This is a genomic window from Sphingopyxis sp. USTB-05 (assembly GCF_023822045.1).
In the GTDB taxonomy this organism is placed as follows: domain Bacteria; phylum Pseudomonadota; class Alphaproteobacteria; order Sphingomonadales; family Sphingomonadaceae; genus Sphingopyxis.
On record NZ_CP084712.1, the window covers coordinates 1258696 to 1314169 of the forward strand.

At 63.2% G+C, this 55474-nt stretch carries 62 protein-coding genes (2 of these 62 running past the window's edge); 36 read left to right on the top strand and 26 right to left on the bottom strand.

Features of this window, described 5'->3' with window-relative positions; all coding sequences use genetic code 11:
* The 3 genes from KEC45_RS05490 to arsC all read right to left on the bottom strand — a co-directional run.
* Nucleotides 1-865, bottom strand: the 5' end (the start) of a protein-coding gene (locus KEC45_RS05490; RefSeq protein WP_252171620.1) for a TonB-dependent receptor. Its footprint begins 920 nt before the window's first position; 865 of the gene's 1785 nt are visible here — the first part of the coding sequence; the start codon lies at nt 863-865; its stop codon lies off the left edge, out of view.
* A 514-nt stretch (nt 866-1379) separates the two neighbouring features.
* Complete coding sequence (locus tag KEC45_RS05495) at nt 1380-2213, bottom strand: TonB-dependent siderophore receptor (protein ID WP_252171621.1); 834 nt, start codon at nt 2211-2213, stop codon at nt 1380-1382.
* Nucleotides 2214-2514: 301 nt separating this feature from the next.
* On the bottom strand, nt 2515-2859 hold the full coding sequence (gene arsC / locus KEC45_RS05500) for an arsenate reductase (glutaredoxin) (protein ID WP_252171622.1): 345 nt from the start codon (nt 2857-2859) through the stop codon (nt 2515-2517).
* Between the two features lie 168 nt (nt 2860-3027).
* Here arsC and KEC45_RS05505 point away from each other — a divergent pair, with 168 nt between their 5' ends.
* The gene (locus KEC45_RS05505; protein WP_062182085.1) at nt 3028-3774 is read left to right on the top strand and encodes a murein L,D-transpeptidase catalytic domain family protein; all 747 of its coding nucleotides are present in this window, start codon (nt 3028-3030) and stop codon (nt 3772-3774) included.
* Between the two features lie 183 nt (nt 3775-3957).
* Here KEC45_RS05505 and KEC45_RS05510 read toward each other — a convergent pair whose 3' ends face one another.
* The 4 genes from KEC45_RS05510 to KEC45_RS05525 all read right to left on the bottom strand — a co-directional run bounded on the left by KEC45_RS05510 (nt 3958) and on the right by KEC45_RS05525 (nt 7781).
* Nucleotides 3958-5310 (bottom strand): L,D-transpeptidase family protein, encoded by a 1353-nt coding sequence (locus tag KEC45_RS05510; RefSeq protein ID WP_252171623.1) that lies wholly within the window; start codon nt 5308-5310, stop codon nt 3958-3960.
* A 107-nt stretch (nt 5311-5417) separates the two neighbouring features.
* Nucleotides 5418-6779: an acetyl-CoA carboxylase biotin carboxylase subunit gene (gene accC, locus KEC45_RS05515; protein WP_252171624.1), complete on the bottom strand. Its 1362-nt coding sequence runs from the start codon at nt 6777-6779 to the stop codon at nt 5418-5420.
* A 9-nt stretch (nt 6780-6788) separates the two neighbouring features.
* Entirely contained in the window at nt 6789-7268 is a 480-nt protein-coding gene (gene accB, locus KEC45_RS05520; RefSeq protein ID WP_252171625.1) for an acetyl-CoA carboxylase biotin carboxyl carrier protein, read from the bottom strand.
* Nucleotides 7269-7340: 72 nt separating this feature from the next.
* Complete coding sequence (locus KEC45_RS05525; RefSeq protein ID WP_193749167.1) at nt 7341-7781, bottom strand: type II 3-dehydroquinate dehydratase; 441 nt, start codon at nt 7779-7781, stop codon at nt 7341-7343.
* 80 nt (nt 7782-7861) lie between these two features.
* Between KEC45_RS05525 and thiS the strand changes: the two genes are divergently transcribed.
* The 3 genes from thiS to KEC45_RS05540 all read left to right on the top strand — a co-directional run bounded on the left by thiS (nt 7862) and on the right by KEC45_RS05540 (nt 9313).
* Entirely contained in the window at nt 7862-8062 is a 201-nt protein-coding gene (gene thiS, locus KEC45_RS05530) for a sulfur carrier protein ThiS (protein WP_062182072.1), read from the top strand.
* A 1-nt stretch (nt 8063) separates the two neighbouring features.
* Complete coding sequence (locus KEC45_RS05535; RefSeq protein WP_252171626.1) at nt 8064-8837, top strand: bifunctional sulfur carrier protein/thiazole synthase protein; 774 nt, start codon at nt 8064-8066, stop codon at nt 8835-8837.
* A 293-nt stretch (nt 8838-9130) separates the two neighbouring features.
* Complete coding sequence (locus KEC45_RS05540) at nt 9131-9313, top strand: CsbD family protein (protein WP_054729406.1); 183 nt, start codon at nt 9131-9133, stop codon at nt 9311-9313.
* 83 nt (nt 9314-9396) lie between these two features.
* On the opposite strand, the gene KEC45_RS05545 is transcribed toward KEC45_RS05540, so the two are convergent.
* From KEC45_RS05545 to KEC45_RS05560, 4 genes are all read right to left on the bottom strand, one after another.
* The gene (locus KEC45_RS05545; protein ID WP_062182063.1) at nt 9397-10146 is read right to left on the bottom strand and encodes a hypothetical protein; all 750 of its coding nucleotides are present in this window, start codon (nt 10144-10146) and stop codon (nt 9397-9399) included.
* Nucleotides 10147-10231: 85 nt separating this feature from the next.
* The gene (locus KEC45_RS05550; RefSeq protein ID WP_252171627.1) at nt 10232-10672 is read right to left on the bottom strand and encodes a DUF1330 domain-containing protein; all 441 of its coding nucleotides are present in this window, start codon (nt 10670-10672) and stop codon (nt 10232-10234) included.
* Complete coding sequence (locus KEC45_RS05555; protein WP_252171628.1) at nt 10669-11220, bottom strand: GNAT family N-acetyltransferase; 552 nt, start codon at nt 11218-11220, stop codon at nt 10669-10671. The genes KEC45_RS05550 and KEC45_RS05555 overlap by 4 nt, the downstream gene beginning before the upstream one ends.
* A 161-nt stretch (nt 11221-11381) precedes the next feature.
* The gene (locus tag KEC45_RS05560; RefSeq protein WP_062182054.1) at nt 11382-11777 is read right to left on the bottom strand and encodes a glycine zipper 2TM domain-containing protein; all 396 of its coding nucleotides are present in this window, start codon (nt 11775-11777) and stop codon (nt 11382-11384) included.
* Nucleotides 11778-11959: 182 nt separating this feature from the next.
* On the opposite strand from KEC45_RS05560, the gene KEC45_RS05565 reads away from it, so the two are divergent.
* Both KEC45_RS05565 and rarD read left to right on the top strand, forming a co-directional pair.
* Nucleotides 11960-12181, top strand: a complete 222-nt coding sequence (locus tag KEC45_RS05565) for a membrane protein (RefSeq protein WP_039572978.1) — start codon at nt 11960-11962, stop codon at nt 12179-12181.
* 19 nt (nt 12182-12200) lie between these two features.
* Complete coding sequence (gene rarD / locus KEC45_RS05570; protein ID WP_252171629.1) at nt 12201-13118, top strand: EamA family transporter RarD; 918 nt, start codon at nt 12201-12203, stop codon at nt 13116-13118.
* Nucleotides 13119-13213: 95 nt separating this feature from the next.
* Here the strand turns inward: rarD and pyrC are convergent, their stop codons facing one another.
* Nucleotides 13214-14236: a dihydroorotase gene (gene pyrC, locus KEC45_RS05575; protein WP_252171630.1), complete on the bottom strand. Its 1023-nt coding sequence runs from the start codon at nt 14234-14236 to the stop codon at nt 13214-13216.
* A gap of 57 nt (nt 14237-14293) precedes the next feature.
* On the opposite strand from pyrC, the gene KEC45_RS05580 reads away from it, so the two are divergent.
* From KEC45_RS05580 to KEC45_RS05595, 4 genes are all read left to right on the top strand, one after another.
* Nucleotides 14294-15019, top strand: a complete 726-nt coding sequence (locus KEC45_RS05580) for a folate-binding protein YgfZ (RefSeq protein ID WP_252171631.1) — start codon at nt 14294-14296, stop codon at nt 15017-15019.
* A 32-nt stretch (nt 15020-15051) separates the two neighbouring features.
* Entirely contained in the window at nt 15052-15639 is a 588-nt protein-coding gene (locus KEC45_RS05585; protein ID WP_252171632.1) for a hypothetical protein, read from the top strand.
* Nucleotides 15640-15674: 35 nt separating this feature from the next.
* On the top strand, nt 15675-16241 hold the full coding sequence (locus tag KEC45_RS05590) for a TIGR02281 family clan AA aspartic protease (RefSeq protein ID WP_252171633.1): 567 nt from the start codon (nt 15675-15677) through the stop codon (nt 16239-16241).
* Between the two features lie 227 nt (nt 16242-16468).
* Nucleotides 16469-17140 (top strand): MBL fold metallo-hydrolase, encoded by a 672-nt coding sequence (locus tag KEC45_RS05595; RefSeq protein WP_062182038.1) that lies wholly within the window; start codon nt 16469-16471, stop codon nt 17138-17140.
* A gap of 96 nt (nt 17141-17236) precedes the next feature.
* Here the strand turns inward: KEC45_RS05595 and KEC45_RS05600 are convergent, their stop codons facing one another.
* Nucleotides 17237-17677 carry an MAPEG family protein gene (locus KEC45_RS05600; protein ID WP_252171634.1) on the bottom strand — a complete coding sequence of 147 codons (441 nt, stop codon included), beginning with the start codon at nt 17675-17677 and terminating at the stop codon, nt 17237-17239.
* Between the two features lie 314 nt (nt 17678-17991).
* On the opposite strand from KEC45_RS05600, the gene rpmF reads away from it, so the two are divergent.
* From rpmF to KEC45_RS05625, 5 genes are all read left to right on the top strand, one after another.
* On the top strand, nt 17992-18171 hold the full coding sequence (gene rpmF, locus KEC45_RS05605; RefSeq protein WP_011541714.1) for a 50S ribosomal protein L32: 180 nt from the start codon (nt 17992-17994) through the stop codon (nt 18169-18171).
* Between the two features lie 22 nt (nt 18172-18193).
* Nucleotides 18194-19228: a phosphate acyltransferase PlsX gene (plsX, locus tag KEC45_RS05610; RefSeq protein WP_062182035.1), complete on the top strand. Its 1035-nt coding sequence runs from the start codon at nt 18194-18196 to the stop codon at nt 19226-19228.
* Nucleotides 19225-20190, top strand: a complete 966-nt coding sequence (locus KEC45_RS05615; RefSeq protein WP_062182032.1) for a beta-ketoacyl-ACP synthase III — start codon at nt 19225-19227, stop codon at nt 20188-20190. The genes plsX and KEC45_RS05615 overlap by 4 nt, the downstream gene beginning before the upstream one ends.
* A gap of 154 nt (nt 20191-20344) precedes the next feature.
* On the top strand, nt 20345-20638 hold the full coding sequence (locus tag KEC45_RS05620; protein ID WP_056373946.1) for an integration host factor subunit alpha: 294 nt from the start codon (nt 20345-20347) through the stop codon (nt 20636-20638).
* Nucleotides 20639-20652: 14 nt separating this feature from the next.
* Nucleotides 20653-21054: a MerR family transcriptional regulator gene (locus KEC45_RS05625; protein ID WP_062182030.1), complete on the top strand. Its 402-nt coding sequence runs from the start codon at nt 20653-20655 to the stop codon at nt 21052-21054.
* A 15-nt stretch (nt 21055-21069) separates the two neighbouring features.
* Here KEC45_RS05625 and KEC45_RS05630 read toward each other — a convergent pair whose 3' ends face one another.
* Nucleotides 21070-21621 (bottom strand): histidine phosphatase family protein, encoded by a 552-nt coding sequence (locus KEC45_RS05630; protein WP_062182027.1) that lies wholly within the window; start codon nt 21619-21621, stop codon nt 21070-21072.
* Between the two features lie 57 nt (nt 21622-21678).
* The gene (locus KEC45_RS05635) at nt 21679-24414 is read right to left on the bottom strand and encodes an ATP-dependent DNA helicase (protein ID WP_252171635.1); all 2736 of its coding nucleotides are present in this window, start codon (nt 24412-24414) and stop codon (nt 21679-21681) included.
* 190 nt (nt 24415-24604) lie between these two features.
* Here KEC45_RS05635 and KEC45_RS05640 point away from each other — a divergent pair, with 190 nt between their 5' ends.
* Complete coding sequence (locus tag KEC45_RS05640) at nt 24605-25039, top strand: hypothetical protein (protein ID WP_252171636.1); 435 nt, start codon at nt 24605-24607, stop codon at nt 25037-25039.
* Nucleotides 25040-25042: 3 nt separating this feature from the next.
* On the opposite strand, the gene KEC45_RS05645 is transcribed toward KEC45_RS05640, so the two are convergent.
* Entirely contained in the window at nt 25043-25411 is a 369-nt protein-coding gene (locus KEC45_RS05645) for a PilZ domain-containing protein (protein ID WP_062182019.1), read from the bottom strand.
* Between the two features lie 101 nt (nt 25412-25512).
* Between KEC45_RS05645 and KEC45_RS05650 the strand changes: the two genes are divergently transcribed.
* The 5 genes from KEC45_RS05650 (at nt 25513) to KEC45_RS05670 (ending at nt 29690) form a co-directional block, all read left to right on the top strand.
* Nucleotides 25513-25923 carry a response regulator transcription factor gene (locus tag KEC45_RS05650; protein WP_062184072.1) on the top strand — a complete coding sequence of 137 codons (411 nt, stop codon included), beginning with the start codon at nt 25513-25515 and terminating at the stop codon, nt 25921-25923.
* Between the two features lie 381 nt (nt 25924-26304).
* The gene (locus KEC45_RS05655) at nt 26305-26841 is read left to right on the top strand and encodes a DUF4199 domain-containing protein (RefSeq protein WP_252171637.1); all 537 of its coding nucleotides are present in this window, start codon (nt 26305-26307) and stop codon (nt 26839-26841) included.
* Nucleotides 26842-27104: 263 nt separating this feature from the next.
* The gene (locus KEC45_RS05660; RefSeq protein WP_062182013.1) at nt 27105-28706 is read left to right on the top strand and encodes a lysine--tRNA ligase; all 1602 of its coding nucleotides are present in this window, start codon (nt 27105-27107) and stop codon (nt 28704-28706) included.
* Between the two features lie 10 nt (nt 28707-28716).
* Nucleotides 28717-29202 carry a DUF3291 domain-containing protein gene (locus tag KEC45_RS05665; RefSeq protein WP_252171638.1) on the top strand — a complete coding sequence of 162 codons (486 nt, stop codon included), beginning with the start codon at nt 28717-28719 and terminating at the stop codon, nt 29200-29202.
* Between the two features lie 5 nt (nt 29203-29207).
* The gene (locus KEC45_RS05670) at nt 29208-29690 is read left to right on the top strand and encodes an asparaginase domain-containing protein (protein WP_062182010.1); all 483 of its coding nucleotides are present in this window, start codon (nt 29208-29210) and stop codon (nt 29688-29690) included.
* On the opposite strand, the gene KEC45_RS05675 is transcribed toward KEC45_RS05670, so the two are convergent.
* Entirely contained in the window at nt 29691-30722 is a 1032-nt protein-coding gene (locus KEC45_RS05675; RefSeq protein ID WP_252171639.1) for a fatty acid desaturase family protein, read from the bottom strand. It lies immediately after the preceding gene.
* Between the two features lie 240 nt (nt 30723-30962).
* Here KEC45_RS05675 and KEC45_RS05680 point away from each other — a divergent pair, with 240 nt between their 5' ends.
* Nucleotides 30963-33509: an EAL domain-containing protein gene (locus KEC45_RS05680; RefSeq protein WP_252172021.1), complete on the top strand. Its 2547-nt coding sequence runs from the start codon at nt 30963-30965 to the stop codon at nt 33507-33509.
* A gap of 9 nt (nt 33510-33518) precedes the next feature.
* Here the strand turns inward: KEC45_RS05680 and KEC45_RS05685 are convergent, their stop codons facing one another.
* The 4 genes from KEC45_RS05685 to KEC45_RS05700 form a co-directional block, all read right to left on the bottom strand.
* Nucleotides 33519-34790 carry an amidohydrolase family protein gene (locus tag KEC45_RS05685; protein WP_252171640.1) on the bottom strand — a complete coding sequence of 424 codons (1272 nt, stop codon included), beginning with the start codon at nt 34788-34790 and terminating at the stop codon, nt 33519-33521.
* 485 nt (nt 34791-35275) lie between these two features.
* Nucleotides 35276-36283, bottom strand: a complete 1008-nt coding sequence (locus KEC45_RS05690; protein WP_252171641.1) for an RcnB family protein — start codon at nt 36281-36283, stop codon at nt 35276-35278.
* A gap of 133 nt (nt 36284-36416) precedes the next feature.
* Nucleotides 36417-36962 (bottom strand): (2Fe-2S)-binding protein, encoded by a 546-nt coding sequence (locus tag KEC45_RS05695; RefSeq protein ID WP_062181999.1) that lies wholly within the window; start codon nt 36960-36962, stop codon nt 36417-36419.
* Nucleotides 36963-36989: 27 nt separating this feature from the next.
* Complete coding sequence (locus tag KEC45_RS05700) at nt 36990-37754, bottom strand: class II aldolase/adducin family protein (protein WP_252171642.1); 765 nt, start codon at nt 37752-37754, stop codon at nt 36990-36992.
* 280 nt (nt 37755-38034) lie between these two features.
* Between KEC45_RS05700 and rpsU the strand changes: the two genes are divergently transcribed.
* Both rpsU and KEC45_RS05710 read left to right on the top strand, forming a co-directional pair.
* Nucleotides 38035-38241, top strand: coding sequence for a 30S ribosomal protein S21 (gene rpsU / locus KEC45_RS05705; RefSeq protein ID WP_037510267.1), 207 nt, complete (start codon nt 38035-38037; stop codon nt 38239-38241).
* A 364-nt stretch (nt 38242-38605) separates the two neighbouring features.
* Entirely contained in the window at nt 38606-39148 is a 543-nt protein-coding gene (locus KEC45_RS05710) for an FKBP-type peptidyl-prolyl cis-trans isomerase (protein ID WP_062181992.1), read from the top strand.
* Nucleotides 39149-39184: 36 nt separating this feature from the next.
* Here KEC45_RS05710 and KEC45_RS05715 read toward each other — a convergent pair whose 3' ends face one another.
* The 5 genes from KEC45_RS05715 to pyrE are packed head-to-tail and all read right to left on the bottom strand — an operon-like array spanning nt 39185 to nt 42917.
* Nucleotides 39185-40309, bottom strand: coding sequence for an AI-2E family transporter (locus KEC45_RS05715; RefSeq protein ID WP_062181989.1), 1125 nt, complete (start codon nt 40307-40309; stop codon nt 39185-39187).
* Nucleotides 40310-40326: 17 nt separating this feature from the next.
* The gene (gene lepB / locus KEC45_RS05720; protein WP_252171643.1) at nt 40327-41163 is read right to left on the bottom strand and encodes a signal peptidase I; all 837 of its coding nucleotides are present in this window, start codon (nt 41161-41163) and stop codon (nt 40327-40329) included.
* 7 nt (nt 41164-41170) lie between these two features.
* Complete coding sequence (acpS, locus tag KEC45_RS05725) at nt 41171-41572, bottom strand: holo-ACP synthase (protein ID WP_062181982.1); 402 nt, start codon at nt 41570-41572, stop codon at nt 41171-41173.
* Nucleotides 41569-42306, bottom strand: coding sequence for a pyridoxine 5'-phosphate synthase (locus tag KEC45_RS05730; RefSeq protein ID WP_062181980.1), 738 nt, complete (start codon nt 42304-42306; stop codon nt 41569-41571). The genes acpS and KEC45_RS05730 overlap by 4 nt, the downstream gene beginning before the upstream one ends.
* Nucleotides 42307-42329: 23 nt before the next feature.
* The gene (gene pyrE, locus KEC45_RS05735) at nt 42330-42917 is read right to left on the bottom strand and encodes an orotate phosphoribosyltransferase (protein WP_062181977.1); all 588 of its coding nucleotides are present in this window, start codon (nt 42915-42917) and stop codon (nt 42330-42332) included.
* A 233-nt stretch (nt 42918-43150) separates the two neighbouring features.
* Here pyrE and coxB point away from each other — a divergent pair, with 233 nt between their 5' ends.
* The 12 genes from coxB to KEC45_RS05795 form a co-directional block, all read left to right on the top strand.
* Nucleotides 43151-44251, top strand: a complete 1101-nt coding sequence (coxB, locus tag KEC45_RS05740; protein WP_062181974.1) for a cytochrome c oxidase subunit II — start codon at nt 43151-43153, stop codon at nt 44249-44251.
* 15 nt (nt 44252-44266) lie between these two features.
* Nucleotides 44267-45937, top strand: coding sequence for a cytochrome c oxidase subunit I (gene ctaD, locus KEC45_RS05745; protein ID WP_062181971.1), 1671 nt, complete (start codon nt 44267-44269; stop codon nt 45935-45937).
* 72 nt (nt 45938-46009) lie between these two features.
* The gene (locus KEC45_RS05750) at nt 46010-46921 is read left to right on the top strand and encodes a heme o synthase (protein WP_062181968.1); all 912 of its coding nucleotides are present in this window, start codon (nt 46010-46012) and stop codon (nt 46919-46921) included.
* Nucleotides 46918-47067: a hypothetical protein gene (locus tag KEC45_RS05755; protein WP_193749165.1), complete on the top strand. Its 150-nt coding sequence runs from the start codon at nt 46918-46920 to the stop codon at nt 47065-47067. The genes KEC45_RS05750 and KEC45_RS05755 overlap by 4 nt, the downstream gene beginning before the upstream one ends.
* Nucleotides 47068-47075: 8 nt before the next feature.
* Nucleotides 47076-47624 carry a cytochrome c oxidase assembly protein gene (locus KEC45_RS05760; protein WP_238586670.1) on the top strand — a complete coding sequence of 183 codons (549 nt, stop codon included), beginning with the start codon at nt 47076-47078 and terminating at the stop codon, nt 47622-47624.
* Nucleotides 47625-47704: 80 nt separating this feature from the next.
* Nucleotides 47705-48580 carry a cytochrome c oxidase subunit 3 gene (locus KEC45_RS05765; RefSeq protein WP_062181962.1) on the top strand — a complete coding sequence of 292 codons (876 nt, stop codon included), beginning with the start codon at nt 47705-47707 and terminating at the stop codon, nt 48578-48580.
* A 1-nt stretch (nt 48581) separates the two neighbouring features.
* Nucleotides 48582-48974 carry a DUF983 domain-containing protein gene (locus KEC45_RS05770; protein WP_252171644.1) on the top strand — a complete coding sequence of 131 codons (393 nt, stop codon included), beginning with the start codon at nt 48582-48584 and terminating at the stop codon, nt 48972-48974.
* Complete coding sequence (locus KEC45_RS05775; protein ID WP_062181957.1) at nt 48967-49611, top strand: SURF1 family protein; 645 nt, start codon at nt 48967-48969, stop codon at nt 49609-49611. Before KEC45_RS05770 ends, KEC45_RS05775 begins: the two co-directional genes overlap by 8 nt.
* A gap of 27 nt (nt 49612-49638) precedes the next feature.
* Entirely contained in the window at nt 49639-51036 is a 1398-nt protein-coding gene (gene thrC / locus KEC45_RS05780; protein ID WP_062181954.1) for a threonine synthase, read from the top strand.
* A gap of 4 nt (nt 51037-51040) precedes the next feature.
* The gene (locus tag KEC45_RS05785) at nt 51041-51919 is read left to right on the top strand and encodes a class I SAM-dependent methyltransferase (protein WP_062184065.1); all 879 of its coding nucleotides are present in this window, start codon (nt 51041-51043) and stop codon (nt 51917-51919) included.
* A 168-nt stretch (nt 51920-52087) separates the two neighbouring features.
* Nucleotides 52088-55072 (top strand): TonB-dependent receptor, encoded by a 2985-nt coding sequence (locus KEC45_RS05790; protein WP_062184062.1) that lies wholly within the window; start codon nt 52088-52090, stop codon nt 55070-55072.
* A gap of 105 nt (nt 55073-55177) precedes the next feature.
* On the top strand, nt 55178-55474 hold the beginning of the coding sequence (locus tag KEC45_RS05795; protein ID WP_062181951.1) for a tryptophan halogenase family protein. 1233 nt of this gene lie beyond the right edge of the window; only the first 297 of its 1530 coding nucleotides appear in the window; its start codon is at nt 55178-55180; its stop codon lies off the right edge, out of view.

A 55474-nucleotide genomic window follows, 5' to 3' on the forward strand; every position in this document is an offset into this window, starting at 1 on the left:
TAGTGGTGTTGATCTGGCCCGAAGACGGCTGAGAAATGCCGCCATAGGTCCCCGCCGGAGCGCCGGTCGCTTCGCAGAGATTCCGTGGAGCAGTCGGTGCCGCGCCCGCGCACGGATCGGTGGTGAGATTGCTCAGTTCCTGTACCGGCGACAAGAACAATTCCTTGGTGTTGGGCGAGCGCACCGCGACCTGATACATGCCGCGGAACTTGATGCCGTCGATCGGCTCGATCGTACCGCCGGCCTTCCAGGTGGTGCTGGTGCCGGTGGTCGAATAATCCGAATGGCGGAGACCCGCTTCGATCGTCGCCTTGTGAATGAAGCTGTCTTCGATCAGCGGAATGATGATTTCACCGAAGATTTCCTTCACATCATATTGGCCGATGTCGGGCGGCGTTCGTGCGCCGGTGCCGAGCACTTCGCCCTGGATACGCGATGGCGCGTCGGGGTTCACGGTGGCCTTGAGCTTGCGATATTCGGCGCCGATCGAAAAGGCGATTGGCGACGATGCGAGCGGGCTGGTCAACCCGAACAAGTCGCCCGAAATGCTGGCGGTGACGACGCCCTGCTGAAGCAAACGGCTGATCTGCGAGTCGAGATCGATAAAGGCGATCTGGTCGGCGGTGATCGAACCTTCTGGACCGAACAGATTCAGCGGAACGCATCCGTTCGCCGTGTTCGAGCAAATGAGGCCCCCAGGAGCGGCGCCGTTGCTGTCATAGGCCAGCAATGCCTGCTGGACCTTGCTCGACGAACCCCAGTTGATACGCTGCTGGTTCTGGGTGGTTTCGCCATATTGTGCCGAAACATCGAACTTGATGCTGTCGGTGATGTTGCCGCGAAGCCCGGTCTGCACCTGGAACATATTCGATTCGATCGGATTGGCGCGTGGGCCGTATCGGCAAGACGACGCGACGGAATTACAGGGACGGTCCGTGCCGTGCCGGTCGTCACAGCAGCGGCGGTGTCGCAGTCCGCAACCGGGATGCCGTTGGCAGCACACATCTGAGTGCGTGCGCCGGCGGGCAGATAGGGGTTGTTGAGCGGCAGGTCAAAGGTGTTGCCGAACGTGCCCGAAGCGGCAAGCGCCAGCGTCGCCTTGCTCCGCGAGAACATGGCGGATGAATAGATTTCAATCGTGTCGGCGATTTCATACCGACCCGCAGCATAAACGTTGAACCGTTCCAGCGGCGTCATGAAATAGGTGCCGAGGTTGGTGTTGAACAGGTCGTTCTGGGTCGCAGCGCGGAACGAGCCCGTCGTAGGGTTGATCACCGCACCAAGGCCCGCCGTAGGCAGGCCGTCAGGGTTGGTAGGCGATCGAAGCTTCGACTGGAAGATCGCGGGGACAGCGCCGGTCGAACCATTATAGAGGCCGTTCACCGAGCTGATCGGGACTTTGGCGATCTTGCGGCTCGTGCGAGGAGCGGGTTGCGGTTGCTGTAGCCCAGGCCAAGCACCACATTGCCGCGGCCGTCTTCTAAATTGCCGCCGATCAACAGGTCCGCGCGATACTGGGTGGCATCACCGCGTTCCGAAATGCGATAGTTGGCGCTGAGATCGACGCCCGAGAAATTGCGGCGCGTCACAAAGTTAACGACACCGGCCACGGCGTCGGCGCCATACACGGTTGAGGCGCCGCCGGTCACGACGTCAACGCGTTCGATCAGGCCGACCGGGATGGTGTTGAGATCGGTAAAACCGTCAAGGCCGAAAGGCACGATGCGGCGGCCGTCAAGCAGCACCAGCGTGCGCTGTGCCGAACTGGTCGCCGGGGTATTCAGGCCGCGCAAATCGACGGTCGACGAACCGTCGCCGCCATTGTTCACGCCCGGCCCAAGTGCAGGCCGGACCGCCGGCAGATCGCGCAGCAGGTCTTCGGCAGCGTTCGGCTGACGTGCGGTGATTTCTTCGGCGCCCACCACCGTAACCGGGCTGGTGATTTCAAGGTCTGGGCGCGCAATGCGCGTGCCGGTGACGACGATGTCGGATTGCGTCGTTGCGGCCTCTTCCGCCGCATCCTGCGCAAAGGCAGGCGCCGAGGCGAGAGCGATCCCCAGCACCAGCGGTGCCGTGCTCAGAGTTAATTTCGAACGTTGAATTTGCTTCACTAAGAAGTCCCCTTTTTTTATTTGCCGGGCGCAATTTGGGAGGCGGACAAACGCCCGCACAAAAATCGCCCAAAGGGTAAGACGCACGTCGCGCGCGGCCATTCACATGTTTGAAATAGAAAATGTCTTTTCTAATGCGACGCGAGCGCGGCCAGGGTCTGCTTGCGACACGTTTGCCGGCCTCGCCCAAAGCTGTGCTGCAAACGTCCTCTTAACCCAAAGCACATTTGCGGCGCGGCGGCAGCGCTTTGGGCGCCATCGCTTGAGATTCGGCTAAGCTAGAACTTGTTCGCTTTTGGCGAGGGCATCGAGCAGAGCGCCGCGTCGGGCGGCTCGACTAATCGTCGCCGCACGCCGCGAGGAGATTTTCGATAGAGAGCCCGTCGAGGGCGTGGCGTCGGCGTCAGAGAATCTCGTGCACCCGGTCCTGCGGACGGCAAAGCCTTACGCCTTTGTCGGTTTCGACGATCGGGCGTTCGACATAGGCGGGGTTAGTGGCCATCGCGGCGACGATTTCGTCCTCGCTCGCATTCTTGAGGCCGCGTTCTTCGGCGTCCGTGCCGCGCAGGCGGAGCGCGTCGCGCGCCGTGATGCCGGCATCCGCGAAGAGCTGGCGCAGCTTGTCGGCGCTGTACGGATTCTTGAGATATTCGATAATGGTCAGTTCGACGCCGGGGGTTTCCTGAAGGATCGCCAGCGTCTTGCGCGAAGTGCCGCAAGCGGGGTTATGCCAGATGGTCGCGTTCATGATCCCGCCCTAACGAGAGCTTACAGCAGCGTAAACCCGCTATTCATGGCATATATGGCACATCTTCCCGCATGAAGGGGAACCACCAGCTTGCCTTTCGCGGCCCGAATACGACATGCAGGATCGTAGGGACCGTCAAAGGGCGGCCGATGCGGGGTTGTTGCTCAAGTGAATGAATTGATCGATCGAAGGGCGTTGCTGGCCGGGATCGCTGGAGCGGGGGCGCTGGCCGCTACCTCTGCGCGTGCCCAATTGCCCAACTGGATTCAGCAGCCGGTGGCGCCTTTGCCGCCGCCGGTCGATTATGTCGCCGTCGCAAAGAAGCAGTTGGCGATGCAGGGGCGCAATATTCCGCAATCGGATCGCGTCGGCGTCGTCGATTTCGGCCTGCCGTCATCGCGGCCGCGCTTTGCGTTGGTCGACATGGTCGCGGGCAAGGTCGAGATGTTCCCGGTGACGCACGGTCGCGGCTCGGACCCGCAGCACGATGGCTGGCTCAAGAATTTCTCGAACCGCATGGGCAGCCTTGCGACCTCGCGCGGCGCTTATCGCACGAGCGACTATTATTGGGGTGCCAATGGATCGTCGATGCGGCTGGCCGGGCTGGAACCCGACAATTATACCGCCGACCAGCGCGCGATTGTCGTCCATGGTGCCTGGTATGCCGATCCGGCGCTGATCGCGACGCAAGGCAAGCTTGGGCGCAGCGAAGGCTGTTTCGTGTTCGGCGAAGAGCTGTTGCCGATGATCCTCTACAAGCTTGGGCCAGGACGGCTGCTGTTCGCCGACCGGCTGAGCGAGCCGCCGCCGATGCCGAAGCCGTTCGAACTGCCGCCGGCCGATCCGCTGCCGGGCATGGAGAATTTGCGCCGCGCGAGCTCGGTCAACGGGCCGTTGCCGAAGACGGCGGACTAAGCGGCAAAAGACGGGTTGGGGTGGGGAGCGGATGTTCCGTCACCCACCTTCCGTCATCCCGGGCTTGACCCGGGATCCCGCTTTTTTGACGCACCCACTGGCTTCGACCTCAAGCTGGACCCCGGATCAAGTCCGGGGTGACGTCGAAAGATCGGGCGGCTCCCGGTCGAAACCGGATATCATTCAATAAATCCCGCTTGTCCCCGGCGTCGTCGCGCGCGCGGTCGTGACCGTTGGCACGACCTCGGGCGGCTTGGGCGCGATGATCGTGGCGGTCGGGCGGCCGGCCTGGGCGAAGCTCGCGACCACGGGCGCGTCGCGGCCATAGATGTCGGCGAGTTTCTTCACGCCGCCTTTGCCGTCGGGGATGACGGTCCAATATGCGACATAGACGGGGAAGGGGTTGTCGAAGCCGAAGCGCGTCGTCTTGCCGCTCGCGATCGCCTCGCCGAATTCCTCGGGGCTCTTGCCCGCAAACATCACCGCCATCAGGCCCGAGAAGTGCAGCGCGCGCTCGGTGCGGATGCAGCCGTGGCTGAACGCGCGCGCGGCGGCGGCGAAGGCGCCCTTCGAAGGCGTGTCGTGAAGATAGATGGCATGTGGATTGAGCATCTCCATCTTCATCACCCCCAGCGCATTGTTCGCGCCGGGCTGCTGGACGACCGACAGCGTCTTGCCGCTGCCCGTCCAGGTATAACCCTGTGCACGCGCCGAGCCGGGATTGCGCGCGATCGTCGCGCCGATGCCTTCGTTGATGATGCTGCGCGGCAGCGTCCAGGTCGGGTTGACGATGATGCCGGTCGCCATCGGATTGAGCTGCGGCGTCGGGGTCGCCGACTTGCCGACCACGGCCTTGTGCGTCGCGATGATCGTGCCGCCGTGGACGACGCGGGTCAGATATTCGGGGACGTTGCTGACGACATAGCGTTCGCCGAGCGCGCGCGGCATCCAGCGCCAGCGCTCCATGTTGACGCGGATCGCATTGGCTTCCGCGGTTGTCTTTGCCTTTTTAAGCGACGTCTTGAGCACCGCGAAATCGGGATGCACGGGGTCGAGCGTCGCGAGCGTCTCTTTCACCGTCCCAGCACCGAGCGCCGCGGTCAGCAGCGAGAGCAGGGGCTCGCTGTCGCCGTCGCTGTCGACCATGAACCACTGCTTGCGCGCCGCATTGGGCGTGCGTCCGTCGCGCAGATGCGTCGCAAGCAGCAGGAAGCTGTCGGTCGCGGTCTTGTCGAGCTTTCCCTGATCGTTGCCGAGGATCGCGGCGGCAAGACCGTCGGGGTTGTAATCTTTCGCGAACAGGCCTTCGTCGCCGACCTTCTCGATAAAGCTGAGGAGCGCGGTCGCATTTTCCTCCGACCAGTTGGGCATCTCGATCTGGACCGCGACGACGGGGGCGTCATCCTTGACCTTGTCGGGCTGGAGGATCACCGAATCCTCCTTGACCTCCTGCGCGAGAACAGGAGCCGCGAGCAGGCTCAGCGGGAGGAGAAGCGTCGCGGTGTGACGCACGGAAAAGGGAGCGTTTTTGGCCATAGTCAAAGGCCATAGCCAAAAACGGCGAACAGTTAAAGTGAGCTGCGGCACAGCCCGTCTCATCTGCAACCTCGTCACCGGCATGACGAAAACAGGAAGCGAAAGGCTCAGGCCTTCGCGTCTTCATCCTGCCGCGCGAGCCATTCCTCGAGCCACTTGATCGTATAGTCCCCATGGATGACGTCGGGGTCGGCGAGCAGCGCCTGATGAAGCGGGATGTTCGTCTTGACGCCGCCGATCACCATCTCCTCGAGCGCACGGCGCATCCGCATCATGCAGCTTTCGCGCGTGCGGCCATAGACGATCAGCTTGCCGATCATGCTGTCGTAATAGGGCGGGATCGAATAGCCGGCGTAGAGCCCGCTATCGACGCGAACATGCATGCCGCCCGCGGCGTGATAGTTCGTGACCTTGCCCGGCGAGGGCAGGAAGGTGCGCGGATCCTCGGCATTGATGCGGCATTCCATCGAATGGCCGCGGAATTCGAGGTCTTCCTGTTTGACCGACAACCCCGCGCCGCCGGCGATGCGGATCTGTTCGCGGACGAGGTCGAAGCCGGTGATCATTTCGGTCACCGGATGCTCGACCTGGATGCGCGTGTTCATCTCGATAAAGAAGAACTCGCCATTTTCCCACAGGAACTCGATCGTTCCGGCGCCGCGATAGCCCATTTTCGCCATCGCATCGGCACAGATGCCGCCCATGCGCGCGCGCTCCTCGGCCGAGATGATCGGCGAGGGCGCTTCTTCGAGCACTTTCTGGTGCCGGCGCTGCAGCGAGCAGTCGCGCTCGCCCAAATGGATCGCTGTGCCCCGGCCGTCGCCGAACACCTGAAATTCGATGTGGCGCGGGTTGCCGAGATATTTTTCCATATAGACGGTCGGATCGCCGAAGGCTGCCGCCGCCTCGCTCGACGCCTGACCCATCAGGCTTTCGAGGCTGTCTTCGTCGGGAACGACCTTCATGCCGCGCCCGCCGCCGCCCGAAGCGGCCTTGATCAGCACCGGATAGCCGATTTCCTTCGCCAGCCGTTTCGTTTCTTCGCCGAAGGTTACCGCGCCGGGCGAACCCGGAACGACCGGCAGGCCGAGCGCCACCGCGGTGCGTTTTGCCTCGACCTTGTCGCCCATCGTGCGGATATGCTCGGGCTTGGGGCCGACAAAGATCATGTCGTGCGCTTCGATGATTTCGGCAAAGCGCTCGTTTTCGGAGAGGAAGCCATAGCCGGGGTGGATCGCGTCGGCGCCGGTGATTTCGGCCGCCGAGATGATCGCCGGAATATTGAGATAGCTGTCCTTCGCCGCGGGCGGGCCGATGCACACGGCTTCGTCGGCAAGGCGGACGTGCATCGCGTCGGTGTCGGCGGTCGAGTGGACCGCGACGGTCTTGATGCCCATTTCATGGCACGCGCGGTGGATGCGCAGCGCAATCTCGCCGCGGTTGGCGATCAGAAGCTTTTCAATGCCCATGGGTTGGATTTACCCGATGGTGAACAGCGGCTGGTCGAATTCGACCGGCTGGCTGTTCTCTACATGCACCGCCTTGAGCGTGCCCGACGTGGTTGCCGTGATCGGGTTCATGACCTTCATCGCTTCGATGATCAGGATCGTGTCGCCGGCATTCACCGCCGAACCGACGGTGGCAAAGTTCGGTGCGCTGGGTTCGGGTGCGAGATAGACGGTGCCGACCATCGGCGACTTCACCGCGTCGGCGAAATTGTCCGCGGCAGGGGCGGCCGCTGCGGGTGCAGCAGCAGGTGCCGCAGCAGCGGGCGCTGCTACGGGGGCGGGTGCATACGCGATGGGCGCAGCGGCGGCGGTCAGCGTGCGGGCGACGCGAACCTTGCGGTCGCCATCCTCGACCTCGATTTCCGAAAGCTGCGTATCGTCGAGCAATTCCGCCAGTGCGCGGACGAATGCCGGATCGATGTTGATGCCATTGTCTTTATGGTCACCCATGAGTGTTTTTCCTGTTTGTTGCGACGTCCATTCATAAGGACGCTCAGACCCCGTTTTTGATGCGCCCTATTGTCAGAGACGGGCGGCGGCGTCCAGCGCCAGCGTATAGCTGTTCGCGCCATGTCCCGCAAAATGCGCCGCGGCCGCCATACCTACATAGCTTAAATGCCGGAATTCTTCACGCTTCATCGGGTCCGACAGATGGACCTCGATCACCGGCACCCTGATCGACTTGATCGCGTCGTGGATCGCGATCGAGGTGTGCGTATAGCCGCCAGCGTTGAGCAATACGGCCTTGGCCCCCGAAACATATGCTTCGTGCAGCCAGTCGATCAGCACGCCCTCATGGTTCGTTTGGCGACATTCGACGCGCAAGCCAAGATCGGCCGCCTGCGCTTCGAGCCGGGCGTGGATGTCATTGAGCGTATCGTGGCCATAGATTTCCGGCTCGCGCGTGCCGAGCAGGTTAAGGTTCGGGCCGCTGAGGACATAAACGGTTTGCAGATCGGGCAAGGGGCGGGCTTTCGGTTGCGGCGGAGGATGCTCCCCCTATATGGGCTGCTCGGCAAAAGGCAAAGCGAGGCGGATTTCAGGTGATCGCGGTCATTCTCAATGGCGAACCCCGGCAGGTGCGCGAAGGCAGCATCGCCGACCTCGTCGCGTCGCTTGGCCTCGACGTCAAGAAGGTCGCGGTCGAGCGTAACCGCGAGATCGTGCCGCGCTCGACGCTGGCCGACGTGGCGCTCGCAGAGGGCGACGCACTGGAAATCGTTCATTTCGTAGGAGGCGGTTGAGTTGTCAGCGGATCAGTGGAGTGTCGCCGGCCGGACGTTCACGTCGCGGCTGATCGTGGGCACGGGCAAATATAGGGATTTCGAACAGAATGCCGCGGCGGTCGAAGCGTCGGGGGCGGAAATCGTCACCGTGGCGGTGCGCCGCGTCAATGTGTCGGACCCGTCCGCGCCGATGCTGACGGACTATATCGACCCGAAGAAGATCACCTATCTTCCCAACACTGCGGGCTGCTTCAACGCTGACGACGCGATCCGCACCTTGCGCCTCGCGCGCGAGGCGGGCGGCTGGGATCTGGTGAAGCTCGAAGTGCTCGGCGAAGCAAAGACGCTCTATCCGAACATGCGCGAGACGCTGGAGGCGACCGAAGTGCTCGCGAAAGAGGGCTTCCTGCCGATGGTCTATTGCGTCGACGATCCGATCGCCGCGAAGCAGCTCGAAGATGCGGGCGCGGTTGCGATCATGCCACTGGGCGCGCCGATCGGATCGGGACTAGGCATTCAGAACCGCGTCACGATCCGGCTGATCGTCGAGGGCGCTTCGGTGCCGGTGCTCGTCGATGCCGGCGTTGGCACGGCAAGCGATGCTGCGGTGGCGATGGAACTCGGCTGCGACGGGGTGCTGATGAACACGGCGATCGCCGAAGCGAAGGACCCCGTGCGCATGGCGCGGGCGATGAAACTGGCGGTCGAGGCGGGGCGCGATGCCTATCTGGCCGGGCGTATGGGCCTGCGCAAATATGCCGATCCGTCGAGCCCGCTGGCGGGGCTGATTTAGGCGGGCGGCCGGAAGCGACTGGAAGCCTGCCCATCCTTTTTCGTCACCCCGGACTTGATCCGGGGTCCCGCTCGAGGTCGAAGCCAGTGAGCACGTCAAAAAAGCGGGATCCCGGATCAAGCCCGGGATGACGGAAGTGGGGGACGGGATGTCCGCTCACCGCCCCAAAGCTGCCGCGCATTAGTCCTTCCTTTGCAACGCCCTGTCCCGAGGGGTGCAACGTCGGGCGCCGTCACCCGTTTCTCCTGCACGAGGCGAGCCCCTCCCGCCTCGATATGCCAAGGAGAAACCCCGTGGGTGAACTGACCGAAAAGGCAAAAGGCCTTGCAAATGAAGCTGCCGGCAATGTGAAGCAGGCGGCCGGCAAGGCGACCGATAACGAACGTCTTCGCGCCGAAGGCGAAGCGCAGGAGCGCAAGGGCGAAGCCCAGAATCTGAAGGGCAAGGTCCAAGGCGCGCTAGGCGACAAGATCTGACCGCTTGCTCGTCACGCAAGCAATGAGAAAGGCCCCGGGGTTCCCTCTCCCCGGGGCCTTTTCATTGCGTAGCGCGACGTTACTTATTTGCCGCCGGAGGCGACCAGATCGACGTCGGTCATGCCGCCGTCGCGGCGCATCATCAGCACATAGGCGAGGTCGCCCTTGGTGCCGCCAAGCATATGTTCGTTGCCGTTGACGCGGTGGTCGCTGGTGTAACCGGCGCGGATCGCCATCGTGTGATAATAATCGAGCACCGCCTGCATCGACGCCGCGGTCTGGAAATTGACGACGCGGATATTGCACTTGCCGCCGGCGATCCCGGCCGCCTCGCGCAGCGTCGCGCGCGGATAGACTTTGAACGCGGCCGGCAGGCGATCGGCCCAGGCATTGCTGTAGGTCAGCTTGGCATCGCAGCCGCCCTTTTGCTGATCGCGCGCGAGTGCGCCGATCGTCACGGGGCGCTTTTGCGCTTCGCAGCCGTCGCATCCGGCCTCGAACGGCAGGGCCTTCGGTGCGGTGAGCAATTTGCCCGCCGCAAGCGCCGCGCTGGCTTCGGCGACGGTCGCGGCCTTGCCGCCCGCAACGCCGGGAACGCCGCCATCGACGGGCTTGTTGCCCGGACCCACGGCATTCTTGTTCGCCTGGCCCGCAAGCTTGGGGTCGACCATGATCTTGTCTTCGAGCGAACCCTTGATCGCCGGGTCGGCGTTGGTCAGCCCGTCGTCGAGCGGCGAGAGTTCGGCCTTGGCGTCGGGATTATCCCGGCAGCCGGCAAGCGGCGCCGCCGCCATCAGCAGACCGGTAACCAGCCATTTTCCCCGCAACATCATCGCTAACACTCCCTTATCCTTGAGGGGGAATGCCCGATCCTAGTCAAAAAGGCCCAAAAAAAATGCGTTAACGGGCAGGGGTTTATTAGCCGAAAACTGTCTCGGAGCGAGACGCTTTTGGCGCGCAGCGGATCAGGCGCGAGGTTTCGACCGCGGCCTGGCGATGGATGACGGCTTCGCGGTAAACCGGGTCGGTGACCATTTCCATGAAGGCGCCGCTGTTCGGATATTCGGCGATGAACACCGCATCCCAATGTTCGTCATCGGGACCGATGACCATCGCTTCCATCGTTCCGGTCCAGATAACGCGGCCGCCGACGCGCTGGAAGACCGGCCCGCTATCGGCGCCATAGTGGCGATAGGCCTCGGCGCCGGTCAGCGTCTTGCCCGCGAGCGGGTGATCGCCCGGATAGGTCGCCTTGTCCTTGAAGCGGACGAGGTTGAGCATGTGGATCACGGTATCACGCGGCAGCGCCTTGAACGCGTCGAATTGCGCGCGTTCGGGGTCGATGTCACGATCGCTCACGGCAGGAATTCCTTGCGCTTCACGCGCCATGCGTCGGCGCTTTGCGTCCAGGCATCGACGGGCGCGTCCTCGAACGGCGCGGGGAGGCGGGTCGGGCCGCTGTTCGTCGCGCCGAGGCGCTTCGCCAACGCCTGCGATCGGGTGTTGGAGGGGTCGATGCTGTGCATCAACTCGGGCCATTTCAGAAACTCGACCGCGAAATCGCAGGCGGCCACGCTGCCTTCGAAGGCATAGCCCTTGCCGGCGAATTTCGCGCGCACGCCATAACCGACCTCGGGGGCAGGCCAGCCGTCAGGCTCCCACGGGCCGAGCCGTCCGACCCATTCGCCGGTCGCGCGCTCGATGACCGAAAACATGGAAAAGCCACGAATATGCCACGCGCCCGCGAGTGTGCACCATTGGCGCCATGCGGCCGAGCGCGGGCTGGTGCCGCCGATGAAGCGCATCGTTTCTTCCTCGGTGCACATTTCGGCGAAGTCGTCGAAATCCTCGGTCGCTGGCGGACGCAGGATCAGCCGCTCGGTGACGAGCAGGGGGCCGTTCAACATATTCATTCTCCCGCAGCAATTGGCCGATGCTTCTGCGGCAAGAGGGCGAATTCGGCAAGCGGATACGCTTGAGGGCACCGGCGTTAACCAGTGCCCTCGCCATCAGCGTGTATGGGCTGGAGGGGTCTCGAACCCATACTCGAGACGGTTGCGGTAAAGCCTTAGCGGCAGCGATATTTGTCGCGGTCGACCTCGCGGCCGATCAGCGCGCCGGCACCCGCACCGATGATCGTGCCGAGCAACTTGTCGCCGCCGCCTGCGATCTCGTGGCCGGCAAGGCCGCCGACCGCGCCGCCGATCAGCAGGCCGGTGGTGCCATTATCCTTTTTACAGCGATAACGGCCATCGTCGCCGCGCCACACGCGGGTATTGCGGTTGATCCGCTCATCGCGGGCATAATAACGGCGATCCTTCTTGCGATAGAAGTTCGACGACTGGTCGAGCTGATGGAAACCATCGGCCTTCGCCGGAGCCGCGATACCCGCATAGGCAGGCGCGGTCAGGGCGACGCTGGCGGCAGCAAAAGCGCCCATCAAACCCTTCGAGAAATTACGCATGTCAAATCCTTTCCTGGCTTCAACGCCTCATCCCGCTTTGCGAGACCGGGCGCTTCGAAGGTGAAAACGAGCCGGGTCCGGAACCCGTTGCATTAACCCTAGGCAACAAGACGAAGTGAGTGCTTCTGTCGATGAACCGAAAGCCTCTTGCCGCATTGCTGGAGCCGTGCGACAATTCGGCCATGCTCAATATCGGATCGCTCGTCATCGGCGCTATCGCCTTGGTTTTGGCCGTTTTTGCGTTCATCCCGCTGCTTGGGTGGGCAAATTGGGTGATCGTGCCTTTTGCGGTTGTCGGCTTGGCGCTCGGCGCGATGTCGGACAAGACAAGCGGGCGAAACCTCAATATCGTCGTCATCGTCATCGGGGTCATTCGCCTGATGCTCGGCGGCGGCATCATCTGATCCGGCCGGGCTCCCGATCATGAACCAGTCAGCGGCCCCCGCGGGGAGCAATCAGGGCGGCTTGCCCTATGCGCTTGCTGCGTATGGCATCTGGGGCTTCGTTCCGCTCTTCTTCAAACTGCTGAGCAGCGTACCACCCGTCGAGGTGCTGGCGCAGCGGATCATCTGGTCGCTGCCGCTCTGCTTCGTGATCATGCTGTTCCGCAAGCAGATCGGCGAATATCTGGTGGCGTTGAAGGACTGGCGGACGCTGCGGTTGCTGATCGCCAGCGCGGTGCTGATCGCGGTCAATTGGCTCGTCTATATCTTCTCGATCTTTACCGACCATGTGCTTGCGGCCAGCTTGGGATATTATCTGAACCCGCTCGTCAACGTGATGCTGGGAATGGTCTTCCTCGGCGAAAGGCTCTCGCGGTTGCAACTCGTGGCGGTCGTGATTGCGGGCGTCGGCGTCGCGATCCTGCTCGCGGGCGCTCTCGATACGCTATGGATCAGCCTGACGCTCGCCTTTTCCTTTGGCATTTACGGCCTGCTCCGCAAGATCGTGCCAGTGGGCTCGCTGCCGGGGTTGGCGATCGAGACGACGGTGCTGCTGATACCGTCGCTGGCGGTCGCGGCCTTTTACCTTTGGGTCGGCGACGGGCGCGGTTTCGGGTCGGACGGGTCGATCAGCCTGCTGCTGATGGCAGGCGGGATCGTGACGGCCGTCCCGTTGCTCTTATTCGCGACCGCCGCGCGGCGCATGAGCTACGCCGCGCTCGGCTTTGTCCAGTATCTCGCGCCGACGGTGCAGTTCCTGCTCGGGCTGTTCGTGTTCGGCGAGCCGCTGAAACCCGTCCAGCTGGCTTGCTTCCTGTTGATATGGGTCAGCATCGCGGTGTTCAGTTTCGACATGTGGCGCAAGATGCGCGCCGAGCGATTGATCGGGATCGCTTGATCGCCCCATTCGTCATGCCGGACTTGATCCGGCATCCCGCTTTCCAACTGTGCAGTCGTGGGACCCCGGATCAAGTCCAGGGTGACGAAAGGATATCAGGCCAGTTTCCAACCTAGCGTTTCACCCGCGTGGAACGGGACGACATCGCCGATCTTGTCGGGCACGACGGTTTCGCCGCGTTCGAGTGTGACCGTGCCCTCGTTGAGCGGCAGGCCATAGAAGCGTGGGCCATGTTCGCTGGCGAAGCCTTCGAAATTGTCGAGGGCGCCATCCTCGTCGAACGCAGTCGCGTAGCTTTCAAGTGCATAGGGTGCGTTGAAGATGCCCGCACAGCCGCACGATGCTTCCTTGGTATGCACCGCATGCGGTGCGCTATCGGTGCCGAGGAAGAATTTGGGCGAACCCGAGGTCGCGGCCTTGCGCACCGCGAGCCGGTGGTGCTCGCGCTTCGCGACGGGCAGGCAATAGGCGTGCGGGCGAATGCCGCCGACGAGCATCGCATTGCGGTTGATGTGGAGATGCTGCGGCGTGACCGTCGCGGCGATGTTGGCAGGCGCGTCGGCGACGAACTGTGCGGCTTCGGCCGTCGTGATATGTTCGAAGACGATCTTGAGGCCGGGCAGGGCGCGGACCAGCGGTTCGAGCGTGCGTTCGATGAACACCGCCTCGCGGTCAAAGATGTCGACGTCATGGTCGGTGACCTCGCCATGGATCAGAAGCGGCATGCCGATGTCGGCCATCCGTTCGAGCACGGGCATGATCTTCGCGATATCGGTAACGCCATGCGCGCTGCCCGTGGTCGCGTGTGCGGGGTAGAGCTTTGCGGCGGTGAACACGCCCTCTTCATGGCCGCGCGCCATCTCGTCGGCGCTGCTGTGGTCGGTGAGATAGGCGACGATCAGCGGGGTGAAATCGACCCCGGCGGGCACCGCTGCGTCGATGCGGTCGCGGTATGCCCGGCCTTCTTCGGCCGTTGTTACCGGCGGCGACAGGTTCGGCATGATGATCGCGCGCGCGAACTGACGCGCGGTATAGGGTGCGACATGTTGCAGCATCGCGCCGTCGCGCAGATGGACGTGCCAGTCGTCGGGGCGGCGGATCGTCAGGCGGTCGGTCATGCAGGGACTCATCAACTTGCGGGTTGGTTTTGGCTGCCGCGTCCCTAGATTATCGTCATGGCCAATACCACCCTGATCAATCGCGCCCTCATCCGTCTGTCGGGGGAGGATGTCCGCGGCTTCCTGCAAGGCCTTGTCACAAACGATACATCGGGCAATCTGCCGGTATGGGCGGCGCTTTTGACGGCGCAGGGCAAGGCGCTGTTCGACTTCCTGATCTGGGGCGACGGCGATGATGTGCTGATCGACTGCGAACGCGAAGTGGCGGGCGACCTTGCCAAGCGGCTGACGCTCTATCGCCTGCGCCGCGCGATCACCATCGAGCGCGAGGAGGAACTTTGTGTCCACTGGGCGCCGGAAGGCGACCTTGGCGTCGTCGATCCGCGACTGTCCGAACTTGGCCAGCGCTGGCTTGCGCCGGCTGACCCAGGCGATGGGGCCGATGCACGGTGGCAGGCGCACCGGCTGGCGCTCGGCGTTACCGAGGGGCGCGCCGAACTCGGTGACGGAACGACGCTATGGCTCGAATGCAATGCGGCCGAGCTGAACGGCGTCAGCTTCACCAAGGGCTGTTATGTCGGGCAGGAAAATACCGCGCGGATGAACTGGCGGCAAAAGGTCAATCGGCGGCTGGTCGTGGTGCCGATTGCCGACGCTGACGAAAAGCGGCAGGTCGTCGGCTATCCCGACCTCGGCTGGTCGGTCGAGCACCGGCGGACCGAGAATGTCGACGCCGCCACCGCGCCCGCGTGGCTGCGCGAGGGGCTCGCCGCCGGTTCATGACAGGTGCAGCCTTTGCTGCTAGATTGTCGGCCATGCGCGCTATGCTGATTTCGTCGGCGCTTGTCGCCGTCCTCGCCGTGTCGGCTCCCGCATTTGCGATGCCGACATCGTTGCTGCCCATCGAACCCGAGGTGGCGGTGCCTGCTTCGAAACTCGCGCCGCTGGACGTCAATTCGGCGTGGGCACCGCGCTTTGCGGCGGCGGCGGACGAGTTGGCGCGGGCGCTCCGCTCGCGCGACGAGGGGCAGTGGGCGCCGCTGCTCGGCGGGCAATGGCTATCCGCCGCGGACCGCGAACGGGTCGGCAATTTGCTCGTTGATCGGGACAGCCCGTTTCTGCCTGCGCTCTTTTCAAAGGCCTTTACCCATCGTGCAATCTTCGGCTGGACTGCGCCAGCCTCGCTCAGCGCCGAAGAACGCGCTGCGGTCGAGGGAGGCCAAGAGGCCGAGGCGCTTGTCTGTTGGTCAGCGGGAGGTGACGGGACGGGGCCTTGGCCGACGACGGCGATCGAGGCCGACAATCGGCCGGGCCTGCGCTATGCCTGCGCCCGGATCGCCTATAGCATTCGCGGCGGGACGCCGACTTGGCGGGCATTCATCGATCAGGGCGCGCCCGCTTAACCAATCTCCAACTTTCTTCTGCAAAAAAGCGGTTCATGTTGGGGCGCTTTCTTGGTTTGGCGGTGGTGATCGTGGTGGGTTCGGTCGGCTTGGCGGGCATTGCCAGCCGATCTTCTTCCAACGAGGTTGTCGACACGCCTCCCGTCGTTTCGGGCAATCACGACAATTGGACGACGCACAAGCTACGTAAGGAGCGGTCTTTGGCTGCGGCCGAAGCCCGTGGCGACTCGGGCCGCCCGAGTGAAGTGTTGCTCGCTCGTTCGCGCGATTCGCATTTCTATGCCGACACCAGGATCGACGGGCGGAACGTTCGTATGCTCGTCGACAGCGGCGCGTCGGTTGTCGCGCTGACCCGCAGCGATGCCGAGGCGATCGGGATCAACGTCGACGATCTTCCGGTCGGCGGGACCGCGAGCACCGCGGGCGGCGACGTGCCGATGCGGATGATCACACTCGACAGTGTCGAGGTTGAAGGGATCAAGATACGGGATGTTCAGGCGGCCGTAATCGACTCCGACATGGGCATCTCGCTGCTCGGGCAGAGCTTCCTGTCGAAGCTCGCGGCGGTGAATGTCGAAGGCGATACGATGACGCTACGCTGAGGCTTGTGCGCCTCTACGGGGGCGACGCCCTGCTGTTTGTTGTGGTCGTTTCCTTCCGTCCGTCACCCCGGACTCGATCCGGGGTCCCGCTTGCTCTTGAAACCAGCGAGTGCGTCAAAAAAGCGGGATCTCGGGTCAAGCCACGGATGACGAAGCATAGGGCCGCGTCCAGCCGCGACCCACAGCCCACACTTGCCATTCCCGCCACATTTCCCCACATCGCCACCATGAACGCTCCCAATCCTCCGATGCGCGCGGCGATCGTGCCGGTTACCGCCTTTCAGCAGAATTGCACCTTGCTGTGGTGCACCGCGACCAACAAGGCGGCCTTCGTCGATCCCGGCGGTGACCTGCCCAAGCTGAAGGAAGCGGTGAAACAGACGGGAGTCGAGGTCGAGAAGATCCTCGTCACCCATGGCCATATGGATCACTGCGGACAGGCGGGAATGCTCGCGAAGGAACTTGGCGTGCCGATCGAGGGGCCGCACGAGGACGACCGCTTCTGGATCGAGGCTTTCGCCGAGGATGGCGCGCGCTTCGGCATGGTGGGCGAAGCGTTCGAGCCCGATCGCTGGCTCGTCGACGGCGACAAGGTCACCGTCGGCAATCTCGAGATCGATGTCATCCATTGTCCGGGCCACACGCCGGGGCATGTCGTCTTTCATCATGGACCGTCGAAGCTCGCGATCGTCGGCGACGTGATCTTCCAGGGTTCGATCGGGCGCACGGACTTTCCGCGCGGAAATCATCAGCAGCTTCTTGATTCTATCACGCAGAAACTGTGGCCGCTCGGCGGCGACACGACCTTCCTGCCCGGGCACGGGGCACACAGCAATTTTGCCCACGAACGCCGTACGAACCCGTTCGTGAGCGATATGGCGCTTGGAACTGCGGACTAAGTTTAGATCGTCATTGCGAGCGAAGCGAAGCAATCCAGAGCGGCTTGTCACACTCTGGATTGCTTCGCTTCGCTCGCAATGACGGACGAAGGAGGCCTATCGTGGCGCCGCTGCTTCGGTTTCGACGATCTCGGTCGTGGTGAAGCTGGTCGGCGTCAGATAGACGACCGCGAGTGCGCCGATCGCCAGGCCGAGCTGAGTGAGCATGGTGATGATCGTGCCGACCATGCGACCCCACATCATGCCGTCCATTCCCATCGCGTGCAGGATACGCCCGACGAGATAGAGCGCGCCGACACCCCACAGCCAGAGCGAGGAGCCGAGGCCGAGCTCGACGAGTGCGAGCAGGATCAGGACGAAGGCGGTATTCTCGACGAAATTGCTATGCGCGCGCATACGGCGCGTCAGCAGGTCGTTGCCGCCGTCGCCGATAAAGACCTTTTCCTTCGTGCGGACGCGGCCGACGCGGATCGAGAGCCACAGATTGAGCAGCGCCGCCCCCGCGGCGATCGTCAGGCTGATCGGCAAGATTATCATTTTGTGTCCCCCTCGTTTGCCGCCTCATTGTCATGATCGGACTGGTGTAGCTGTGGCATCCCCCGACCGGGGCGGCAAGTCTGCGCGACGATGGGCGCAATGGGCTTGCCTTTACGGGCAAAAACGCTATAGCCGCGCCCGATCCGGCACCCGACACCATCTGGCGTTGAGGCACCCTCCGGCGGAAGATTTTCCTGGCCTTTTTGGCCGGGAACAGCCTTCGGCTTGGCGGGCGGGCCAGTTATTTCCGGCAACGGGAATGACAAATCCGGGTAGCCGATTCGTGACACACTATTTAGAATGCAGGAAATATCATGGCCGTTCCCAAGCGAAAAACCTCGCCCTCGAAGCGCGGCATGCGTCGCAGCCACGACAGCCTGAAGGTTGAAGCCTTTCAGGAATGCCCGAACTGCGGCGAGCTGAAGCGCCCGCACAACCTTTGCAACGCCTGCGGCCACTATAATGGCCGTGAAGTGGTGTCGGTCGGCGCATAAGCATTAGCCGGAGGGCGTCACGATGGCACTGACACCGCGAATCGCAATTGATGCGATGGGCGGTGACGTCGGCGTGCGCATGATGCTCGCCGGCGCCGCGATGGCGCGCCACAAGCACGACGGCCTCCGCTTCATCCTCGTCGGCGACGAGGTGCAGATCAAGGCTGCGCTCGAAAATCACCCGAATCTGCGCGCGGCGTCGGATATTCTCCACACCGATGGCGTGGTGTCGGGTGAGGACAAGCCGAGCCAGGCGCTGCGCAAGGCAAAGAGCACCTCGATGGGGCTTGCGATCGACGCGGTGAAGCGCGGCGATGCCGGCGGCGCCGTGTCGGCGGGAAACACCGGTGCGCTGATGGCGATGGCCAAGCTCGCGCTGCGTACGATGCCGGGAATCGACCGCCCCGCGCTTGCGGCGCTGTTGCCGACGCTCGGCGATAATGACGTCGTGATGCTCGACCTTGGCGCCAACACCGATTGCGACGCCAACAACCTGATCCAGTTCGCCGTGATGGGTGCGGCCTATGCGCGTACGGCGATGGGGCTCGAAAAACCCCGCGTTGCGCTGCTCAACATCGGTACCGAGGAACTGAAGGGCACCGACGAGATTCGCGATGCCGCGGCGCGCCTGCGCGAAGTGCAAGGCCTGCCGATGGAATTCACGGGCTTTATCGAGGGCGACAAATTGTCGCGCGGCAATGTCGATGTGATCGTGCACGACGGTTTTTCGGGCAACATCGCGCTGAAGACGATCGAAGGGACGGCGCGTTTCGTCACCGACCTCTTGCGCCGCGCCTTTACGTCGTCGGTTCGCTCAAAGATCGGCTTCCTGATCTCGCGCCCCGCGACCGAATTGCTCAAGCATCACCTCGACCCCAATAATCACAATGGCGCGGTGTTCCTCGGCCTGAACGGGGTGGTACTCAAAAGTCATGGCAGCGCCGATGCGAAGGGGGTCGCGAACTGCGTCCATCTTTGCGCCGAGCTGATCGAGAAGGATATCACGCGTCAGGTGACCGAAGATCTCGCGAATTTCCGCAGCGGCGCCGCAGCATGACGCTTCGTGCCATATTGGCCGGCACCGGTTCGGCCTTGCCGCGTACGCGCGTATCGAACGCCGAACTCGCCGAGCGTGTCGACACCAGCGACGAGTGGATCGTCGAGCGCACGGGCATCCGGTTTCGCCATATCGCCGAACCCGACGAGACGACCGCGACACTGGGCGCCGACGCTGCAAAACAGGCATTGGCGGCGGCCGGGCTTGAGCCTGCCGACATCGGCCTGATCATCGTCGCCACGGCGACGCCCGACAATACGTTCCCGGCAAGCGCCACCAAGGTACAGGCGCTGCTCGACGTCCCCGATTGCATCGCATTCGACGTTGCGGCGGTCTGCTCCGGCTTCCTTTACGCGGTGTCGGTCGCCGATTCGATGCTGCGCACCGGTGCCGCCAAACATGCGCTGGTGATCGGTTCGGAAACCTTCAGCCGCATTCTCGACTGGGAAGATCGCACGACCTGCGTCCTGTTCGGTGACGGCGCGGGCGCCATCGTGCTGTCGGCGCAGGATGTCGACGACGATCAGGGCATCCTGGCGACGCGCCTGCATGCCGAGGGAAAATACGCAGGCATGCTGTATGTCGACGGCGGGCCGTCGACGACGGGGACCGTCGGTCACGTCCGGATGCAGGGCCGCGAAGTCTTTCGCCACGCGGTCACCAACCTCGCATCGGTGCTTGCCGAAGTGATGGAAGATGTCGGGCTGTCGGCCGAGTCGATCGACTGGGTCGTGCCGCATCAGGCGAACAAGCGGATCATCGACGCAACCGCGAAAAAGCTTGGTTTGCCGGCCGAACGCGTCGTGCTGACGGTCGACCAACACGCCAATACGTCGGCCGCCTCGGTGCCGCTGGCGCTGGACCTTGCGGTGCGCGACGGGCGGATCAAGCGCGGCGACCTTGTCGTGCTGGAGGCGATGGGTGGCGGTTTCACCTGGGGCGCTGCCGTTCTGCGCGTCTGACGTTTCGCTCCGGCGCGTCAACTTCTCGCTCCATCCGTTTCAGTTTGGCGGATTAATTAGCATTTGTTACATATGGCAACGGGACTCGTGACGGTGGGGGCTGTCAGGGACTCAATTGTCTATATTTCGCTTCAGTGAGGGGGAAGGGATCATCATGGCAGCAGGGACACTCACCCGGGCCGACATCGCGACGCGGATCAACCAGCAGATCGGCCTGTCGCGCAACGAATCGGCCGCAATCGTCGAATCGATTCTCGATCATATGTCGGACGCACTGGCGGTCGGGCAGAATGTGAAAATCTCCGGCTTTGGCACCTTCGTGCTGCGCGACAAGGCCCAGCGGATCGGTCGCAACCCAAAGACCGGCATCGAGGTGCCGATCCTGCCGCGACGCGTGATGACCTTTCGCGCCAGCCAAACAATGCGAGCCCGCGTTGCCGGCAAATAGGCCGGACCTGACTCATGTCGGGTTTTGACATGACCGACGATGGCGGCAAGGCGTCGGGCGCCATGCTCGCCATCGGCGAACTGGCGGAACGCATCGGCGTTCCGACACATGTCCTGCGCTATTGGGAAACGCGTTTCCCGCAGTTGAAGCCGCTCCAGCGGTCGGGGCGTCGCCGTTATTACCGCGCCGAGGATGTCGCGCTCGCCGAACGCATCCACGATCTGCTGCATGTCCAGGGCTTTACGGTCGAGGGCGCGCGCAAGGCGCTGTCTCAGCGGGGCGCCGCGGTGCCGACAGCGGCGCGGCCGCCGGTGGTCCGCGAGACGCCCGTCAGCAGCGCTCCGGCGCGAAGGGGCGGCATTCCGGTCGAGGCGCTGGTTGCGCTTCGCCAGCGGCTCGCAGCCGCGATCGGCTAAGACAGGTTTAGGGTTTCAGTCGTTGTCCATCGCCGGCGCGAGTGCCGGGTCGAGGTCGCGCGGACGGATGAAGTCCCTAAAGCGCGCGCTGTTCGTATCGAGGTCGTGCCAGTCGGTGATGTCGAGTTCCAGCCGTGCCAGCGCCGAGGTCGGCAGCTTTTCCTCGACCTTCGCCCGCAATTCGTCGCCTGCCGATTCGGGGACGAGCATCAGGATCAGGTCTTCCAGCCCCGGATTATGTCCCGAAATCAGCAGATGTTCGGAATTCTTGCCGGTGTCGCGGATGACATCGATCAGCGTCGCGGCAGAGGCGAGATAGATACGCCGGTCCCAATGGGGTTCGAGCGCGTCGAGGTCGGCGGCGGGCTGAAAGATGTCGAGCGTTTCGGTCACGCGGACCGCGGGCGAGGCGATTATGCGGTCGACCGGCAGCTTCTGCCGTTTCAGCCACTGGCCGATCAGTTCGGCACCGCGTGCGCCGCGCTTGTTGATCGGGCGGTCGAAATCGCGCTCGACCTGGACGTCCCAACCCGATTTGGCATGGCGCAGGATGGTCAAAGTCTTCAAAATCTCTCCCCGCGCCGCTGCGCTATCCCTCAATTTCGCAGGCCTTGTGCCGGAAACTTATGACGGTGAAAAGGCTGGAAAGGCGGTTTTTCTGCGTTCGACATTCGCCGCGGCGACGTGATTGACCGCTTCGTCGAGCGGCAGGCGGCGGATCGGGGTGCCCTGGGGGAAAGCGCTGAGCAGGCGCGAGGGGAAGCTCGGCGAGAGCATCACGAACTGGCCGAAATCGTCGGCACGTCGGATAAGGCGGCCGAACGCCTGCCCGATGCGGCCGCGGATGACCATATCGTCATAGGCGCTGCCGCCCTGTGCCGCGCGCCGCGCCGCGTGCAGGATCGTCGGGCGCGGCCAGGGCACGCCCTCCATCACCACGAGCCGGAGCGAATCGCCCGGAACGTCGACCCCGTCGCGCAGCGCATCGGTACCGAGCAGCGAAGCGTGCGGGTCGGCGCGAAAGATGTCGACAAGCGTTCCGGTGTCGAGCGGATCGACATGCTGCGCGAACAGCGGCAGCCCTGCGCGCGCCAGCCGGTCGGCGATGCGCGAATGGACGATGCGAAGCCGCCGGATCGCACTGAACAGCCCCAGCGCGCCGCCGCCCGATGCCTCGATCAGCCGGCTATAGGCGCCGGCAAGGGCAGGGAGGTCGCCGCGCGCGATATCGGTAACGATCAGCACTTCCGACTGGCGCGCATAGTCGAAGGGGCTCGGCACTGCGAAATGCTGGACGCCGCTGTCCATGTGCCGCGCGCCGGTGCGGATATCGGCATCGGTCCAACCGCCGCTGCCATGGCCGCCGTTGCGCAGGGTCGCGGACGTGACGAGCACGCCCTGCGCGGGGCGATAGACAACCTCGGCGATCGGTTTTGCCGGGTCGAGCCAGTGGCGATGCAATCCGGTGTCGAACTCGCGCCCGTCATAGCGGTCGACCGCGAGCCAGTCGACGAAATCGGGATCGGCGGGACCGCCCACGCGGCCGAGCAAGGACAGCCAGCCGCCGAGCGTATCGATGCGCGTGCCCAGACTGTGGCGCGCGCCGTCGACGCGTGCGCGGGCCTGGCCGTCGAGCCAGTCGGGCGGGTCGTCGATCAAGGCTTCAAGCCGTTTGCCGAGCGCCATCAGCGGGCGCAGCAGCGCCTCGACCGCGTCGCTTGCCCCGGCGGCCGCCGTGACGAGTTCGTGCTCGGGATCGGCAAGTTCGGTTTCGAGACCATAGCCTGCATCGGCGGTGCGCGTGTCGACGCTGCGTGCATAGACCATGGCGCGCACCGCGACGAGCAGCCGCTCGATCGCCCCCCATGGATCGTTTTCGGACAGGCGGCCGAGCCAGCCGTCGCCGGGCAGTTCGGCGGCGGCGGTGATCGCGGCCTGGATCGCGCGGTCGCCCGCCTCGTCATAGCTTGCGACATCGGCGAGACGCGCGGCGAGCCCGCGGCGCCGCCCGCGCGACTTGCCTTCGGGGCCGAGCACCCAGCGGCGAATCTCGACGGCTTCCTGTCCGGTCAGCGCGGCCGCGAACATGCTGTCGGCCGCGTCCCACAGATGATGACCCTCGTCAAAGATCAGCCGCGTCGCGGGTGCTCCGCTATCGCGCGGGCGTGCGGCCTGAACCATCGTCAGCGCGTGATTGGCGATGACGATATCGGCCTGCGTCGCGGCGCGCGCAGAATGTTCGATGAAGCATTTCCTGAAATGCGGACAGCCCGCATAGATGCATTCGCCGCGGCGGTCGGTCAGCGCGGTTGTGCCGTTGCGGCGGAAGAGCGCGGGGAGCCAGCCGGGCAGGTCGCCGCCGATCATGTCGCCGTCGCGCGTATAGGCGGCCCAGCGCGCAACGAGCTGCGCAAGGATCGCCGCGCGCCCCGAAAATCCGCCCTGCAGCGCGTCTTCGAGGTTGAGGAGGCAGAGATAATTTTCGCGCCCCTTACGCACGACGACCTTTTCGCGGTGGGTCGCGGCGTCGGGGTAAAGCTTCTCGGTCTCGCGTGAGAGCTGGCGCTGTAGCGCCTTGGTGTAGGTCGAGATGCAGATGCTTCCCGCCGACTGGTCGATCCACTGCTTGGCCGGGGCAAGATAGCCGAGGGTCTTGCCGATGCCCGTTCCGGCCTCCGCCACCAGCATCTGCGGCGCGTCCTTGCGATCGCGCGGGGCAAAGATCGCCGCGGTTGCGCGCGCATAATCCTGCTGTCCCGGGCGGCGTTCGGCGCCGTCGCCGGTCAGGCGGTCGAGCCGCGCCGACACGTCGTCCTCGTTGATGGACACCTGACGCGGCGCACCGCGCGGCGGCTGTTCCTCCCACTCGGGCAGCCGCGCGAACAGCCAGCGTTCGTTCGCATCGGGCTGCGACAGCCGCGGCTGGACGAGCGGCGACCATGACCAACGCTGGCGCGACAAGGCTTGGACGCCATGCCACGCGCCTTCGCGTTCGGGCCAAAGGGGATCGTCGAGGCTGGCGAGCATCGCTGCCGCCGCCTTGGGCAAAAAGGCGGCGATATCCTCTTCGCCTTTCGGCGGGATCAGGCCGATGGCGGCCGCGATGCCGGCCGGCGTCGGCACCGCGAAACGGGCCGGATAGAGAAAGGCAAAGAGTTCGAGCAGGTCGAGTCCCGACAACTCGGGGTATCCCAGCCGATCGCCGGTCAGCGTTGCGTTGAGCAGCAGATGCGGAGTGGCCGCGACGGCAGCAATCGCCTCTCCACGCCCGACACGCTGCACGCGGCCGTGCGTGTCGGCGATCCAGATGCCGATATGGCTCGCATGGATCGCGGGCAGGGAAAGCGGGTCGGGAGCCATGACGGCAAACTAGGGACAAAAGGCGAACGCGGCAAGGTTGATGATGGCCTTTAACCTACCCCGCATCCGTTCGTGCAAGGCAGTTGAAGGGGACCGTTCTTCCCTTTTGCCAAAGCCGAATTCTTGTCCCAAGCTCAGGGCGAGCGGTGAAGGGAACTCCTTCCCTCCATGATGCGAAAGGAAAATCCGAATGAGCGAAGAGCACTCGATCGGCAGCGTGATCGATGAGATGTATGCGATAATTTCCGGGCCGAAGGGCCCGCGCGACTGGTCGCGGCAGGCCAATTGTTTTCATCCCGACGCGCGGCAGATTCGCACATGGATCGGCGAAGACGGTCGCGCGACCTTCCGGAGCATGGCGCTCGACGATTATGCGCGCGACACCACGCCCTTCTTTGCCGCGAATGATTTTTTCGAGATCGAGATCGGGCGGCGGATCGATGTGATGGGGAATATCGCGCATGTCTGGAGCGCCTATGAAGCGCGCAGTTCGCTGGGCGACACCGTGCCCGAGCGGCGCGGGGTCAATTCGATTCAGCTATTCAAAGACCCGGACTTTGGCTGGCGGATCATGGCGATGATCTGGGACAATGAGCGCGAGGGTGTGGCCATCGCGCCGTTCTGAAGATCAGCTCAGGCCGCGACGCCCGAAGCTTGGCGCGCGATTCTTCAGGAAAATCTGCGCGGGCTCGACCATTGATGCATTCTGGGCGAGCTTCAACGCATTGAAGAGCGGCCCGTGCGTCAATTCATAGGGGAATCGAACGCCCATGCGGTCGAACTCGGACCACATCACGACGGCATAGGTCACCTGTCCGCCATAATGGATTTCACAGCGCGAGCGCGCCGGCATGCTCGCCCCGTCGATCCGCGCGCCGCCTTCCGACAGGTCGGTGATGCGCCCGTCGACAAAGTTCAGGACGCCGTTAACGGTGACGTCGATCGATACCGGAGTACGTTTGTGGCCGCGGGCGGTGGGGGTGCGAAAATTGTCCATGGCGGGGACGCTACGCCCGCATGGTAAATTTTCCGGTAACGATGTTGGCTCGCCTTGGGACAATGTTGCAAGCGGTCGTCGATAATGATCTACCATGGATCATGGCCCGCTCGGTCTTCCTTTATGGTATCGCGCTTGCGGCCGCAGCTTTTCTCCTCGAGTGGCTGAATTACAAACATGCCGTGCATCGCTGGTCGGGCGAGTTCTACATCATCTGTATTGCACTTGTTTGCGTTGCGCTCGGCATATGGGTCGGCAACCGGCTCACCGCGAAACCGCGTCAGCCTTTCGTGCGCAACGACGCCGCGATTGCGGCCTTGGGGCTCAGTGGGCGCGAGTGCGAGGTGCTGGAAATGCTGGCGGCGGGGCATGCCAACAAGGTCATCGCGCGCCGGCTCGAAATCTCCCCCAACACGGTGAAGACGCATATCGCGCGCGTGTATGAAAAGCTGGCTGTCGCCAGCCGGACGCAGGCGGTGCAGAAAGCGCGGACGCTCGACATCCTGCCGTAGGATCGGGCTTGAGCGTGATGACGTCGAATGAACTCGTCATTGCGAGCGGCGAAGCCGCGCGGCAATCCAGAGCGTGCGCAAACCGCCCTGGATTGCTTCGCTCCGCTCGCAATGGCGAAGTGGGTCAATCCAAGGTTATCAGACTCTAGAGCGTGATCGTTTTTGGATGAAGCTGCCCTGTTCCCGCTTCGTCATCCCGGCGCGGGCCGGGATCTCATCCGTGCTCCATGTTGCAAGGTTGAGATCCCGGCCTTCGCCGGGATGACGATTCAAACAAGAAAGATCATGTTCTAAAACCGCCAAATCACCCGTTTGGGCGATGGATTCCGGCCGTTGTTTCTGCCCATCCCGCATGGCATTCACCATTTGGGGAGACAGGATATGGGCAGGATCATTGCAGTCTACGGCGCCATCGCGGGCGTCATCGTCGTCATCGGCATGTTCATCAATATCAGCTTTGTGGCCGATCATGGCGCGATGGGGATGGTCGCCGGCTATCTGTCGATGCTGGTCGCGCTGATCTTCGTCTTCGTCGGTGTCAAACGCTATCGCGACGTCAATCTCGGCGGCGTGATCAGCTTCTGGAAAGCGGTCGGGGTCGGCCTCTGCATCGGCCTTGTCGCATCGCTTTTTTATATATTCGGCTGGGAGCTCTATATGTGGCGCACCGGCGGGACCTTCATGGCCGAATATATCGCCAACAGCGTCGCGGACATGCGCGCGGCCGGCAAGCCGGCGGCCGAGATCGCGAAATTCTCGTCAGAGATGGGCGCGCTGGCTGAGCAATATAAAAATCCGCTCTTTCGCATGGCGCTTACGTTGACCGAGATATTGCCGGTCGCGCTGCTGGTATCGATCGTGTCGGCGGCGCTGCTGCGCCGAAGCAGCTTCTTGCCCGCGACGCAGCCGCGCGGTTGAACAGAGAGAGGGGGCGGGAACGGCAGGATTCTGCCGATATATGGGCTTTCCTACATTGCACCGGCATGCTTGATGATGTCCGATGCGATCGACCGCCGCCCCTCTCGCTAAAGCGACAAAGGACACAAAATGGATGCGCGTGTCCGTGTCCTTTGTCGCTTTAAGCGCGGAGGGCCGAAGCGCTATTCGTGATTTGCGAGTGAAGTTGCGCAGTTTTCCGGGTTTCTTTCCATCGGCGCTTCTTGCCGCTATGGGGCGCAGCTATGACTGACTTGCACCTTCACCCTTCGCTGCGCGAACCCGCGCAAACGTCCAAGGCCTGGCCGTTCGAGGAAGCGCGCAAGCTGGTCAAACGCTATCCGGACGGAAAGCCCGGCGGCGAAGCCGTGCTGTTCGAGACGGGCTATGGTCCGTCGGGCCTGCCGCATATCGGCACGTTCAACGAAGTGCTGCGCACGACGATGGTCCGCCGCGCCTATGAGGCGCTGACCGGCGGCGCGGCGACGCGGCTCGTTGCGTTCAGCGACGACATGGATGGGCTCCGTAAGGTTCCCGACAATGTACCGAACGGCGACATGTTACGCGAATATCTGGGCAAGCCGCTGACCGCGATCCCCGATCCGTTCGAAAAATATGAGAGTTTTGCGCATCATAACAATGCGATGCTGCGCGAGTTTCTCGACCGTTTCGGCTTCGAATATGAATTCGTCAGCTCGACCGAGCGCTACAGGTCGGGCGCGTTCGACGACGCCTTGAAGAATGTCCTGCGCCACAATCAGGACATTCTCGACATCATGTTGCCGACGCTGCGTGCCGAGCGCGCCGCGACCTATTCGCCGATCCTGCCGGTCAGCCCGAAGTCGGGGATCGTGCTGCAGGTGCCGGTGACGGTGGTCGATGCCGACAAGGGCCTTGTTTCGTTCGAAGACGAAGGCGAGACGATTACCCACTCGGTCCTCGGCGGCGGCGCAAAGCTGCAATGGAAGGTCGATTGGGCGATGCGCTGGGTTGCGCTGGGTGTCGACTATGAAATGTACGGCAAGGATCTGACCGACAGCGGTATCCAGTCGGGCAAGATCGCCAAGGCGCTGGGTGGGCGCAAGCCCGAGGGGCTGATCTACGAAATGTTCCTCGACGAAAAGGGCGAGAAGATTTCGAAGTCGAAGGGCAACGGGCTGAGCCTCGAGCAGTGGCTCGACTATGGCAGCGAGGAAAGTCTGGCTTTTTTCGCGTACCGCGAGCCCAAGGCGGCGAAGCAGCTTCATATCGGCGTGATCCCGAAGGCGGTCGACGAATATCTGCAGATGCGCGGCAATTATGCGGCGCAGGAGCCCGACAAGAAGCTCGGTAATCCGGTGCACCACGTCCATGTGGCGCGCGGCGAGGATATGCCGAGTGCCGAACTGCCGGTGACCTTCGGGTTGCTGCTGAACCTTGTCGGGGTGATGGGCGCCGATGCCTCGAAGGACCAGATCTGGCGCTACCTTGGCCAATATGTCGACGGCGCGAATGCGGAAAACTATCCCGAGCTCGACCGGCTGATCGACAATGCGATGGCGTATAACCGCGATTATGTCGCGCCCACGCTCAATCGCCGCAAGCCGCAAGGGGGTGAGGGCGCGGCGCTGAAGGAACTCGACGACAAGCTCGCCGCGCTCCCCGCCGACGCCTCGGCCGACGATATCCAGAATATCGTCTACGAGATCGGCAAGAACGAGGCCTATGGCTTTGAAAACCTGCGCGATTGGTTCAAGGCGCTGTACGAGACGCTGCTCGGGTCGAGCGCCGGGCCGCGCATGGGCAGCTTTATCGCGCTGTTCGGGATCGACAATACGCGGCGGCTGATTGCCGAGGCACTTGCCTGAGGAGGCGCATATGGCGGACTATGAGCTGGCGCAGATCAACATCGGGCGCTTTCGCCTGCCGCCCGACCATGTCGCCAATCGCGACTTCATGGACGCGCTCGACCATGTGAATGCGGTGGCAGAGGCAGCCGACGGCTTTGTCTGGCGGCTGACGGGCGAGGGCAATAATGCGACCGACGTGCCGGTGACCGACGATCCGCACCTGATCGCGAACATGTCGGTGTGGCGCGATATCGATGCGCTCGCCGCTTATGTCTATCGCACGCCCGATCATCTGACGATCATGAAGCGGCGCAAGGAGTGGTTCGAGCACATGGCGCTCTATCAGGCGTTGTGGTGGGTGCCGGCGGGCCATCGTCCGACGGTCGCCGAGGGCATGGCGCGGATCGCGAGGATCGAGGCGAGCGGGCCGACGGCCGAGGCCTTCACTTTCAAAAGCCCCTTCGCGGCTCCCGACGGGACTCCCGCGTCGCCGGTTCAGGACGAATGCGCGTGACAGACATGATCGACATTTTCACCACCGGCGGGACGATCGACAAAGTCTATTTCGATGCGCTTTCGGAATTCCAGATCGGCCCAGCGGCGATCCCCGACATGCTGCGCGAGAATAACGTTCATGTCCCGCACCGCGTCACGCAACTGATGCGTAAGGATAGCCTGGAACTCGACGACGCCGATCGCGAGACGATCCGCGCTGCGGTCGCCGCGAGCGACGCGCCGCGCATTCTCGTCACGCACGGGACCGACACGATGGTCGTTACCGGGCGCGTGCTGGCGGGCGTTGCGGGCAAGACGATCGTGATGACGGGCGCGATGCAGCCTGCGTCGGTGCGCGCGAGCGATGCCGAATTCAACGTCGGCTTTGCGCTGGCGGCGGTGCAGACGCTGCCGCCCGGGGTCTATGTGGCGATGAACGGGATGATCTTCGATCCCGAAAAGACGGTCAAGGACCGCGCCGGCGCGCGTTTCGTTCAGGAAGGCTGATCAGCCCGCCGCGGTGACCTGCCGCAGCACGGCGGCATAGTTCGGCGCGATCGTCATCGATTCGTGCCGACCCGCGCGTCCCAGGGCAGCATGAACTGCGGGCAGGCGATAGCAGGGCACGCCCATGAACAGATGATGCTCGGCGTGATAATTCACCCAATATGGAGCAACCGTCGCGCGGGCGAGCCAGCCGGCGTGGGTTGTCCGGGCATGGGTAAAGGGATCGTCGCTGCCCGTCGTCGTGCACGCATGTTCGGCGATGTTGCGGATGCGCAGATATAGCTGGAAAGTCGTGGCCAGACCCGCGAGCCAGAGCAGGTAGGGCGTCCAGCCATAGAGCGTCAGCGAGGCGGCGAGGAGCACCGCCTGGACGACGAGGAAGCGCCCGACGGCGCGCGCCACGGTCATTGCCCCGGCGACGTCGATCGTCGGTGACGTCATGCCGTCGTCGGACTGCTTGTTGAACGGCGTCCCGGCCTTGGTGCTAGCGCCACTTTTCTGACCTTGTTCGCCGCGCAACATCGCTCTCAGGCCGACAAAGGCAAAGCCGAATTGTGCCATGCGCTGCTTGAAGAAGGTCTGCCCGGTCATATCGCGCAGCACCTTGCGTCCCAGGCTGGCGCGGGTGGTGGGAAAGGGTTTCGACAACGACAGGTCTGGGTCTTCGGGCTGCTGCGTGAACTTGTGGTGCTGAAGATGATAGGTGCGATAGGCGATGAGGTCCGACCCGACTGCGGCGCCGGTCAGCCATTGGCCGAGGAAATTGTTGATTTTCCGGTTGGGGTGGAGCGCGCCGTGCGCGGCATCGTGCATTAGGATCGCAAGCCCGAGTTGGCGGCCGCCAACAAAGATGATCGCGAGCAGCCATGCGAGCGGGTTCTGCGACCAGGCGGCGATGCCGACGAGTGCGATGCTGATGATCCATGCATGGGCAACTAGCCAGATGCCGCGCCAGGACGACGCGCGAGTGATCGCCGACCATTCGGCGCGGTCGAAAAAGCGGTCGGGCGGGAACAGGCGGACGGCGGGCATTGGCGCAACATAACAAGTTGCTAACCGAAACGTAACCCCTTCCGTTTTGGCACAATGTCGGCGGAAATCACGCGCTTGCGGTAAGGATTTGGTAACTCTTTCACGGCCAGTGACGACGGCGATCAGAAGAGCGGGAAGTTCAGGAAATTGGGGGTTCGGCGTAACATCATCCGACCGGGAGGCGGCGATCTTTCCGTAGGCGAATCGCTGTTCGATTCGCCGGAATTCGTCACGCATCTGATGCGCGTGGCGAAGCTGTGGCACTATGTTCTGATCGGCCGCGTCCTTGCATTTCTGACCTTCGCTTTCTTGCCTGGAGTTGCAGGCTTTCTCGATCAACCCTCGCTCTGGCTGGTCATGGCGGTAGGCTTGCCATGCGACGTCGCACTGACGGTGATCGGGCAGGCGATGCGCAAACCGCGCCTGATCGGGAACAGTCAAGTGCGGCTTATGGCGATGCTGTGTATGGCGCTGATCGTGCTTGGCACATTGCTCAACGCGGCAGCGATGTTCAATGCCATCGCAATCCCTGACGGCAGCCGCCACTTCGATGCCTTTACCGCGATTCATATCGGCTCGCTTCTCGTCGCGGCGGCGGCGGTCGCGGTCGTTCGTCCCGCCTTTTTCGCCTTCGCCGGTGCGACCGCGCTGGGCGGTGCTATCGGTGCGGCGTCTTGGCCTTTTGCCGTTGCCGGCCTCGTCTTTCTTGGCCTGTTGATCGTGATGATGCGCGAGGATGTCCGCCACCAGCGGCGTGCGACGCGTGCGGCGCGGCTCGGCGTCAGCGAACAACAGCGTGCACTGAACCTGATGCGCGATTTCGAGCGTGCGGGGCGCGGCTGGTTCTGGGAAACCGATCGCGATGGCCATCTCGTCTATATTTCGCCGACCGTGGCGGCGCGGCTCGAACGGCCGCTGTCGGATCTGCTCGGTCATCCCTTTACCGACATCATCCGCAAGCGGATCGGCAAGGACGAGAGCGAGGAGCGTACGCTCGGTTTCAGCCTCTCGTCGCGTACGCCGTTCAAGGAGCTGACGGTACAGGCCTCGGTTCCGGGCGAGGAGCGCTGGTGGTCGATTTCGGGCCAGCCGATTAGCAACGAACTCGGCAATTTTCAGGGATTTCGCGGCAGCGGTACCGACCTGACCGACAAAAAAAGGTCGGAGCGTGAGATCAACCAGCTTGCGCGATACGACACGCTGACGGGGCTTGCGAACCGGCGCCATATCACCGACCTGCTCGAGCGCGCGCTCAAGAGCCATGGCGGCCAGCCGCAACCATGTGCCTTGCTGCTGATGGACCTCGACCGCTTCAAAGCGGTCAACGACACGCTCGGCCATCCGGTGGGCGACCAATTGTTGCAGCAGGTCGCAGGACGATTGACGCAGATCGTCGGCGACAAAGGACAGGTCGGGCGGCTTGGCGGCGACGAATTCCAGATCGTCGTGCCGCAGATGAGTCAGCCCGAAAAGCTGGCGGGTATTGCCAATGCGATCATCCTCAGCCTTGCCAAGCCCTTTGCGATCGAGGGCGAACAGGTCCGCATCGGATCGTCGATCGGTATTGCCGTGTCGGACGGAGAGGGTGCAACCGCATCCGCGCTCGTCCGCAATGCCGACCTTGCGCTTTACGCGGCGAAGGATGCCGGGCGCGGCGTCTATCGCTTCTATGCCGATGCGATGCATAATCAGGCGAGCGAGCGCAAGGCGATCGAAGATGCGCTGCGCGACGCGCTGGCGAGGGACGAACTCAAGCTTCTCTATCAGCCGATCGTCGATGTGGCGAGCGAACGGATCACCGGGTTCGAAGCGCTGATCCGCTGGCATCATGCGACCCGTGGGTTGATCAGCCCCTCGAAATTCATCCCCGTGGCCGAAGAGTCGAACCTGATCGTTCCGATCGGCGAGTGGATCATCCGGTCGGCCTGCGCGGCGATCGCGCGCCTCGGCCCAGGATACCGCGTCGCGGTCAATGTGTCGCCGCGCCAGTTCGCGAACGAAAAGCTGCCTGCGACGGTCTTGAGTGCGGTTTCGGCGGCGGGTATCCGCCCCGAGCAGCTCGAACTAGAGATCACCGAAGGCGTATTCCTCGACGAGAGTCCCGAGACTCTCGCGATGTTCCAGAAGTTGAAGCGGACTGGCGTGCGGCTGGCACTCGACGATTTCGGTACTGGCTATTCGGCGCTGGGCTATCTGAAGAAAGCGCCGTTCGACAAGATCAAGATAGATCAGAGTTTCGTCCTCGGCGCCGCCGATCCCAGCAGCATGAATGCGGCGATCATCTCGTCGATCGTCGGCCTAGCGAGCGCGCTCGACATGGAAACGACCGCCGAGGGCGTTGAAACGCACGACGACCTTGCGCTGATCCGCGGGCTGGGGTGCAGCCATGTGCAGGGCTATATCTATGGCAAGCCGATGGATCTGGTCGAAGTGCTGGCATTGCTTCGCGAAGGCGGCGGACGCGCTGAGGCGAAGGGATACAAGAGCGTTCGCGAACCGCGGCTTACGACCTTCCGCACGATCCAGATCGGCAGCGGCGAGCATCGATATGAGGCGATCGTCCGCAACATGTCGTCGCGCGGGGCGCTGATCGAGGGGTTGTGGAATGTCCCGCCGGGCACCCTGCTGAGGCTCGAATTCGGTTCCGACCAGATACTCGACGCCGAAGCGCGTTGGTCGGCGGGCAACCGTGTCGGAGTCAAATTTGCCGAAGCGATCGAAGTCGAAGCGTTGATCGGTCCAAAGGCCGCCACGCCGGCGCGGGGACGGGTCCGCCGCGCCGCGTGACGACGCCGGTCAATCGGCGATGCGGCCGCGTGCCATCACCCAGTCGACCTTTTCCAACACTGTGACGTCGGTCAGCGGGTCGCCGCTGACGGCGATCATATCTGCCGACATCCCGGGCGCGATCCGTCCGATCTCGTTTTCGAGCGACAGCAGCTTTGCGGCGACCGTCGTCGCGCTCGCCAGCGCCTCGCGCGGGGTCAGCCCATATTTGACGAGCAGCTTGAACTCGCCGCCGTTGCGGCCATGTTCGAACACGCCGGCATCGGTGCCGAAGGCGATCGGCACGCCCAGCGCCTTGGCGCGGGTTACCGCCTTGCCGACGTCGTTCAGCGTCATGCGCACCTTGTTTTCGACCGTCGGCGTGTAGATGCCCTTGCCGAGCCGTTCGCGAATACCCTCAAACGCCATCAACGTCGGGACGAGATAGGTGCCCTTGGCCTTCATGACCTGGAGCGTTGCGTCGTCGGCGAAGGTGCCATGTTCGATGCTGTCGATGCCGGCCGCGGCCGAGGATTTGATCCCGCCCGCGCCGTGCGCATGCGCCATCACCTTGAGCCCCAGCGAATGGGCGGTGTCCGCGATGCTCTGCAGTTCGGGGCTAGTGAAATGCCCCTCGAGCCCGCGCGCCTGCTGCGACAGTACGCCGCCGGTCGCAGTGATCTTGATGACGTCCGCTCCGGCGCGAGAGGCCTTGCGGACCTTCTCGGCGCACTCGACCGCACCGGTGCAGGTATAGCCTTCATCGAGAACGGCATGAATGTCCTCGCGAAAGCCCGTGACGTCGCCATGCCCGCCGATGATCGACAGCGCCGGGCCGGCGGCGACGATGCGCGGGCCTTCGATGAAGCCGTTCGTGGTACCGCGGCGGAGAGAAAAAGCGGTATATTGCGCAGACCCCGCCTCGCGCACCGTGGTGAAGCCCGCGCGCAGCGTGATTGCGGCATTTTTAGCGCCGACGACGACACCCCATTCGTCGGGGTCGACCGCCGCGGCGCGATAATCGTCGCCGGGATCGCCGGTCAGATGGACGTGAAGGTCGACAAGGCCGGGGAGCAACGTCTTGTCGCCGAGGTCGACGACTTCGGCGCCAGTCGGAGCTGCGGCGCGGCCGGGGGCGATCGACGTGATGCGATCGTCGGTGATGATAACCGTCGAGGGGCCTTGCGCGGGCTGGCCGGCGTCGGTGATGACGCGGCCGGCATAGATAACGGTGGTTTTCGCATATGCCGTCGTACCGAGCAGCGCGAGCGTCGCGGCTGCGACCATTCCCAATTTACGCATGAAGTCTCCCCTGTTTGTTTCAGCCACCGTGGCGCGGCGGGCGGGGGAGGGCAAGTGGCGAGTGGCGTAGCAAGAGGGCGTTGTTCGATTCGGTCATGCTTAAGGCGACAAAAGTTGCGGACATACGCGTCGAAAATGTCTCCTTTGTCGCTTTAAGACCGGTTTTGCGAAGCCGACGATTTCAAAGAGCGAACGCGAGGCTGGCACGGCGCGATGATGTAGGACAGCGGTATTTTGCTAATCGGGTGATGTCTGTTTTGGGGTGGTGAGCGGACGTTGCCCGATTTTCCTTCGTCATCCCGGACTTGATCCGGGATCCCGCTTTTTGACGGCACCGGCACGCTTCACGAAATAGCGGGACCCCGGATCAAGTCCGGGGTGACGATGATGGAGAGGGCAGCAATCGGTCGACTCCTGCCCCCGCACAAAAAAAGGGGGCCGGCGAACCGGCCCCTCAGTTTGTCATCTGATAACCGAAAGGAATATTACCAGAAGAAATCGTAGATCACGTCGATCACTTCACCCGAGTAGGTGTCGACCAGAAGCGCATCGTTGTAATAGCGAATCCAGCGCGTGCCTCCGTAAGCCGGCGGCAGGCGATAATAGCCCGGATCGTTGATCCAGTAGCGCGAGCTGTAGAACAGCGAGTTCAGCGAGAAACCGATGCTGAAGCGCGTGTAGCCATAGCCGCGATACGGGTTGTAATAGCGCGGCATCCGGTAATGGCTGCGGTTCCGCTCACGATAGCTGCGCCAGTCGTAACGACGGTCGCTGCGCCAATCGCGGTTCCACCGGTTGTTGCGGTCGCCCCGGTCCCAGCGGTCGTTTCGGCCGTCGCGATAGCGGCGATCGACATAGCCGTTGCGATTATTGTCCCAGCGACGGTCGACGCGGTTGTTGTCGTTCCGGTCCCAGCGGCGGTCGAGATCACCGTTGCGATTGCGGTCGTAGCGGCGATCAACCTGGCCGTTGCGGTTGCGGTCCCACTGGCGATCGACCTGACCGTCACGATTGCGGTCCCACTGGCGGTCGGTGCGACCGTCGCGGTTGCGGTCATAGGTGCCGCCGCGCTGACGCTGTTCGGCCTGCCGCTGCTGCCATTGCTGGCGCTGCGCCTGCCGCTGCTGATCGTTGCCGCGCTGCTGCCATTGCTGACGCTGCTGATCGTTGCCGCGCTGCTGCTGCCATTGCTGACGCTGCGCGTCGTTGCCACGCTGCTGGCGCCACTGCTCGCGCTGGGCCTGTCGTTGCTGATCATTGCCGCGTTGCTGCCACTGCTGCTGGCGCATTTCGCCGCGCTGCTGGCGTTCAGGTCGTGCCTGGCCATCGCCGTTACCACCACCGCGGCGCACTTCGGGTCCGCGTGGCCCGCGGTCTCCACGGTCGCCGCGCTGTGCGATCTGCACCCGTTCACCTGACGCCTGTGCGGCGGCCGGGGCGATGGGTGTCAGGATCGTCGCAGCGATCAGCAACCCTCCGAACATCTTTTTCATCTCGCCATTCTCCAACTCATGTCCCGTGTGCTGGAGACGCCAGCCGGGATGATGAATCGATTCTTACCAGTGGCAAGATGATCGATGGCTGACCGCGCTGTTGCCTGTGGTTCAGCTAGATGAACGGCCCCGTTCAGCTTCCCGGCGGCAGACGTAGCGCCGGGACGGCCTGTGCCGCGTCCTCGGGACGGATACCGGGCGGCGGCGCGGCCGCGATGCGTTCCTCGCCGCGGATCACGCGCCCGGCGAGGCGGATCGCGGTCCGGATGCGGGGGTAGGTGCCGCAGCGGCAGATATTGGTCATCGCCGCGTCGATTTCGGCATCGCTTGGGTTGCTGTTCGATCGGAGGAGCGCGGCGGCGGCCATGATCATCCCCGACTGGCAGAAACCGCATTGCGGTACCTGCTCGGCGACCCACGCCTGCTGAACCGCATGGCTGCGGTCACGCGCCAGGCCCTCGATCGTCGTGACGAAGCGGCCCTCGCATTCGGCGATCGTGACCATGCAACTGCGAATCGCCTCGCCATCGATATCGACGGTGCACGCGCCGCACTCGCCGGTGCCGCAGCCATATTTGGTACCCGTCAGGTTCGACGCGTCGCGAAGCGCCCACAGCAGGGGCGTTTCGGGTTCCATGCGATATTCGACCGGGCGGTCGTTGACCGAGAATCGCGTCATGCGGTTCCTGTTAGCGCAACGGCCGGATTAGTCACGCCAGCTCGTGTCGATCTTGTCGACCTTGCGCACCATCGCGTCGAATTCGGCCTTGCCCGCCTGGCCGGGGATCGAAGCCATGAAAAGGTCGCGCTGATGAACGGCGATCACTTCCTGCGGGACGGTGATCGGCTTGCCCATGCTCATCGTCGCCATCTGGATTTCGCATGCGCGCTGAAGCGCCCAATATTTGATGAAGGCTTCGGTCAGCGTCTTGCCCATCACGACGGGGCCGTGGTTCTTGAGCATCAGGATACGCTTGTCGCCGAGGTTCTGGACGAGGCGTTCGCCTTCCTCCTCGCGCACCGTCACACCTTCGAAATCATGATAGGCGAGCTGGCCGGCGAAGTTGCAGGCATAGAAGTTCACCGGCTGCAGACCGCCCTCGAGCGCGCAGACCGCGACCGTCGCGGTGGTATGCGTGTGGATGATCGCATGCGCGTCAGGGAGGACGCGGTGGAACAGGCTGTGCTGGACGAAACCCGCCTTGTTGACATGCCAGGGATTATCCTCGTCCACCTTATTGCCGTCGATGTCGATCTTGATGAGGGTAGAGGCGGTCACTTCGCTGAAATGCATGCCATAGGGGTTGATGAGATAGCTGCCGTCCTCGTCCGGCACCTTCACCGTGATATGGTTGAAGATCATCTCGTCCCAGCCCATCATCGCGAAGATGCGGTAGCATGCGGCAAGTTCCTGCCGCGCCGTCCATTCGGCTTCACTATATTTGCTGTTGCGCTTGAGCTGGGTCGCCATGGCCTGTCCCTCATTATGATGTTAGTTTCGTCCTGCTACCTATGCCATAAGGATAGGGCGCGGCACAATCCCGGCAGAGGGCAGGGCGGTCTCGCGGCGTGGCGGGCGCGGTTCGCCGCGTTGGGGCTTGCATTTCGGCGCGAATCTCTCTAGTTGGCGCTTCATCGGAACGTCGCGTGATCGCGGCGCTCTTTTTATTGCCCGAATATCGGCGGTTTACGGCAGACCGGGTTGCCCGGTGGCCCCAAATCGTTTTGACGAACAGGAGACGACACGGCGTATGCAGATCATCGTTCGCGACAATAATGTCGACCAGGCCCTTCGCGCGCTCAAGAAGAAGCTGCAGCGTGAGGGCGTGTATCGCGAAATGAAGCTGCGCCGTCACTACGAGAAGCCCAGCGAAAAGCGTGCGCGCGAGCATGCTGCCGCTGTCCGCCGCGCCCGCAAGATGGAGCGCAAGCGGATGGAGCGTGACGGTATCAAGTAAGACCGTCTCCCGTTCGGGATCCTGATCGAGAAAAGGGCGCCGCGGCAACGCGGCGCCCTTTTTCGTCTGTGTGGAACGGGGCGGGCGCTTTCGACCGGAAACTGCCCTGCGTTTCATCGTCACCCCGGACTTGATCCGGGGTCCCGCTTGAAGTCGAATCCGGTGAGTGCCTTCAAAAAGCGGGATCCCGGGTCAAGCCCGGGATGACGGAAGTTGGGGACGGGATGTCCGCTCCCCCACCCAAACCGGACTTCGCCAGATGAGTGCCGCCGTGCATATTGCCTCTGGACCGCTCCGCGCCGCTCCGCCTATAGGCCTCGCCAGCATTTTCGCCCCGGCCGGGGCAGCGGAAGGATTAGCCAAGATGAGCGTAACGACGGTTCCATTGCGTCCGGTGAGCAAGGGCGGGCTGTGGCTGATGTGGTTCGGCCTTGCCGCATTGCTGGTCGCCGGGGCGGCCTTTGCCTGGCATATGACCCCGCGCATCGGGTTCGAGGTCGTCAAGGAAGGCACCGGGCCGAGCCCGACCAAGGCCGATGTCGTGCTCGTGAAATATGAGGGCAAGCTGGACGACGGCACTGTCTTCGACGCCAATGAACAGGCGCCGATGCAGGTCGCGCAGGTCGTTCCGGGCTTTTCGGAAGCGCTGACCCGCATGAAGAAGGGCGGCGAGTACAAGATCACCATTCCCGCGCAGCTCGGCTATGGCGACCGCGCCGTCGGACCGATCCCCGCCGGCAGCACGCTCCACTTCGCCGTCACGTTGCTCGACTTCCGCTCGGAAGCCGAAGTTCGCGCGATGCAGCAGCAGATGCAGCAACAACAACAGATGATGCAGCAGCAACAGATGCAGGGTGGCGCTCCCGGCGGCCCGGCCGGTCCTCCGCCCGGTGCGCCGCAGCCGTAAGGCCGGCAAGCCGACGAGACAGAAGCGGCGGCGGGCTTAGGTGCCCGCCGCCGTTTTCGTATTGGCGGCGCCGGCGTTGCGCTCGGCCTCGCGTTCCAGCGCGACCTTGATCATCGCGACGATCGGGTCGGCGAGGAACAGGCCCATCAGGCCCAGGAGCGCGCCGAAGAGGATTTGCGCGCCGAGGACAAGGGCGGGGGCGAGGTCGACGGTCTTTTTGGCGACCATCGGAACGATCAGATAGCCGTCGACCGTCTGCACGATGAAATAGATGGCGATCGCCCAGAGCCCGGTATCTGTCCCCGCCGAAAAGCCGACGAGGACGAGCAGTACGCCCGATACGATCGCGCCGATGTTGGGAATGAAGGCGAGCAGGCCGGTGAGCAGGCCCATCAGCGCCGCCATCGGAATGCCGACGGCAAGGCAGGCGAGCCAGGTGCCGATCCCTTCGACGAGCATGCCGAGCAAACGCCCCGCCATCAGGCGGCGCAGCGTGAAGCCCATGCGCGCGGTCGTGATGTAGAAATTTTCGCGGCTCTTCATCGGCAGCATCCATGCGACGCCGCGTTCATACAGGCGCGGCTCGATCGCGATGAAGATACCGAGGACGAGAATCATGACGAGGCTGGTGAGGCCGCCGAGCACTGTGCCGACGGCAGCGGTGACGCGGCCCACGGTACCAGCGATATTATCGGTGATCGTCTTGGTATCGAGCTGGAAATTGCCCATGCCATGATCGCTCGCCCACTCGGCGATGCGTTCGATCTGCGCCATCACGACGGTTTGCAAGGTCGCGGCCTGGTCGGCGATCTGCGAACCCGCGAACATGATGGTCCAAATCAGAAAGGCGAGGAGCGACAGGCAGACGATCAAAAGCCGCCAGCCGCGCGCGATCGGAAGCACGCGGCCGAGCAGGCGCGTTCCGCCATCGAGCATCGACGCCATGACAATCCCTGCGAAGATCAGCAGGATCGGCTGGATCAGGACAATGCATACGCCGATGAGCAGCGCGAGGCCGATCCAGACACCGGCCTTCAGCAGTTCGGTGCGGACAAGCTGGCTGCGAATCTCGGTCGGCCCGGGGGCTTCCTTGTGCGCCTCGGCCTTGGCGGCGGCGGAGGCAGCGGTTCGCGTTGCTGCCGGTTTTCGTGTCGCCGCCATATTTGTTTCCTGTTCTACTAGTTGCCCTGACGCTCCGGTCGCAGGTCGGTTCCCGCGCGCCCGGACCGCAGAGCGTTAAACCAGCTCAATGGGTTATACCACTCGGCAGTTCCATCGGTCGAAAAGCTGATGATCTCTGCCCGCCCTGCAATCGCGTCGAATAGAACGGGGCCGCCGAGGCCTTTCTGGCTGGTGTCGACGCGGCTGTCGGCGCTGCCGTCGCGATTGTCGCCCATCAGGAAGACATGATCGGCGGGTACGGTGACAGGGCCGTAATCGTCCGTCGTGTAGCCGGGGCCCATATCGATCGTGTCGAAGGTCGCGCCGCCAGGCAGCGTTTCGCGAACGATCGGCAGTTCGAGCACTTCCTTGCCCTTTGCATCGCGGTTCACGAAACGGAACAGGCTGCTGTCAGGGCCGGGCAGGTTGGGATCGACGGGGATCGACAGCATCGGCTGGACTTCGCGCTTCACCGGCTTGCCGTTGATGCTGAGTTCGCCATTGGTCAGTTGGATCGTGTCGCCGGGCAGGCCGATCACGCGCTTGATATAGTCGATGCGCGTCACCGGATGCTCGAGCACGACGATATCGCCGCGTTCGGGAAGCTTGCCGAACAGCCGGCCTGCGACCTTGGGCGCGAGGTGGAAGCTCACTGACGAATAGGACCAGCCATAAGGATATTTGCTGACGATCAGCCGATCGCCGTTGCGCAGCACCGGCATCATCGAATCGGACGGGATATAGAATGGCTTGGCGACGCAGCTATGGATACCGAGCACAAGCAGCAGGATGACCACGATATCGCGGATCAGCTTACCCCAGCCTTCGTCACCCTTCGTCCTGTCCTTCGGCATGTTTTTGTCAGTCCTTGATTGCTTCGATGATGACGAAAGCCTGCGCCCAGGGGTGGTCGTCGGTCAGCGTCAGATGGATATGCGCGGTATGGCCGGGCGGGATCATCTGCGCGAGCCGTTCGGCCGCCCCCCCGGTGAGGGCGAGCGTCGGAGCGCCCGAGGGCGCGTTGACGACGCCGATGTCTTTCATGAAGACGCCGCGCTTGAAACCGGTGCCGACGGCTTTGGAGAAGGCCTCCTTGGCGGCGAAGCGTTTCGCGTAAGTGCCGGCGCGGGTGAACGGCCGCCGTGCCGCCTTGGCCTTTTCGACATCGGTAAAGACGCGATTTTCGAAGCGCTCGCCGAAGCGGTCGAGCGATGCCTGGATGCGCTCTATGTTACAAAGGTCGGAGCCGAGCCCGATGATCACAGCGCGCCTCGCGCCTCGTCCATCAGCGCGCGCATCCGGCGCACCGCCGGGTCGAGCCCGGTGAAAATCGCCTCGCCGATCAGGTAATGGCCGATGTTCAGTTCGGCGAGTTGCGGAATCGCTGCCACCGGAACGACATTGTCATAGGTGAGGCCGTGACCGGCGTGGGGTTCGATCCCGTTCTTCCACGCGAGCGCCGCTGCGTCGGCGAGGCGGCGGAGTTCCGCGGCGCGTTCCTCACCCTCGACATGCGCATAACGCCCGGTGTGGAATTCGACGACGGGCGCGCGAAGGCGCATTGCCGCCTCGATCTGCCGCGCGTCGGGTTCGATGAACAGGCTGACGCGGATACCAGCATCGTTCAGCCGCGCGACGATGGGCGCGAGGTGATTATGCTGTCCCGCGGCATCGAGGCCGCCTTCAGTCGTGCGCTCTTCGCGCTTTTCGGGAACGATGCACGCGGCGTGCGGTTTGTGCCGCAGCGCGATCTCAAGCATCTCGTCGGTCGCCGCCATTTCCAGATTGAGCGGCAGGTCGGTCGCGGCCTGGATGCGCGCCAGGTCGTCGTCGCGGATATGACGCCGGTCTTCACGCAGATGTGCGGTGATGCCGTCGCCGCCGACCGCGGCGACGATTTCGGCCGCGCGCACCGGGTCGGGATGCTCGCCTCCACGAGCGTTGCGGATCGTCGCGACATGGTCGATGTTGACGCCGAGCCGCAGGCGCGAAGCCAAGGGGAGGGAAGACGTCGGACCGGTCAAGCCGCTTTGCTCCGGCTGCCGGGCTTCACTGCTTCGGTCGCGGCGAGTTCGGGCGGCAGTTCATTATCGGCATAGGTCGGGAAGTTGATCGCCACGAGCGGATAGAAGGGCACGCCGAGTTCGACATTGCCCGCCGAGCGGTCGACGAGCGCGGCCTCCGCGATTACATCGCCGCCCGCGGCGCGCACCGCATCCATCGCTTCGCGCGATGACAAGCCGGTGGTCACGACATCCTCGACCATCAGCACTTTCGCGCCGGGCTCGATCGTAAAGCCGCGGCGCAGTTCGAAGGTGCCGGTCGGGCGCTCGACGAAAATTGCCGGCTTGCCGAGCGCGCGGCCCATTTCATGGCCGATGATGACGCCGCCCATGGCCGGCGACACAACGATGTCGATCGCCTGTTTCAGGTCGCGCGGCAGTTTGGCAGCGAGCGCCACGGCGAGCCGGCCGGCGCGCTCTGTGTCCATCAGCACCCGCGCGCACTGCAGATAATATTCGCTGTGACGGCCTGAGGAGAGCAGGAAATGGCCCTGCAGCAGGGCGTCGGCAGCGCGGAACTCGGCCAGGATTTCGTCATCGGTCATGGGAGATTTATTCTTTTGTCCTGTGCTTCGCCCATGATGGGCGAGCGGGTTTGAGCGGCGAAGATTATCCAGCCGCAAAATAGTGTTAGAGATGCTTGAGGCAAGCGGCAAGCGGGTCTATAGCGCCCGCGAGATTCAGCCTGTCCGATGGCTGCGTGGACCTGTGTCCAGCAGTGGGGAAAGGCCGGCTGGGGCATCAATAAGAACAACAGGCAACGGGCGGCACTATCCTTATGAAGAGCTTGAAAACCCTTGTAATTGCGGCGGCTTTGTCGCTCGGCGCGGTGGGCGCCGGTCATGCGCAGGCACCTGCTGCGGCTCCGGCCGAAGCACCCGCCGCGACGGCTCCGGCGAATCCGGCTCCGGCCACCGCCGATGCGGCTGCTCCGGCAGCGACGCCGGTCGCGACGACCGCCGCGGCACCGGCTGGCGATGCGACTTATGTCCCGATGAAGCCGACCCCCGGGGTTGGTCAACCGGTCGACGCGGGCATCGATTTCCAGCCGCAGGTCAGCCCGGTCGGCGAACAGGCTTACTGGTTCAACCATGTCATCCTGCTGCCCGTCATCACGGTGATCACGCTGATCGTCCTCGGGCTTCTGCTCTGGGTGATGTTCCGCTTTCGCGCCAAGGCGAACCCGGTGCCGTCGAAGACGACGCACAACACCTTCATCGAAATCATCTGGACCGCAATTCCGGTGCTGATCCTCGCGGTGATCGCGGTGCCGTCGATCCGGCTGCTGGCCCAGCAATATGAGCCGCCGAAGAAGGACGCGCTGACGATCAAGGTCACGGGTTACCAATGGTATTGGGGCTATGCCTATCCCGACCAGGGTATTGGCGAATATGTCTCGAAGATCCTGCCCGAGAAGGATGCCGTCGCGCGCGGCGAGCCCTATCACCTCGCCGTCGACAACCGTATGGTCGTCCCCGTCGGTCGTCAGGTGAAGCTGATCATCACGGGCGCCGATGTGATCCACAGCTTCGCGGTCCCGGCCTTCTGGACCAAGATGGATGCGGTCCCCGGCCGCGCCAACGAAACGACGTTCACCGCGAACAAGGTCGGCGTTTACTACGGTCAGTGTTCGGAACTGTGCGGCGTCGATCATGGCTATATGCCGATCGCTGTCGAGGTGCTTCCGGTCGACAAGTGGGAAGCCTGGGTCCGCTCGAAGGGCGGCAATCCCAAGGGCCCTGAAGCCGCCGCGCCTGCCGCTGCTGCTCCGGCACCCGCCGCCGCTCCGGCTGCTGCGCCTGCCGCGGCCCCTGCTGCCGCCACGACCGAAGCTGCACCGGCAGCGGCGCCCGCCGCCGCGCCGGCCGCAAAGAATTAACAAGGGGTCCGACAGATGACCGATATCGCAGCGACTGCACCCGCGCACGGCCACGACCATGCGCATGACGACCACGATCACGACACGCCCAGCTTTTTTGTCCGCTGGTTCATGTCGACGAACCACAAGGACATCGGCACGCTCTATCTGATCTTCGCGATTATCGCGGGAATCGTGGGCGGCGCGCTTTCGGGCATGATGCGCCTCGAACTCGCGCATCCCGGTATCCAGTATCTCGGTACCTGGGCACAGGCGCTCGGCGGCGCGCAGGACCTGACGGCCGCGAAGCATTTCTGGAACGTGATGATCACCGCGCACGGCCTGATCATGGTGTTCTTCATGGTCATGCCCGCCATGATCGGCGGCTTCGGCAACTGGTTCGTTCCGCTGATGATCGGCGCGCCTGACATGGCGTTCCCGCGCATGAACAACGTCAGCTTCTGGCTCACCGCCGTTGCTTTCGTGATGCTCGTTGGATCGATGTTCGTTCCGGGCGGTAGCGGCAATGGCGCCGGCACCGGTTGGACGGTCTATGCGCCGCTGTCGACCAGCGGTTCGGTTGGACCGGCCGTCGATATGGCGATCTTCTCGCTCCACCTTGCGGGCGCGGCATCGATCCTCGGTGCGATCAACTTCATCACCACCATCTTCAACATGCGCGCGCCGGGCATGACCCTGCACAAGATGCCGCTGTTCGTGTGGTCGGTGCTCGTTACCGCCTTCCTGCTGCTGCTCGCGCTGCCGGTTCTTGCCGCGGCGATCACGATGCTGCTGACCGATCGCAACTTCGGCACCACCTTCTATGATGCGGCAGGCGGCGGCGACCCCGTCCTCTATCAGCATCTCTTCTGGTTCTTTGGTCACCCCGAAGTGTACATCATGATTCTGCCGGGCTTCGGCATCGTCAGCCAGATCATCTCGACCTTCAGCAAGAAGCCGGTGTTCGGTTACCTGGGCATGGCTTACGCGATGGTCGCGATCGGCGTCGTCGGCTTCATCGTGTGGGCGCACCACATGTTCACGGTCGGCATGAGCGTGAACCTCAAGATGTACTTCACCGCTGCGACGATGGTCATCGCGGTCCCGACGGGCATCAAGATCTTCAGCTGGATCGCCACCATGTGGGGCGGCTCGATGACGTTCAAGACGCCGATGATGTGGTCGCTCGGCTTCATCTTCATGTTCACCGTTGGCGGCGTGACCGGCGTCGTGCTCGCCAATGGCGGCGTCGACACCAACCTGCACGACACTTATTATGTCGTCGCGCACTTCCACTATGTGCTGTCGCTGGGCGCGGTCTTCTCGCTCTTCGCCGGCTTCTATTACTGGTTCCCGAAGATGTCGGGCCGGATGTACAGCGAAGCGCTTGGCCAGCTGCACTTCTGGGTCTTCTTCATCGGCGTGAACGTCATGTTCTTCCCCCAGCACTTCCTGGGTCAGCAGGGCATGCCGCGCCGTTACCCCGACTATGCGGAAGCCTATGCGCATTGGCACCTGATCTCGTCGTACGGCTATGTGATCATGGGCGTCGGCATGCTCTTCTTCTTCGCGAACATTCTTTACTCGCTGTTCGCCGGCAAGAAGGCCGCCGACAATCCGTGGGGCGAAGGCGCAACGACGCTCGAATGGACGTTGTCGAGCCCGCCGCCGTTCCACCAGTTCAACGAACTGCCCCGGATCGCGTAACGTTATCGCCTGATCGGTTTCGCCCCCTGCTGACATTCGGCAGGGGGCGTAGCCTTTCCGGCTGGAGTAAATATGGCGCAGAGCCTGACCCATGGCGAAACGGCGCTTCCCGCCGATTGGCGCGACCTGTTCGCGCTGACGAAGCCGCGCGTGATGTCGCTGGTCGTGTTCACCGCGCTGTGCGGTCTGCTCGCGGCGCCGGTCGACGTGCCGCCGGTGCTCGCTTTCTCTTCCATCCTCGCGATTGCGTTGGGGGCAGGGGCTTCGGGCGCGCTCAATCAATGGTATGAAGCCGGGCTCGACGCCAAGATGAAGCGGACGGCGGGACGGCCGCTTCCGGCCGGGCGCCTCGATCCGCAGACCGCGTTGCAGTTCGGGGTGGGGCTTGCCGCCTTCTCCTTGTTCCTGATGCTGTTCGCGTCGAACTGGCAGGCGACTTTGCTGCTCGCCGTCTCGATCCTGTTCTACGTCTTCGTCTATACGATGTGGCTGAAGCCGCGGACGCCCCAGAATATCGTCATTGGCGGTGCTGCGGGCGCCTTTCCGCCGCTGATCGGCTGGGTCGCCGCGACGGGTTCGGTCGCGCCGCTGCCGGTGCTGCTGTTCCTGCTGATTTTCCTGTGGACGCCGCCGCATTTCTGGGCGCTCGCGCTGTTCGTCCGTTCGGACTATGCCGCCGCGGGCATCCCGATGATGCCCGTCGTTGCTGGCGAGAAATCGACGCGGCGCCAGATTCTGTTTTATGCCATCATCATGGCGGTTGGCGCCATTGCGCCCTGGCCGCTCGGTTACACCGGCGCGCTCTACGGCTGGACGGCGGCAGTGCTGTCGGCGATCTTTGTGCTGTTTTCGGTTCAGGTCGGCACGCGCTCGACGGGTGAGGGCGATACGATGCGTCCCGAAAAACGCCTGTTCGCTTATTCAATCGCCTATCTTTTCATTCTGTTCGGCGCGGTTGTCGCCGACCATTGGTGGCCGCTATGACCGACGAACCGACGCAGGAACCCTTTGACGAGGCCGAATATCGCCGTCGTCAGCGCAGCCGCGCGAACCTGATGGCCTGGATGCTCGGTGGTCTCGCGGTCCTGTTCTTCTTCATCACCATCGCCAAGATGCAGATTTTCTCATGATCCGGCGCATGTCCCCGAACGCGAAGACCGCGAGCCTCGCCGCCTTGATGGCGCTCGCGATGACCGCTCTCGGGTTCGCGGCCGTGCCGCTCTATGATCTTTTCTGCCGCGTCACCGGTTTTGGCGGAACGACCCAGCGTTACGATCCGGTCGCGGCGGCAGCCGAGCCGGAGATTCTGTCGAACACGATCTCGGTTCGTTTCGACGCCAATGTTTCGCCGAATCTGCCTTGGAAATTCTATCCCGAGCATCCGACCGATACGGTGAGCATCGGCGCACGCGACATGGCGATCTTCATCGCCGAGAATAATTCGACCCATCCCGTCGTGGGGACCGCCAGCTTCAACGTCACGCCGGATCAGGCGGGCAAATATTTCACCAAGATCCAATGTTTCTGCTTCACCCAACAACGGTTGGAGCCGGGGCAGCAGATGCGCATGCCGGTGTTGTTCTTCGTCGATCCGAAGATCATGGACGACCCCGATGCGCGCGACGTGCAGGAAATCACCTTGAGCTACACCTTCCACCCTGTAGACGAGGGTAAAAAGGCGAGCTAAGGCCGCGAACAAGAGTCTAACAAGACCGGCAGATGATGGGGAATCATCATGCTGGGGCTGCTAAAAACGGGAAACACGCCATGTCCGGTGCGAAACATCATGACTACCACCTCGTAAACCCCAGCGTCTGGCCGCTCATCGGCTCGGTCGCTGCGCTCGTGATGTTCTTCGGTCTGGTGATGGCGATGCACGCCGACCATTTCGGCGGCATCGGCAAGTGGGTCCTCGGCCTCGGTTTCATGGGCGTGATCGCCACCTTCTTTAGCTGGTGGTCGGACGTCATCAACGAAGCGCATGCCGGCGACCATACTCCGGTCGTCCAATTGCACCTGCGTTACGGCATGATCCTGTTCATCGCGTCGGAAGTCATGTTCTTCGTCGGCTGGTTCTGGGCTTGGTTCGACTTCTCGCTCTTCCCGGTTCCGATCGAATATGCCGAAGGCGCGGTAACCTCGCTGTTCGGCCAGGATGGCGCCGCGGCGATCACCATGTGGCCGCCGAAGGGCATCGAAGTCATCGATCCCTTTTCGCTGCCGCTTCTCAACACGCTGATCCTGCTCTGCTCGGGCACGACGATCACCTGGGCGCACCATGCGCTTATCCACGGCGATCGCGAAGGTCTGAAAAAGGGCCTGTGGCTGACGATCATCCTTGGTGCGGTCTTCTCGACCATCCAGGCCTATGAATATATGCACGCGCCGTGGGGCTTCGGTCAGAGCAACTATAGCTCGGCTTTCTACATGGCGACCGGCTTTCACGGTTTCCACGTCCTCGTGGGCACGATCTTCCTGATCGTTTGCCTTGTCCGTACCTACAAGGGTCACTTCACCCCGACGCAGCATTTCGGTTTCGAAGCGGCGGCCTGGTACTGGCACTTCGTCGACGTCGTGTGGCTGTTCCTCTTCATCATCGTCTATGTCTGGGGCGGCTGGGGCGCGCCGATCGCCGCGCACTAAATTGCCGGCTGGCGACAACATTCAAAAGGGGCAGCCGCCGGTCTGGCGCGCTGCCCTTTTTGGTCTCTGCCCCGATTGCGGCGCGAAGACGCTGTTCGACGGGCCGGTGAGGTTTCGCGCGAAATGCGCGAGCTGCGGGCTCGACTATGGCCGCTATAATGTCGGCGATGGTCCTGCGGCCTTCCTGACCTTGATCATCGGCGCGCTGCTGATCGCGATTGCGTTGACGCTCGATGCCATGGTGCGGCCGCCCTTATGGGTGCATGTCATCCTATGGGTGCCGGTCACGGCCGCGGCAGTCGTTTATGGCCTGCGCGTCGGCAAGGGCGCATTGCTGGCGAGCGAGCACCAGCGTCAGGCAGCCGAAGGCCGCAAGGTGGACAAGAATGACTGAACCTGTCGAACAGCCAACGCAGCGCTGGCCTGTGATTCCCACGATCCTCGTGCTCGTCGCGGTCGCGGTAATGATCGCGCTCGGCGTATGGCAACTTCAGCGTAAGAGCGAGAAGGAAGCGCTGATCGCGCTTTACCAGCGCAACACGGCGATGTCGTCGATGGTCGCCTATCCGGAGTTGCCGCCTGTTCCCGACGAGTTGCTGTATCGCAAGAGCAGCGTCGTATGCCTCGAACCGGTGCGTTGGGATCCGCGCAGCGGTACCGACCGCAGGGGCAAGTCGGGCATCCGAATGATCGCCGACTGCCGGACCGGCGCCGAAGGGCCGGGCGTGCTTGTCGACGTCGGCATCGGCGATGATTTTGCGCCACCCAAATGGACCGGTGGAACGGTGCAGGGAACGATCGTTCCGGGCCCCGAGCAGCCGACGGTGATGGAGCGCGCGATGGGCAAGGCCACGCCCGCGCGAGCGATGCTGATCGCGGATGCGCCCGTGGCCGGATTGCGTGCCAGCGCAGTGCCGTCGGCCGACGACACGCCGAACAATCATCTTGCCTATGCAGGGCAATGGTTCCTGTTTGCGGCCGCGGCGCTCATCATCTATATATTGGCCGTTCGTCGCCGCTTGCGGCCTTGAGCCTCCACCGCTAGGCGCATTTGCGTCATGGAATATATCAGCACCCGCGGCTCTGCGCCGACCCTCGACTTTCGTGCCGCGACGCTTGCCGGCCTTGCCAGCGACGGCGGCCTTTATGTGCCGGCGAAATGGCCGCAGATGTCGGTCGAGGATATTCGCGCGCTTGCAGGTCTTGATTATGCCGAGACCGCAGTGCGCGTCATGCGGCCTTTTATTGAGGGCGTGCTCACCGAGGACGAACTGCGCGAACTTTGCCGTGCCGCTTACGGGCGCTTCAGCCATGATGCGGTGACGCCGCTTGTCCAGCTCGATCATCGCCATTGGCTGCTCGAACTGTTCCACGGCCCGACGCTCGCGTTCAAGGATGTCGCGCTGCAATTGCTCGGCCAATTGTTCGAGAAGTTCCTCGCGGGTGGCGACACCGACATCACGATCGTCGGCGCGACCTCCGGCGATACCGGGTCGGCAGCGATCGAAGCTGTCGCAGGCCGCGAGCATATTCAGATATTCATGCTGCACCCCGAAGGCCGCGTCAGCGACGTCCAGCGGCGTCAGATGACGACGGTGCTCGCCCCCAACGTCCACAACATCGCGATCGACGGCAGTTTCGATGACGCGCAGGCGATGGTGAAGCGGTTGTTCGGCGACGAAGAGGCGCGCGCCCGGGTGACGCTGTCGGCGGTGAACAGCATCAATTGGGCGCGGCTGATGGCGCAGGTCGTCTATTATTTCTACGCGGCCGTCCGGCTCGGCGGTCCTGACCGTCCGGTGGCGTTCAGCGTACCCACGGGCAATTTCGGCGATGTGTTCGCAGGCTATGTCGCGGCGCAGATGGGGCTGCCGATCGCGAAGCTTGTCGTCGCGACGAACGTCAACGACATCCTCCACCGCGCGTTGACCAGCGGCGATTACAGCGCGGGCACGGTGACGCCGACCGCAACGCCAAGCATGGATATTCAGGTCAGCAGCAATTTCGAACGGCTGCTGTTCGACCTTGCCGGCCGCGACGGCGCGGCAATCACCGGAATGATGGGCGAGTTCGACAAGAATCGCGCGATGACGATTCCCGCAGATATGCTTGCGGGCGCGCGCGGCCTCTTCTCGAGCGCCAGCATCGATGGCGATGCGATGGCGCTGGCCCTCCGCTGGGCGCAGGAGCATGGCGGGCAGATCATAGATCCGCACAGTGCCGTCGGCCTTGCCGCCGCACGCGCGCTTGAGATCGATGCCGATATTCCCGTCGTCACGCTGGCGACCGCGCATCCGGCTAAGTTCCGCGAAGCCGTCGAGCGCGCGACCGGCGTGCGCCCGCCGCTGCCCGCGCGGCTCGGCAATCTCTTCGATCGCGAGGAACGATATACGCGCCTGCCCGGCGACTATGACGCGGTAAAGGCCTTCGTGCTCGCGGAAGCGGCGCGTGGCTGAGCTTTTGCCCCTCGTCACGCTCGTGGGTGAGGCGTGGGACGATTATGGGCTGATCGATAGCGGGGGCGGGCGCAAGCTCGAACGCTATGGCAAATATCGCTTCATCCGTCCCGAGCCGCAGGCGATGTGGGCGCCGGCGCTGCCCGCCAGCGAGTGGGATAAGGCCGATGGCGAATTCATCCCCGCGTCTGACGACGATGGTGGTGGACGCTGGTACTATAATAAGCCTGTACCTGCCGAAGGCTGGCCGCTCGCCTGGCGCGAAACGCGCTTCACCGCGTCGTGCACACCCTTTCGTCACCTAGGCTTTTTCCCCGACATGGCACCGGTGTGGGATTGGCTGCGCGACCGCGTTGCCGACAAGCCCGACCCCGCCTTTCTGAACCTGTTCGGCTATACCGGCGTCGGCAGCCAGGCGCTCGCCGCGGTGGGCGCATCCGTGACCCATGTCGATGCGTCGAAGAAATCGGTAGGGCAGGCGCGTGAAAATGCCGCGCTTGCCGGAATGGCCGACAAGCCGGTGCGCTGGATCCTGGACGATGCGGGCAAATTTACCGCGCGCGAAGTCCGCCGCGAAAAGCGTTATGACGCGATCCTCCTCGATCCGCCCAAATTCGGTCGGGGCCCGACAGGCGAGCGCTGGCAGCTTGAGGAGGGGCTTGCGCCATTGCTCACCGATTGCCGCCAATTGCTCGACGAGGAAAGTCGCGCGTTGTTTCTCACGGTCTACGCCGTGCGCATGTCGGCGCTCGCGATCGGGGAATTGCTCGCACAACTTTTCGCCGACCTGCCCGGCACCGTCGAATGCGGAGAGCTTGCCGTGCGCGAAGAGACGAGGGGATTGCTGCTACCCACCGCGATTTTCGCGCGCTGGAGCCGCTAAGACTGCTTTTCAGGCTTTTGCTGCATACGTTTGCTGCGCAAAATACCGCAATATTGTGACCCAAATGCAACGGTCGGCGCGTTGACAATGATAACGTTCCCATTTAGATAACGTTCACATTAAGCGAATGCCGCCATAAAAAGAGCGGTTGATCTGGGAGGAATGGGGATGCGGGCGTCTCAAAAGCAATGGCTTGCGAAATTTCTGGTCGGTACGTCGGCACTGTCCTTGATGGGCGTTGCGCAAGCGGCGGTCGCACAGGAAGCGCCAGCCGAGGGTGAGGTGAATGGCGACGAGATCGTCGTGACCGGCATTCGCGCCAGCCTTGCCGCATCGGCCGATATCAAGCGCGAGGCGCAGGGCGTCGTCGATGCGATTTCGGCCGAAGACATCGGCAAATTCCCTGACACCAACCTTGCTGAATCGCTGCAGCGTATTACCGGCGTGTCGATCGACCGTTCGAACGGCGAAGGCTCGCTCGTGACCGTCCGCGGCTTCGGTCCCGAATTCAACCTGGTTACCCTGAACGGTCGCCAGATGCCGACCGCGCTGATCGGCGATGGCGGCAGCGCGCCGTCGTCGCGCTCGTTCGACTTCGACAATATTGCGTCCGAAGGCATCGCGGGAGTCGAAGTCTATAAGAGCGGTCGCGTCACGATGGAATCGGGCGGGATCGGTTCGGTCATCAATCTCCGGACGCCGCGTCCGCTCGACAGGCCGGGGCTGCGCGGTAGCCTGGCGGTCAAGGGTGTGTATGATTCGTCGCGCAACCAAGGCAATCCGATCACGCCCGAAGTTTCGGGCATTCTCAGCACCACCTTTGCGAACGACACGATCGGCATTCTGATCACCGGTTCGTACCAGAAGCGCAAATCGAGCGAGAATAACGCCAATGTCGGCTGGCGTGACGGCTATCTGGGCAGCGAGAATAATTGGGGTTCGCTGGCGCAGCCGGGTACGCCGCGTGCGGCGAATATTACAAATCGGCCCGATCCGACCGATGTTTACCAGGTCCCGCAGAACGCGTCCTACGACCTCAACGACGTCAATCGCGAGCGCATCAACGGACAGGCAGTTCTGCAATTCCGACCCAGCGACGCATTTACCGCGACGATCGATTATACCTATGCACGCAACACCGTGGAAACGCGAAACAGCAATGTTGGCGTCTGGTTCAACCACGAAGATACGTCGAGTGCATGGACCGATGGACCCGTGGCTGGCCCGCTCTTCTACACCGAGCGGTTCGCCGCGCCGACCGGCGTTCCCGGACCGAACGCGCTCTATGGCGGCAAGGATCTGTCGTACAGCGGAGCGCTGACCGAGAATCGGGCGGAAAATAAGTCGCTCGGCGTGAACCTGGAATGGAACGGGCCCGGCGGCGTTACCTTCGAACTCGACGGCCACCATTCGACGGCGGCCGTCAATCCGGTCAATCGCTTCGGGTCGAGCATGTCGCTGGGCAATGCGGTATTCGGCGTCCAGAATCAGACGATCAATTTTGAGAACGACCTGCCGGTTATTTCTTACGGGATGTACCCGGGCATCGATCCGCTGAATGCCTCGCTGATTACGCCGACAGGCAATGCCTTCCGCAATGCCATTTTCCGCAACCGCATCAACCAGGTGCAGTTGCGCGGCAAATATGATCATGACGGCGGCTTCCTCGACAGCATCGATTTCGGCGTGTCCTATGTGGACAGCAAAGTGCGTTCGGCATTTGGTACAATCCAGAACGACGACACTTGGGGAGGCGCAGGTCCGGCATCGAGCATTCCGGACGATATTTTCTCCCTGGTGACGCTGCCGGACAAATTCCCTGGGCTTGCTCAGCCGGGGATGATCGGAAGTTTCTATACTTTCGATTTCGAGCGGATGGCCGATCTCGTCGAGCAGAATTTCCAGACGTGCAGCAACCCCGCGACGGGTTCGGCGCAGCCGGGCACATGTCTGGCGAACTTCAACACCGATCGGCGCATTTCCGAAAGGACGCTGGCGCCCTATCTGCAGGTCGCAACGGTATTCGACCTTTTCGAGAATCCGGCGCACCTCGTTGCAGGCATTCGTTACGAAACGACGGATATTTCCTCGTCAGCGCTGGTGCCGGTTCCCGTCACCACCACCTGGGTGGGCGACAATGAGTTCAACGTCGTATTTTCGGGCGACAGCGATTTCACCCGCTTCAAGGGATCCTATGATAATTGGCTGCCCGCAGTCGACTTCGACATCTCGCCTATGGAAGATGTCAAACTGCGTGCGTCGTACAGTCACACCATTGCACGCCCCAGCTATGACCTGATGCAGGGCGGGCGCACGATCGACACTTTGTTCCGCGTTGGCGGCGGTGGCGGCGCGCAGGGTAATCCAGGGCTGATCCCGTACAAGTCGAAGAATATCGACCTGTCTGCCGAATGGTATTATGCGCCCGACAGCTATATTTCGGCGGGCTATTTCCACAAGGATGTGAGCAACTTCATATCCTCGACCCGCATCGACAGCAGTGCGTTCGGATTGACCACGCCGGTGGAAGGACCGCGATGGAACGCCGCTTTGGCAGCATTGGGTGCGAATGCGACTGTGGCGCAAATCCGCCAATATATCATCACCAACTTCCCCAGCACGGTGACGGGCAATATCATCAACGCCGCGCCGGGCGATCCGCTGGTCAATTTCGAAATCACCACGCCGGTCAACAGCGATCAGACCGCCTCGCTCAACGGATGGGAGTTCGCGCTCCAACACAGCTTCTGGGAAACCGGTTTTGGTGTGATCCTGAACTATACCATCGTCAACGGCGATGCGACTTACGACAATACGCAGCCCTCTACGGTGGCGCAGTTCGCGCTGGTGGGTCTTAGCGATACGGCCAACGCCGTTGCCTTCTACGACAAGGGACCGATCCAGGCGCGCGTGGCGTGGAACTGGCGCGACAAGTTCCTTTCGGGAACGGGCCCCAATCCGACCTATACCGAGGCGTATTGGCAGATCGATGCAAGTGCGAGCTATGAATTCATCCCCGGGCTCACAGCGTTTGTCGAGGCGATCAACTTGACCGGCGAAGGGCAGCGTAAGCACCTGAGGCATGAAAATAACGTCACCTTCGTATCGCCCGGCTTCGCCCGCTATGCGGCAGGGGTCAGGTTCAGCTTCTAAGGCGGGTGGGCCATTTCCGCCGGGTCGCAGGCAAGAGGGTCGCGCCTTTCGGGGTGCGGCTCTTTTGCGTGACGGCGACGGCAAGCTGGCTTAGGATCGACGGTAATGAATAGCGCGATCGAGAGGGTTGTCATCGTGGGCGGCGGCACCGCCGGCTGGCTCGCGGCTTGCCGCCTCGCCAGTGCGCGACGTTCCGCAAAGATCGAAGTCACACTGATCGAGGCGCCCGACATTCCGACGATCGGCGTTGGGGAGGGGACCTGGCCGACGATGCGCGCGACGCTGTCGGCGATCGGAATCGGCGAGGCCGAGTTTCTCGCCGCCTGCGACGGATCGTTCAAGCAGGGATCGCGGTTCGACCGCTGGGTTACCGGGGCCGAGGGCGATAGCTATCTGCACCCG

Coding starts and splice junctions, on each gene's coding strand:
- KEC45_RS05690 (WP_252171641.1), bottom strand. CDS start 36,283: ATGAAAAAGATGTTCGGAGGGTTGCTGATCGCTGCGACGATCCTGACA.
- arsC (WP_252171622.1), bottom strand. CDS start 2,859: ATGAACGCGACCATCTGGCATAACCCCGCTTGCGGCACTTCGCGCAAG.
- KEC45_RS05700 (WP_252171642.1), bottom strand. CDS start 37,754: ATGGCGACCCAGCTCAAGCGCAACAGCAAATATAGTGAAGCCGAATGG.
- pyrE (WP_062181977.1), bottom strand. CDS start 42,917: ATGACCGATGACGAAATCCTGGCCGAGTTCCGCGCTGCCGACGCCCTG.
- KEC45_RS05620 (WP_056373946.1), top strand. CDS start 20,345: ATGGCAGCAGGGACACTCACCCGGGCCGACATCGCGACGCGGATCAAC.
- KEC45_RS05715 (WP_062181989.1), bottom strand. CDS start 40,309: ATGGCGGCGACACGAAAACCGGCAGCAACGCGAACCGCTGCCTCCGCC.
- KEC45_RS05565 (WP_039572978.1), top strand. CDS start 11,960: ATGCTCAATATCGGATCGCTCGTCATCGGCGCTATCGCCTTGGTTTTG.
- KEC45_RS05600 (WP_252171634.1), bottom strand. CDS start 17,677: ATGATAATCTTGCCGATCAGCCTGACGATCGCCGCGGGGGCGGCGCTG.
- accB (WP_252171625.1), bottom strand. CDS start 7,268: ATGGGTGACCATAAAGACAATGGCATCAACATCGATCCGGCATTCGTC.
- KEC45_RS05660 (WP_062182013.1), top strand. CDS start 27,105: ATGACTGACTTGCACCTTCACCCTTCGCTGCGCGAACCCGCGCAAACG.
- KEC45_RS05665 (WP_252171638.1), top strand. CDS start 28,717: ATGGCGGACTATGAGCTGGCGCAGATCAACATCGGGCGCTTTCGCCTG.
- KEC45_RS05545 (WP_062182063.1), bottom strand. CDS start 10,146: ATGATGTTGCGGGGAAAATGGCTGGTTACCGGTCTGCTGATGGCGGCG.
- KEC45_RS05560 (WP_062182054.1), bottom strand. CDS start 11,777: ATGCGTAATTTCTCGAAGGGTTTGATGGGCGCTTTTGCTGCCGCCAGC.
- ctaD (WP_062181971.1), top strand. CDS start 44,267: ATGACCGATATCGCAGCGACTGCACCCGCGCACGGCCACGACCATGCG.
- KEC45_RS05685 (WP_252171640.1), bottom strand. CDS start 34,790: ATGCGTAAATTGGGAATGGTCGCAGCCGCGACGCTCGCGCTGCTCGGT.
- KEC45_RS05640 (WP_252171636.1), top strand. CDS start 24,605: ATGAGCGAAGAGCACTCGATCGGCAGCGTGATCGATGAGATGTATGCG.
- KEC45_RS05775 (WP_062181957.1), top strand. CDS start 48,967: ATGACTGAACCTGTCGAACAGCCAACGCAGCGCTGGCCTGTGATTCCC.
- KEC45_RS05645 (WP_062182019.1), bottom strand. CDS start 25,411: ATGGACAATTTTCGCACCCCCACCGCCCGCGGCCACAAACGTACTCCG.
- KEC45_RS05595 (WP_062182038.1), top strand. CDS start 16,469: ATGAACGCTCCCAATCCTCCGATGCGCGCGGCGATCGTGCCGGTTACC.
- rpmF (WP_011541714.1), top strand. CDS start 17,992: ATGGCCGTTCCCAAGCGAAAAACCTCGCCCTCGAAGCGCGGCATGCGT.
- KEC45_RS05650 (WP_062184072.1), top strand. CDS start 25,513: ATGGCCCGCTCGGTCTTCCTTTATGGTATCGCGCTTGCGGCCGCAGCT.
- KEC45_RS05655 (WP_252171637.1), top strand. CDS start 26,305: ATGGGCAGGATCATTGCAGTCTACGGCGCCATCGCGGGCGTCATCGTC.
- KEC45_RS05615 (WP_062182032.1), top strand. CDS start 19,225: ATGACGCTTCGTGCCATATTGGCCGGCACCGGTTCGGCCTTGCCGCGT.
- KEC45_RS05625 (WP_062182030.1), top strand. CDS start 20,653: ATGTCGGGTTTTGACATGACCGACGATGGCGGCAAGGCGTCGGGCGCC.
- KEC45_RS05755 (WP_193749165.1), top strand. CDS start 46,918: ATGACCGACGAACCGACGCAGGAACCCTTTGACGAGGCCGAATATCGC.
- rarD (WP_252171629.1), top strand. CDS start 12,201: ATGAACCAGTCAGCGGCCCCCGCGGGGAGCAATCAGGGCGGCTTGCCC.
- KEC45_RS05590 (WP_252171633.1), top strand. CDS start 15,675: ATGTTGGGGCGCTTTCTTGGTTTGGCGGTGGTGATCGTGGTGGGTTCG.
- pyrC (WP_252171630.1), bottom strand. CDS start 14,236: ATGACCGACCGCCTGACGATCCGCCGCCCCGACGACTGGCACGTCCAT.
- KEC45_RS05680 (WP_252172021.1), top strand. CDS start 30,963: ATGCGCGTGGCGAAGCTGTGGCACTATGTTCTGATCGGCCGCGTCCTT.
- KEC45_RS05495 (WP_252171621.1), bottom strand. CDS start 2,213: ATGGCCGCGCGCGACGTGCGTCTTACCCTTTGGGCGATTTTTGTGCGG.
- rpsU (WP_037510267.1), top strand. CDS start 38,035: ATGCAGATCATCGTTCGCGACAATAATGTCGACCAGGCCCTTCGCGCG.
- accC (WP_252171624.1), bottom strand. CDS start 6,779: ATGGGCATTGAAAAGCTTCTGATCGCCAACCGCGGCGAGATTGCGCTG.
- KEC45_RS05510 (WP_252171623.1), bottom strand. CDS start 5,310: ATGGCCAAAAACGCTCCCTTTTCCGTGCGTCACACCGCGACGCTTCTC.
- KEC45_RS05695 (WP_062181999.1), bottom strand. CDS start 36,962: ATGACGCGATTCTCGGTCAACGACCGCCCGGTCGAATATCGCATGGAA.
- KEC45_RS05670 (WP_062182010.1), top strand. CDS start 29,208: ATGATCGACATTTTCACCACCGGCGGGACGATCGACAAAGTCTATTTC.
- KEC45_RS05580 (WP_252171631.1), top strand. CDS start 14,294: ATGGCCAATACCACCCTGATCAATCGCGCCCTCATCCGTCTGTCGGGG.
- KEC45_RS05675 (WP_252171639.1), bottom strand. CDS start 30,722: ATGCCCGCCGTCCGCCTGTTCCCGCCCGACCGCTTTTTCGACCGCGCC.
- KEC45_RS05750 (WP_062181968.1), top strand. CDS start 46,010: ATGGCGCAGAGCCTGACCCATGGCGAAACGGCGCTTCCCGCCGATTGG.
- KEC45_RS05635 (WP_252171635.1), bottom strand. CDS start 24,414: ATGGCTCCCGACCCGCTTTCCCTGCCCGCGATCCATGCGAGCCATATC.
- lepB (WP_252171643.1), bottom strand. CDS start 41,163: ATGCCGAAGGACAGGACGAAGGGTGACGAAGGCTGGGGTAAGCTGATC.
- coxB (WP_062181974.1), top strand. CDS start 43,151: ATGAAGAGCTTGAAAACCCTTGTAATTGCGGCGGCTTTGTCGCTCGGC.
- KEC45_RS05585 (WP_252171632.1), top strand. CDS start 15,052: ATGCGCGCTATGCTGATTTCGTCGGCGCTTGTCGCCGTCCTCGCCGTG.
- KEC45_RS05790 (WP_062184062.1), top strand. CDS start 52,088: ATGCGGGCGTCTCAAAAGCAATGGCTTGCGAAATTTCTGGTCGGTACG.
- KEC45_RS05555 (WP_252171628.1), bottom strand. CDS start 11,220: ATGTTGAACGGCCCCCTGCTCGTCACCGAGCGGCTGATCCTGCGTCCG.
- plsX (WP_062182035.1), top strand. CDS start 18,194: ATGGCACTGACACCGCGAATCGCAATTGATGCGATGGGCGGTGACGTC.
- thrC (WP_062181954.1), top strand. CDS start 49,639: ATGGAATATATCAGCACCCGCGGCTCTGCGCCGACCCTCGACTTTCGT.
- KEC45_RS05710 (WP_062181992.1), top strand. CDS start 38,606: ATGAGCGTAACGACGGTTCCATTGCGTCCGGTGAGCAAGGGCGGGCTG.
- KEC45_RS05765 (WP_062181962.1), top strand. CDS start 47,705: ATGTCCGGTGCGAAACATCATGACTACCACCTCGTAAACCCCAGCGTC.
- KEC45_RS05760 (WP_238586670.1), top strand. CDS start 47,076: ATGTCCCCGAACGCGAAGACCGCGAGCCTCGCCGCCTTGATGGCGCTC.